The 57045-nt window shown below is 65.4% G+C and carries 52 protein-coding genes (1 of these 52 only partly in view); 23 read left to right on the top strand and 29 right to left on the bottom strand.

Annotated features, from left to right (window positions below):
* A protein-coding gene (locus J2R80_RS15655; protein WP_016843730.1) for a bacterioferritin-associated ferredoxin crosses the window boundary here: on the bottom strand, positions 1–208 show its 5' portion. Its footprint begins 65 nt before the window's first position; the window shows 208 of its 273 coding nt (coding positions 1–208); its start codon is at positions 206–208; its stop codon lies off the left edge, out of view.
* Between the two features lie 391 nt (positions 209–599).
* On the opposite strand from J2R80_RS15655, the gene J2R80_RS15650 reads away from it, so the two are divergent.
* Both J2R80_RS15650 and J2R80_RS15645 read left to right on the top strand, forming a co-directional pair.
* Entirely contained in the window at positions 600–905 is a 306-nt protein-coding gene (locus J2R80_RS15650; RefSeq protein WP_016843729.1) for a hypothetical protein, read from the top strand.
* A gap of 237 nt (positions 906–1142) precedes the next feature.
* Positions 1143–1427 (top strand): hypothetical protein, encoded by a 285-nt coding sequence (locus tag J2R80_RS15645; protein ID WP_016843728.1) that lies wholly within the window; start codon positions 1143–1145, stop codon positions 1425–1427.
* 92 nt (positions 1428–1519) lie between these two features.
* Here J2R80_RS15645 and J2R80_RS15640 read toward each other — a convergent pair whose 3' ends face one another.
* From J2R80_RS15640 to ettA, 3 genes are all read right to left on the bottom strand, one after another.
* Positions 1520–2764: a lytic murein transglycosylase gene (locus J2R80_RS15640; protein ID WP_371852160.1), complete on the bottom strand. Its 1245-nt coding sequence runs from the start codon at positions 2762–2764 to the stop codon at positions 1520–1522.
* A gap of 99 nt (positions 2765–2863) precedes the next feature.
* Positions 2864–3445 (bottom strand): TIGR00645 family protein, encoded by a 582-nt coding sequence (locus J2R80_RS15635; RefSeq protein ID WP_057019130.1) that lies wholly within the window; start codon positions 3443–3445, stop codon positions 2864–2866.
* A 165-nt stretch (positions 3446–3610) separates the two neighbouring features.
* Positions 3611–5260, bottom strand: coding sequence for an energy-dependent translational throttle protein EttA (gene ettA, locus J2R80_RS15630; RefSeq protein WP_057019129.1), 1650 nt, complete (start codon positions 5258–5260; stop codon positions 3611–3613).
* Positions 5261–5533: 273 nt separating this feature from the next.
* Between ettA and J2R80_RS15625 the strand changes: the two genes are divergently transcribed.
* Both J2R80_RS15625 and J2R80_RS15620 read left to right on the top strand, forming a co-directional pair.
* Positions 5534–5779: a hypothetical protein gene (locus J2R80_RS15625; protein ID WP_057019128.1), complete on the top strand. Its 246-nt coding sequence runs from the start codon at positions 5534–5536 to the stop codon at positions 5777–5779.
* A 117-nt stretch (positions 5780–5896) separates the two neighbouring features.
* A complete protein-coding gene (locus J2R80_RS15620) occupies positions 5897–6859 on the top strand; it encodes a D-2-hydroxyacid dehydrogenase family protein (RefSeq protein WP_253638821.1) in 963 nt (320 codons plus the stop codon).
* Here the strand turns inward: J2R80_RS15620 and J2R80_RS15615 are convergent.
* Both J2R80_RS15615 and J2R80_RS15610 read right to left on the bottom strand, forming a co-directional pair.
* On the bottom strand, positions 6822–7616 hold the full coding sequence (locus J2R80_RS15615; protein WP_309143758.1) for a DUF4336 domain-containing protein: 795 nt from the start codon (positions 7614–7616) through the stop codon (positions 6822–6824). The genes J2R80_RS15620 and J2R80_RS15615 overlap by 38 nt on opposite strands.
* A gap of 102 nt (positions 7617–7718) precedes the next feature.
* Positions 7719–8963, bottom strand: coding sequence for a L,D-transpeptidase (locus J2R80_RS15610; protein WP_253638820.1), 1245 nt, complete (start codon positions 8961–8963; stop codon positions 7719–7721).
* Between the two features lie 329 nt (positions 8964–9292).
* Between J2R80_RS15610 and J2R80_RS15605 the strand changes: the two genes are divergently transcribed.
* Complete coding sequence (locus J2R80_RS15605; protein ID WP_253638819.1) at positions 9293–10138, top strand: hypothetical protein; 846 nt, start codon at positions 9293–9295, stop codon at positions 10136–10138.
* A 17-nt stretch (positions 10139–10155) separates the two neighbouring features.
* Here the strand turns inward: J2R80_RS15605 and sseA are convergent, their stop codons facing one another.
* The 3 genes from sseA to J2R80_RS15590 all read right to left on the bottom strand — a co-directional run bounded on the left by sseA (position 10156) and on the right by J2R80_RS15590 (position 12834).
* Positions 10156–11013, bottom strand: a complete 858-nt coding sequence (gene sseA, locus J2R80_RS15600; protein ID WP_141342587.1) for a 3-mercaptopyruvate sulfurtransferase — start codon at positions 11011–11013, stop codon at positions 10156–10158.
* A gap of 99 nt (positions 11014–11112) precedes the next feature.
* The gene (locus tag J2R80_RS15595; protein WP_016847778.1) at positions 11113–11526 is read right to left on the bottom strand and encodes a rhodanese-like domain-containing protein; all 414 of its coding nucleotides are present in this window, start codon (positions 11524–11526) and stop codon (positions 11113–11115) included.
* Positions 11527–11658: 132 nt separating this feature from the next.
* The gene (locus tag J2R80_RS15590) at positions 11659–12834 is read right to left on the bottom strand and encodes a VWA domain-containing protein (protein ID WP_016847779.1); all 1176 of its coding nucleotides are present in this window, start codon (positions 12832–12834) and stop codon (positions 11659–11661) included.
* 365 nt (positions 12835–13199) lie between these two features.
* On the opposite strand from J2R80_RS15590, the gene J2R80_RS15585 reads away from it, so the two are divergent.
* Together J2R80_RS15585 and J2R80_RS15580 are read left to right on the top strand one after the other, a co-directional pair.
* Complete coding sequence (locus tag J2R80_RS15585) at positions 13200–14042, top strand: MoxR family ATPase (RefSeq protein WP_016847781.1); 843 nt, start codon at positions 13200–13202, stop codon at positions 14040–14042.
* A gap of 90 nt (positions 14043–14132) precedes the next feature.
* Positions 14133–15635 (top strand): NAD(P)/FAD-dependent oxidoreductase, encoded by a 1503-nt coding sequence (locus tag J2R80_RS15580; RefSeq protein ID WP_057019124.1) that lies wholly within the window; start codon positions 14133–14135, stop codon positions 15633–15635.
* A 171-nt stretch (positions 15636–15806) separates the two neighbouring features.
* Here J2R80_RS15580 and J2R80_RS15575 read toward each other — a convergent pair whose 3' ends face one another.
* The 6 genes from J2R80_RS15575 to J2R80_RS15550 all read right to left on the bottom strand — a co-directional run bounded on the left by J2R80_RS15575 (position 15807) and on the right by J2R80_RS15550 (position 24678).
* The gene (locus J2R80_RS15575) at positions 15807–17450 is read right to left on the bottom strand and encodes a GMC family oxidoreductase (RefSeq protein ID WP_057019123.1); all 1644 of its coding nucleotides are present in this window, start codon (positions 17448–17450) and stop codon (positions 15807–15809) included.
* Between the two features lie 28 nt (positions 17451–17478).
* Positions 17479–18072, bottom strand: coding sequence for a GNAT family N-acetyltransferase (locus tag J2R80_RS15570; RefSeq protein WP_057019122.1), 594 nt, complete (start codon positions 18070–18072; stop codon positions 17479–17481).
* A gap of 146 nt (positions 18073–18218) precedes the next feature.
* A complete protein-coding gene (locus J2R80_RS15565) occupies positions 18219–19145 on the bottom strand; it encodes an SMP-30/gluconolactonase/LRE family protein (RefSeq protein WP_057019121.1) in 927 nt (308 codons plus the stop codon).
* 446 nt (positions 19146–19591) lie between these two features.
* On the bottom strand, positions 19592–20479 hold the full coding sequence (locus J2R80_RS15560) for a 4-(cytidine 5'-diphospho)-2-C-methyl-D-erythritol kinase (RefSeq protein ID WP_057019120.1): 888 nt from the start codon (positions 20477–20479) through the stop codon (positions 19592–19594).
* A gap of 321 nt (positions 20480–20800) precedes the next feature.
* Positions 20801–22585, bottom strand: coding sequence for a tetratricopeptide repeat protein (locus J2R80_RS15555; RefSeq protein ID WP_076830325.1), 1785 nt, complete (start codon positions 22583–22585; stop codon positions 20801–20803).
* Between the two features lie 434 nt (positions 22586–23019).
* The gene (locus tag J2R80_RS15550; protein ID WP_141342589.1) at positions 23020–24678 is read right to left on the bottom strand and encodes an electron transfer flavoprotein-ubiquinone oxidoreductase; all 1659 of its coding nucleotides are present in this window, start codon (positions 24676–24678) and stop codon (positions 23020–23022) included.
* 185 nt (positions 24679–24863) lie between these two features.
* On the opposite strand from J2R80_RS15550, the gene J2R80_RS15545 reads away from it, so the two are divergent.
* Positions 24864–25694 (top strand): uracil-DNA glycosylase family protein, encoded by an 831-nt coding sequence (locus J2R80_RS15545; protein ID WP_375162581.1) that lies wholly within the window; start codon positions 24864–24866, stop codon positions 25692–25694.
* A gap of 378 nt (positions 25695–26072) precedes the next feature.
* Here the strand turns inward: J2R80_RS15545 and J2R80_RS15540 are convergent, their stop codons facing one another.
* From J2R80_RS15540 to J2R80_RS15520, 5 genes are all read right to left on the bottom strand, one after another.
* Positions 26073–27101, bottom strand: coding sequence for an IS110 family transposase (locus J2R80_RS15540; protein ID WP_253638818.1), 1029 nt, complete (start codon positions 27099–27101; stop codon positions 26073–26075).
* Positions 27102–27274: 173 nt separating this feature from the next.
* On the bottom strand, positions 27275–28783 hold the full coding sequence (locus tag J2R80_RS15535) for a glycosyltransferase family 39 protein (protein WP_141343451.1): 1509 nt from the start codon (positions 28781–28783) through the stop codon (positions 27275–27277).
* A 321-nt stretch (positions 28784–29104) separates the two neighbouring features.
* Positions 29105–29881 carry a ribonuclease HII gene (locus J2R80_RS15530; protein WP_076830319.1) on the bottom strand — a complete coding sequence of 259 codons (777 nt, stop codon included), beginning with the start codon at positions 29879–29881 and terminating at the stop codon, positions 29105–29107.
* A 94-nt stretch (positions 29882–29975) separates the two neighbouring features.
* Positions 29976–30422 (bottom strand): VOC family protein, encoded by a 447-nt coding sequence (locus tag J2R80_RS15525; RefSeq protein ID WP_057017003.1) that lies wholly within the window; start codon positions 30420–30422, stop codon positions 29976–29978.
* A gap of 117 nt (positions 30423–30539) precedes the next feature.
* Positions 30540–31706, bottom strand: coding sequence for a PA0069 family radical SAM protein (locus tag J2R80_RS15520; RefSeq protein ID WP_141342983.1), 1167 nt, complete (start codon positions 31704–31706; stop codon positions 30540–30542).
* A 164-nt stretch (positions 31707–31870) separates the two neighbouring features.
* On the opposite strand from J2R80_RS15520, the gene J2R80_RS15515 reads away from it, so the two are divergent.
* Positions 31871–32440, top strand: a complete 570-nt coding sequence (locus tag J2R80_RS15515) for a glycosyl transferase (protein WP_141342982.1) — start codon at positions 31871–31873, stop codon at positions 32438–32440.
* 45 nt (positions 32441–32485) lie between these two features.
* Complete coding sequence (locus tag J2R80_RS15510; RefSeq protein WP_076830312.1) at positions 32486–33427, top strand: helix-turn-helix domain-containing GNAT family N-acetyltransferase; 942 nt, start codon at positions 32486–32488, stop codon at positions 33425–33427.
* 114 nt (positions 33428–33541) lie between these two features.
* Here the strand turns inward: J2R80_RS15510 and moaB are convergent, their stop codons facing one another.
* The 3 genes from moaB to J2R80_RS15495 all read right to left on the bottom strand — a co-directional run bounded on the left by moaB (position 33542) and on the right by J2R80_RS15495 (position 35502).
* Positions 33542–34105 (bottom strand): molybdenum cofactor biosynthesis protein B, encoded by a 564-nt coding sequence (moaB, locus tag J2R80_RS15505; protein WP_076830310.1) that lies wholly within the window; start codon positions 34103–34105, stop codon positions 33542–33544.
* A gap of 184 nt (positions 34106–34289) precedes the next feature.
* Positions 34290–35228: a neutral zinc metallopeptidase gene (locus J2R80_RS15500; protein WP_057016999.1), complete on the bottom strand. Its 939-nt coding sequence runs from the start codon at positions 35226–35228 to the stop codon at positions 34290–34292.
* Positions 35229–35298: 70 nt separating this feature from the next.
* Positions 35299–35502 carry a hypothetical protein gene (locus J2R80_RS15495; RefSeq protein WP_156436184.1) on the bottom strand — a complete coding sequence of 68 codons (204 nt, stop codon included), beginning with the start codon at positions 35500–35502 and terminating at the stop codon, positions 35299–35301.
* A gap of 108 nt (positions 35503–35610) precedes the next feature.
* On the opposite strand from J2R80_RS15495, the gene J2R80_RS15490 reads away from it, so the two are divergent.
* The 3 genes from J2R80_RS15490 to J2R80_RS15480 all read left to right on the top strand — a co-directional run bounded on the left by J2R80_RS15490 (position 35611) and on the right by J2R80_RS15480 (position 38080).
* Positions 35611–36744, top strand: coding sequence for a site-specific DNA-methyltransferase (locus J2R80_RS15490; protein WP_057016998.1), 1134 nt, complete (start codon positions 35611–35613; stop codon positions 36742–36744).
* A gap of 187 nt (positions 36745–36931) precedes the next feature.
* Positions 36932–37258: a hypothetical protein gene (locus J2R80_RS15485; protein ID WP_141342981.1), complete on the top strand. Its 327-nt coding sequence runs from the start codon at positions 36932–36934 to the stop codon at positions 37256–37258.
* 135 nt (positions 37259–37393) lie between these two features.
* Positions 37394–38080: a glutathione S-transferase family protein gene (locus J2R80_RS15480; protein WP_141342980.1), complete on the top strand. Its 687-nt coding sequence runs from the start codon at positions 37394–37396 to the stop codon at positions 38078–38080.
* Positions 38081–38158: 78 nt separating this feature from the next.
* Here the strand turns inward: J2R80_RS15480 and J2R80_RS15475 are convergent, their stop codons facing one another.
* Complete coding sequence (locus tag J2R80_RS15475; RefSeq protein WP_057016996.1) at positions 38159–38581, bottom strand: nuclear transport factor 2 family protein; 423 nt, start codon at positions 38579–38581, stop codon at positions 38159–38161.
* Between the two features lie 151 nt (positions 38582–38732).
* On the opposite strand from J2R80_RS15475, the gene J2R80_RS15470 reads away from it, so the two are divergent.
* Positions 38733–39647, top strand: coding sequence for a LysR family transcriptional regulator (locus J2R80_RS15470; protein ID WP_141342979.1), 915 nt, complete (start codon positions 38733–38735; stop codon positions 39645–39647).
* Between the two features lie 165 nt (positions 39648–39812).
* On the opposite strand, the gene J2R80_RS15465 is transcribed toward J2R80_RS15470, so the two are convergent.
* Positions 39813–40430: a glutathione S-transferase family protein gene (locus J2R80_RS15465; RefSeq protein WP_076830302.1), complete on the bottom strand. Its 618-nt coding sequence runs from the start codon at positions 40428–40430 to the stop codon at positions 39813–39815.
* Between the two features lie 170 nt (positions 40431–40600).
* Here J2R80_RS15465 and J2R80_RS15460 point away from each other — a divergent pair, with 170 nt between their 5' ends.
* A complete protein-coding gene (locus tag J2R80_RS15460) occupies positions 40601–41866 on the top strand; it encodes a flavin-dependent oxidoreductase (protein ID WP_141342977.1) in 1266 nt (421 codons plus the stop codon).
* A 152-nt stretch (positions 41867–42018) separates the two neighbouring features.
* Here J2R80_RS15460 and J2R80_RS15455 read toward each other — a convergent pair whose 3' ends face one another.
* Complete coding sequence (locus J2R80_RS15455) at positions 42019–42438, bottom strand: PaaI family thioesterase (protein WP_141342976.1); 420 nt, start codon at positions 42436–42438, stop codon at positions 42019–42021.
* Positions 42439–42585: 147 nt separating this feature from the next.
* Complete coding sequence (mutY, locus tag J2R80_RS15450; protein WP_076830294.1) at positions 42586–43677, bottom strand: A/G-specific adenine glycosylase; 1092 nt, start codon at positions 43675–43677, stop codon at positions 42586–42588.
* 142 nt (positions 43678–43819) lie between these two features.
* Here mutY and J2R80_RS15445 point away from each other — a divergent pair, with 142 nt between their 5' ends.
* From J2R80_RS15445 to J2R80_RS15410, 8 genes are all read left to right on the top strand, one after another.
* A complete protein-coding gene (locus tag J2R80_RS15445) occupies positions 43820–44299 on the top strand; it encodes a DUF721 domain-containing protein (RefSeq protein ID WP_028334785.1) in 480 nt (159 codons plus the stop codon).
* A gap of 121 nt (positions 44300–44420) precedes the next feature.
* Positions 44421–45077 (top strand): DsbA family protein, encoded by a 657-nt coding sequence (locus tag J2R80_RS15440; RefSeq protein WP_076830481.1) that lies wholly within the window; start codon positions 44421–44423, stop codon positions 45075–45077.
* 334 nt (positions 45078–45411) lie between these two features.
* On the top strand, positions 45412–48876 hold the full coding sequence (gene smc, locus J2R80_RS15435; protein ID WP_253638817.1) for a chromosome segregation protein SMC: 3465 nt from the start codon (positions 45412–45414) through the stop codon (positions 48874–48876).
* 152 nt (positions 48877–49028) lie between these two features.
* Positions 49029–50024 carry a small ribosomal subunit Rsm22 family protein gene (locus tag J2R80_RS15430; RefSeq protein ID WP_141343457.1) on the top strand — a complete coding sequence of 332 codons (996 nt, stop codon included), beginning with the start codon at positions 49029–49031 and terminating at the stop codon, positions 50022–50024.
* 215 nt (positions 50025–50239) lie between these two features.
* Positions 50240–50800 (top strand): LemA family protein, encoded by a 561-nt coding sequence (locus tag J2R80_RS15425; RefSeq protein ID WP_016839704.1) that lies wholly within the window; start codon positions 50240–50242, stop codon positions 50798–50800.
* A 167-nt stretch (positions 50801–50967) separates the two neighbouring features.
* Positions 50968–52185 (top strand): M48 family metallopeptidase, encoded by a 1218-nt coding sequence (locus J2R80_RS15420; RefSeq protein ID WP_141340531.1) that lies wholly within the window; start codon positions 50968–50970, stop codon positions 52183–52185.
* A 163-nt stretch (positions 52186–52348) separates the two neighbouring features.
* A complete protein-coding gene (locus J2R80_RS15415; protein WP_016839706.1) occupies positions 52349–53092 on the top strand; it encodes a hypothetical protein in 744 nt (247 codons plus the stop codon).
* Positions 53093–53152: 60 nt separating this feature from the next.
* Positions 53153–53821 (top strand): hypothetical protein, encoded by a 669-nt coding sequence (locus J2R80_RS15410; RefSeq protein ID WP_253638816.1) that lies wholly within the window; start codon positions 53153–53155, stop codon positions 53819–53821.
* Between the two features lie 157 nt (positions 53822–53978).
* Here J2R80_RS15410 and J2R80_RS15405 read toward each other — a convergent pair whose 3' ends face one another.
* Together J2R80_RS15405 and J2R80_RS15400 are read right to left on the bottom strand one after the other, a co-directional pair.
* Positions 53979–54518 (bottom strand): adenine phosphoribosyltransferase, encoded by a 540-nt coding sequence (locus tag J2R80_RS15405; RefSeq protein ID WP_141340530.1) that lies wholly within the window; start codon positions 54516–54518, stop codon positions 53979–53981.
* A gap of 115 nt (positions 54519–54633) precedes the next feature.
* Entirely contained in the window at positions 54634–56799 is a 2166-nt protein-coding gene (locus J2R80_RS15400; protein ID WP_141340529.1) for an anthranilate synthase component I, read from the bottom strand.
* Between the last annotated feature and the right edge of the window lie 246 nt (positions 56800–57045).

The following is a 57045-nucleotide window of genomic DNA, read 5'->3' as shown; positions in this document are numbered from 1 at the left end:
TGTGGGGGCAGCCGGAGCAGCAGGCCTTAGCGCAGGGACCGAGCGCCTCGTCGATGATCGCCTTGATGGTGCGCGCGCAGCGGCCGCATTCGGCACTGCAGCCGAGGCAGCCGTACACCTGCTTGGCATTTCGAGTCACGGACCCACCGCCATTGACGGCATTGCGGACATCGTGGTCGCTAAGGACGTTACAGGAACAGACAATCATCGGAGAAAGGCGGGGTCCAACGGTGATGCTTGGCAATATGGATATTGTCGGCTCCCGCGGGATGCAAAAGGAAAAAGCGGTTTTTGTAGCAATTCCAAACTGATGCGGGATTCATATTGGAATGAGTCTAAATCGGTCGGAGGTCAGGAATCCGACGCCCGCCGGGTGGCTGACGGGCCAATAACCGCTTCCTTCGCCGCCGGCCCCCATGAGCACACGCCTCGCCGCGGCGCTATCGGGCTTGTGCGTTGCAAGATACTGCAAAAGCTGCAAGCATTTGGTCGCGAATGCGGCAGCGTCGTTCATTGATCATTCAAGCTGAATATGGAACCCTCCGGCGAGACAGATCGCCAATGCACGCTGTCCCTGCTGCCGCGAGAAAGGTGAGGCCATGAAGAAGACATTGCTGGCGCTTTGCGCCGTTGCCGCTGTGGCGGCTTCGACTGTGGCGGTGCCCGCCCCCGCCCAGGCACAACGCGGTGTCGCCGCCGGCGTCGCTGCGGGATTGATCGGTGGCGCCATTGTCGGTGGCGCGATCGCATCGCAGAACCGCTATTACGGTCCCGGATACGGCTACTATGCGCCCGGTCCGGCCTATGTCGCCGAGCCCGGCTATGGTCCCGATTGCTTCTGGCAGCGCCAGCGGTTCTGGGACGGCTACACCTGGCGCGTTCGCAGCGTCCGCGTTTGCGATTGATCGCCGTTCATCTCGATTAAATCGAACCAAATGTCCCGGAAAAACCGACTGTTTCTCCGGGACATCTGCTGCAGATGGCCAGAAAAAACCGCTTTTCTGCGCGATCAGCCTGCGGACGTTTACTTTCGGTTGACTGTTCTGCGCTGTTTAGCAAGACAGCAGTTCGAGATCAGCGTGTGAGTCACCTCAACCCGGCGCCGAACCAGGACGCCACCACCTTCCAGGAGAGCCAAAGACATGAAGAAGACTTTAGCTGCCCTTGTCGCCGTTACCACGATTGCCGGTTCGCTGGCCGTTGCTCCGGCTGCCAAGGCTGGTGACGGCGGCGCCGTCGCGGCCGGCGTTGCCGGCGGCCTGATCGGCGGCGCCCTGCTGGGCGGCGCTATCGCAGGCGCTCGCCCCGCCCCGGTCTATGTCGCACCGGCGCCGGTTTACGTCGAAGAGGCCCCGTGCCGCATGGTTCGTGAGCGCTTCTGGGACGGCTACGGCTGGCGCTTCCGTCGCATCCAGGTTTGCGACTGATCGACCGACACGTTTTCAGCATCACATTCGAAAACCCGGCCTCTCGGCCGGGTTTTTGCTTTCGCCACAGGCGGCCCTGCGAGCCGGCCCGATCAGCGCTGCCCGTTCATCGCGCGCAGCACCGCCTCGCTCGGCCAGCAATCGACCTTCAGCCCGGCCTGCTTCTGATAGGCGCCGAGCGCCGCGCGGGTCTGCATCCCGGCCTTGCCGTCGAGCTTGTCCTTGTAGAGACCGATCTTCGTCAGCTGCTGCTGCATCGCCTCGACATCGGCGGAGCGCAGCTGCTTCGACGCCGACCATGGCGTCGCGAATGGCTGCGGGCTCGTCATGCGGTCGGCGAGGTGGCCGACGAACAGCACGTAGAGATCGGAGAAATTGTATTCCTTGATCACGAAGTAGTTCGGCGTGGTCAGGAAGGCCGGACCGTAGCTGCCTTCCGGCTGCAGCAGCGACGCCGATTGCGCCTGCTCGGCGGCGCTGAGCTTCTGCCCGCGCACCGGCACGAAGCCGGCGCGCAGCCACTGGCTGATCGGCTTCGTCACTTCAGGCACGCCCATCGTGCAGTCGGCATTGGCCGGCGCCTGCACCTCATAGGCCCAGCGCACGCCGGGCTGCCAACCCTTGTTGACCAGCTGCTGCGCGGCGGAGGCGAGCGCGTCCGGCACCGAATGCCAGATGTCGACGCGGCCGTCGCCGTCGAGATCGACGCCGTGCTTGTAATATTCCGACGGCAGAAACTGGGTGTAGCCGGTCGCTCCCGCCCACGATGAGCGCATCTCCTTGCGCGTCACCGCGCCCTCGCCGAGGATCTTCAGCGCCAGGATGAACTCGGTGCGGTACTGATCCTTGCGACGGCCGACATAGGCCTGCGTCGCCACCACGCGCAGCGTGTCGTAGGGCAGCGAATAGCGCCCGTAATCGGTCTCGCGGCCCCAGATCGCCAGCACGACGGTGGCCGGGACGCCGAACCGCTTCTCGATCGCATCAAGCGAGGAGCGATACTTCTGCAACAGCCGCTGCCCCTCGGCGGCGAGCCGCGCGATCGAGGCTTCCCTGATGTAATCGGCCGGCACCTGCACGAACTCGGCCTGCGCCGGTGCGCCGGTCTTCGGACGTCCGGGCAGGATCAGGTCGGGCAGCTTGTAGTCGGGCTCGAGCGAGCGCGTCTCGCGATCGAAGGTCTCGCGCGACACGCCGGCGGCCTTGGCCTCCGGCCACAGCGAGGCGATGAACTGGGTGAACGCAGCATCGGCGGCGCGCGCGGGTGAGACGACGGATGCGAGCAGGAGCCCGAGGGCAAGCGCGCGGAGGAATGTCAAATCCAACAACCTGTTCACGCAGCGGTCCAATGGGCGCGGCATCAGGCCAACGCCCGCGATATCAGTGTCGTGAGCCTTACCACGACACCGGATTGCTGTGAACCTTGGCGGCCGCGCTCAATGCGCGGCCTGCTTGGCGCCTTCGATCGAGTCGTTCGACAGCTTGTCGACGATGGCGATGCCGATCGCCGACAGGATGAAGACGCAGTGGATGATGGTCTGCCACATCACGCCGGTCTCGGTGTAGTTGCCCTTGCCTGACGACAGCGCGCCGGCCTCGATGAAGGTGCGCAGCAAATGGATCGAGGAGATGCCGATGATGGCCATCGCCAGCTTGATCTTCAGCACGCTGGCATTGACGTGGCTCAGCCATTCCGGCTCGTCCGGATGGCCCTGCAGATTGAGGCGCGAGACGAAGGTCTCGTAGCCGCCAACGATCACCATCACCAACAGGTTCGAGATCATGACGACGTCGATCAGGCCGAGAACGGCCAGCATGATCTGCTGCTCGCTGAAATCGAAGGCATGGGCGAACAGGTGCCATAGTTCCTTGAGGAACAGCACGACATAGACGCCCTGGGCGATGATCAGGCCGACATAGAGTGGCAATTGCAGCCAGCGCGATCCGAAGATCAGCATGGGAACGGGACGCAGCGACCGGCCCTTCGCGGGGGCGCGCGCCTCAGAAAGTGCGGACATGGTGGAGTGCTCGCAGGATTGAAAATTGCGGAGCGCTCTATCTACGCAATCCCGCGCGCTTGAAAAGCGACAACTGGCCGCACATTGCGCCGCGATGCCGTCACGATCCTGCCAACGAAGAACGGTCGAGCGCGGCGAGATGCCGCGTTCGACCGTTCATACTGGTCAGCGCGTCAGCTTCTTGTACTTCACGCGATGCGGAATGATGCTGTCCTGGCCGAGCCGGCGCATTTTGTCCTTTTCGTAATCCTGGAAGTTGCCCTCGAACCATTCGACATGGCTGTCGCCCTCGAAGGCCAGGATGTGGGTCGCGATGCGGTCGAGGAACCAGCGGTCATGGCTGATGATGACGGCGCAACCGGCGAAATCCTCGAGCGCCTCTTCCAGCGCGCGCAGCGTGTCGACGTCGAGGTCGTTGGTCGGTTCGTCGAGCAGCAGCACGTTGGCGCCCGACTTCAGCATCTTGGCGAGATGCACGCGATTGCGCTCACCGCCTGACAACGCGCCGACCTTCTTCTGTTGGTCAGCGCCCTTGAAGTTGAACGCCGAGCAGTAGCCGCGCGAATTGACTTCCTTCTTTCCGAGCAGGATCAGCTCGTTGCCCCCGGAGATCTCCTCCCACACCGTCTTGTTGCCCTCGAGCGCGTCGCGCGACTGGTCGACATAGCCGAGATGCACGGTCTCGCCGACCGTGATGGTGCCCTTGTCCGGCGTCTCCTGCTCGGTGATCATCTTGAACAGCGTGGTCTTGCCGGCGCCGTTGGCACCGATCACGCCGACGATGCCGCCGGGCGGCAGCTTGAAGGTGAGATCGTCGATCAGCAGGCGATCGCCAAATCCCTTGCTGAGACCTTCGAAGTCGACGACGTTGGCGCCGAGCCGCTCGGCGACCGGAATGATGATCTGCGCGGTCTGGGTCTGCTTCTCGCTCGCCTTCTTGAGCAGATCCTCATAGCGCTGGTAGCGGGCCTTCGACTTGGCCTGGCGCGCCTTCGGCGAGGACGCCACCCATTCCTGCTCGCGGGCCAGCGTCTTCTGATGCGCGGCATCCTCGCGGCCTTCCTGCTCGAGTCGCTTCTGCTTCTGCACCAGCCAGGACGAGTAATTGCCCTCGTACGGGATGCCGCGGCCGCGGTCGAGCTCGAGGATCCAGCCCGTGACGTTGTCGAGGAAGTAGCGGTCGTGGGTCACGATCAGGATCGCGCCGGGATAGTTGCGCAGATGACCTTCCAGCCACGACACCGATTCGGCGTCGAGATGGTTGGTCGGCTCGTCCAGCAGCAGCAATTCCGGCTGGTCGAGCAGCAGGCGGCACAGCGCCACGCGGCGGCGTTCACCGCCGGACAGTTTTGTGACATCGGCATCGTCGGGCGGGCAGCGCAGCGCGTCCATCGCCTGGTCGACCTTGCTGTCGAGATCCCACAGGCCCTGGGCCTCGATCTCGTCCTGCAGCTTGGTCATCTCGTCGGCGGTCTCGTCCGAATAGTTGACCGCAAGCTCGTTGTAGCGGTCGAGGATCGCCTTCTGCTTGGCGACGCCCTGCATGACGTTCTCACGAACGTTGAGTGCCGGATCGAGGTGCGGCTCCTGCTCGAGATAGCCGACGCGGGCGCCCTCGGCGACCCAGGCCTCGCCGTTATACTCCTTGTCGAGGCCGGCCATGATCTTGAGCAGCGTCGACTTGCCCGAGCCGTTGACGCCGAGCACGCCGATCTTGGCGTCCGGGTAGAAGCTCAGATGGATGTTATCGAGCACCTTGCGGGTCGGGTACGCCTTGGTCAGACCCTGCATGAAATAGATGAACTGGCGAGCCATCCGCTGTCCCTGGAATTGATCCGATTTGTGGAAATTTTGCTGCCGCCGATGTAACGGCCGGCCCCCGAAAGCGCAACCGCGGGACCTCTGTTTTCCGTCCGTTCACCACGTTTCGCGGCTTCACCACGGATGATTACGGGTTCGACGTCATGTGTGCGCCGAATCACGACAATTGAAACCATCTTTTAATAAATCAGGCCAAAACTCGTTCTCAACGTCGAAAAACGGCGATTTTCGCGGCAGAACCGCGGCCAAAACAGTTGAGGCCACGTCATGGCTACCATCATTTCAGCACCCCTTCCGCGCCCGACGACCAAAGGCGAGGCGACGCTGTTCGCCGAATTCCGCGCCTTTTGGCGCGCCTTCGTCGCCAAGGCTTTCAATCCCTACCGGCCGGAACTGCACTATATGCGCGGCCCGGGTCCGGCCTGCCGTGCCAAGCAGATGGCGCTGTCGCCGGCGGTCCGCTCGATGCTCGCCGATATCCGCGCCACGAAGAAGCCGTCGCCGCGCGTGTGACAATCGCCGCTTTTTGAAACCGCGGCCGCTTGCGCGCCTGCCGATTGCGCGCGACCATGACGGGTATCCCGACGGTTGATCTCCCGCCGTCGTCCTCACCCTGAATGGACCTCCCCGATGACGCGGCTCCGCTGTGCAATCCTCGACGACTATTTTGACATCGCGCTTTCGGTGGCCGACTGGCCGAAGGTCAAGGACCGGGTCGACGTCACCGTGTTCGACAAGCCGTTCGCGAGCGAGGCGGAAGCGGCGACGAAGCTGAAGGATTTCGAGATCATCTGCGCGATGCGCGAGCGCACCCCGTTCCCGAAGAGCCTGCTCGACGCGCTGCCCAGGCTGCAGTTCCTGATCACGTCAGGCATGCGCAACGCGGCGATCGACATGGAGGCCGCCAAGAACCGCAAGGTGGTGTTGTGCGGCACCCAATATAGCCGCGATCCCACCGCGCCGCTGACCATGGGCCTGATCCTGGAACTGACGCGCGGCATCGGCCGCGAGAATGCGCGCATGCACGCCGGCGAGGCCTGGCAGACCTTTGCCGGTACCGAGATCGAGGGCAAGACGCTCGGCATCATCGGCCTCGGCAAGCTCGGCAGCAAGGTCGCCGGCATGGCCAAGGTGTTCGGCATGAACGTCATCGCCTGGAGTCCCAATCTGACGCCGGAGAAGTGCAAGGAGGCCGGCGTCGCCTATGCCAGCAAGGACGAGCTGTTCGCGACATCAGACATCATCACCATCCATGTCGTGCTGAGCCCGCGCTCGCGCGGACTGGTCGGCGCCGCCGATCTCGCCCGCATGAAGCCGTCGGCCTATCTCGTCAACACCGCGCGCGGGCCGATCGTCGATGAGGACGCCCTGTTCGCGGCGCTGCGTGACAAGACGATCGCCGGCGCCGGCATCGACGTGTTCTCGGTCGAGCCGCTGCCGTCGGATCACCCGCTGCGCAAGCTCGACAACGTCGTGATCACGCCGCATCTCGGCTACGCGACGCGCGAGAGCCTGCAGGCGCATTATCAGCAGATGGTCGAGTGCATCGATGCCTTCACCAAGGGCAACGAGCCGCCGCGGCGCCTGGCCTGACAGCGGCATTCACTGCGGCTAGCCGAGCCAGCGGAACGCGCGTTCGAGCTCGGCGCGGCCGTCCCGGTCGTACCACGTGGGCGAGAATGATCCGCTCCGGATCCCATTCGATCATGCGGTCGACGGCGGCCTTCATCGCGTCCCTGTCCTGCAGGAAGGTCGAGCGCAGATCGGTTGGCGTGCTGCCGTCGGGATCGCGCACGCCGCCGAGCCAGATCAGGAACCGCATCAACGGCGAGCGGACTCGTCCGGCCTCAAAATTCTCGATCAGGTCCGTCAGCAGCAATGTCCGCGACGGCAGATGGAAGAACACGACCTCCGTCATGTAGCTGCCTGCCACCGGCAGCGTCGCGATCCACTCATCCCAGGGATAGCCGGATGATCGTTCCAGTGGCTCGGCTTCGAAGGTCAGCCGATTGTCCGCCTGTTGCTTGATCCCGGGCGCAAGGAAGATGCGCGCGTCGGGATAGGCAGCATTCCATTGCGGAATCCACCAGTAATGCAGACGGTTCGGACCGATGATCCAGCGCGGTACGCCCAGCTCAACGATTGCGGCCTTGAGCTCGGCCAGCAATGGTGTCGGCGAGTGAATGAACAGCCGCCCACCCGGCAGACGAACGATCGTCGCGCGCATTGGAAACGGCATCTTGAACCAGCGCGGACCGAACCGGATGATCGGACCATCGATCATCCATACGTCATCGGCGACAGGCTTTGGCGCATTCAGCGGCGGATAGGTCTCGCAGACGTCCTGCATCGCATTGCTTCCCAAGCTGCAACGTCGAAATGCGCGGCTTGTTGCAACAAAAAAAGGCGCGCTGTTCGCGCGCCTTTTTCAATGATGAACTTGCCGGTTGGCCTAGCGCACCGTCACCGGTGCGGGCAGCGGCTGCACCGTGGTCGGCTGCGTGCCGGGCAGCGGCGCGGCCGCCTGAGCCTGGGCCGCAGAGGGAGCCATCGGGTTCGCGGGCGCGGCAGAAGCCGTCGCCGTTCCCGGCGGCGGACCACCGGGCAGCACAACCACGCGGGTGCCGACCTTGGCACGCTCGAACAGGTCGGAGACGTCCTCGTTCAGCATGCCGATGCAGCCCGACGAGACGAACTTGCCGATGGTCGACGGCTGGTTGGTGCCGTGAATACGGTACACGGTCGAGCCGAGATACATCGCGCGGGCGCCGAGCGGGTTGCCGGGTCCGCCGGCCATGAAGCGCGGCAGATAGGGCTGACGCTCGATCATCTCGGTCGGCGGATGCCAATCCGGCCACTCGGCCTTACGGGTGATCTTCTGCACGCCGGTCCAGGTGAAGCCGTCGCGGCCGACACGGACGCCGTAACGGATCGCCCGGCCGTTGCCCAGGATGTAATAGAGGTAGGTGTTCGACGTATCGACAACGATCGTGCCTGCCGGCTCCTTGGTCGCGAACGACACTTCCTGGCGACGCAGATTCGGCGGCAGTTGCGCCGGGGCGTCTTCTGGCTGCTCGTCCGGCGGCAGCGCCGCGATCTGCACCGGCTTGCCGTTGGCATCGACCGGCGCCTGCTGCTGCGGCACGGCTCCGGTAACGCCCTCGGGCGGACGCATGCCGCCGCGGTCGTCGCCGTAGGAAACACCGGCGGCCGGAACGCCATTGTCGCGATTGGCTTGTTGCGCACCCGGACGATCGCCGTAGATCACCGGCGGCGGCCCCATCGGACGGCCATAGCGGGGATCATCGGGCGACATCACCGGCCCAGTCGGCGCGCCACGGTCGGAATAGACCGGAGGAGCATTCATCGGGCGGCCATAGCGCGGATCGTCCGGCGACATCACTGGGCCGGTCGGCGCGCCACGATCGGAATAGGCGGGCGCATTCGCCGGACGGCCATAGCGCGGGTCGTTCGGCGACAGCACCGGGCCGGGCGGCGGCAATGCAGCCGAATCCTGCCCGTCATCGTCATTGAGTGCGTCGAAATCCGGCATGCTGCCCTGGGGGTAGGGCTGGGGCGCCGTCGAATAGGCGGTGCCTTGGGGCGCCGGATAACCCTGCTGCGCATGCGCAAGCGGGGTTCCTGCCACGCCGAGAGCCGCGGCAGCGCAAATCGTCAGAATGCGGTTGATCATCATTGCTCTGTTATAGTCCCCAAGCCACACCGGACTGTTAACGGCCCAATGCAGGAAGATAGCGGCGCATTCAAGACAAATCCGCGAAACCCGGGCTATTCCGGGCCTTTTGTGATTTCGCGTCAACGCTGCGGCAAAGATGTCTCACGGGTCGGGAATGTTTGTCCACGTGGCCAAAGTCATCAATCACCCGCATTTTGTAACAAACAGTCCCGGGACGTTGCGATATCTTCGAATCGGCCTGATTCGCGCTCGCGACGCCGGCTTTCTTGTGTGGTCACCGCGTTCCCTCGACATCGAAGACCCTCCCGCAGAAGGGGGAACCCGCGCCCATGCTCCCCGGCCTTCGTTTTCTGTTCGCCGCGATCGTGCTGGCGACTTCGCTTCTGGTGTTCGGGTTAGGGGCAGCCGCGCTGTTTCGCGCGGCGCATGAAGAGTTCGCCAGCATTCCGGCCCGCCGGGCGCCGCCGCCCGAGCCGCAATTCGCGCAGCAGCCCGAGACCCCGCCGGTGCTTGCCATGGTGCGGGTCGATCCGCCCGCCGCCGACAAGGTGACGACCGATACGCCGGCAGCCCCGTCCGAGCCGGCCGCGTCCGAACAACCGGCCGCTCCCGCTGAGATCGCCGCCCCTGCAGCCGAGCCGGAGAAGGTCGCCGCCGTGACGGCGGATGATCCGGTCCCACCCGCTCCGCCGAAGCCGGAGGCCCAAGCCACGGAGACCCCGGCGCCGGCCCAATCCGCCGACACTGCGGCTCAGACTCCGACCGCAGATCCCTCGGCGGCATGGGAGCCGACGCCCGCTGCCGCCGAAGCCGCACCGGCAGCTACGGAGGCCAAGGTCGCCGCCGTCGCCGATCCGCCTGCCCCCAGCGAGCCCGCGCTTCCGCCGCCGGCACCCGCAATGGCAGCGCCGGAGCCCGCCCCGCCGCCATCACCCGAGGCGATCGCGGCCGCGACCAAGATCGCAACGCTGGGTGGGCCCGAAGTTGTTGTCGAAGTGCCGGTAGCGCCGAAGGCCGCTGAGGCGAAGAAGCCGGAGCGCAGCGCGGTCAGCAAGCCGGCACATCGCAAGGAGCGGCGGCGGATTGTCCGCGCGCCGCCGGTTCGGCAGGTCGTTCAGCAGCAGCAGCTCGATCCGTTCGGCCAGCCGACCCTGGTGCCGCTCACCCGGCGCTAGCAAGCAGGAACGACCTGTCAGGCCGGTCCCGTCGCGATCGGCGGGCCGCTCGCCTGCCCCCATTCCGACCACGAGCCGTCATAGAGCGCGCTCTCGGTGACGCCGAGCCGGTAGAGCGCAAGCGTCAGCACGCCGGCCGAGACGCCGGAGCCGCAGCTCGTGACGATGGGCGCATCGAGCTTCACGCCGGCGCCCGCGAACGACTTGCGCAGGTCATCGAGCGGCTTCATCTCGCCGGTCGCGGCATCGAACAATTGGTTGTAGGGCACGTTGCGGGCGCCTGGGATGTGGCCGGCGCGGATGCCCGGACGCGGCTCCGGCGCGCGGCCTTCGAAGCGGTCGGCGGCGCGCGCATCGATCACCTGCTCGGCACGGCTTTCGACATTGGCGATCATCTGCTCGATGCTGCGCACGCGCTGCGGATCGTAGCTCGCCTTGAAGGTCGCAGGCTTCGGCTTCACCTCGCCGCTCTCGACCGCCCTGCCCTCGGCGCGCCACTTCTTCAGGCCGCCGTTGAGAATGCGCACGTTGCGATGGCCATAGGACAGGAACATCCACCAGGCGCGCGGCGCCGCGACCCAGCCGCCGGAATCGTAGATCACCACGGTGTCGGCATTGCCGATGCCAAGCACGCCGATGTCGCGGCCGAACTGCTCGGCGCTCGGAAACATGTGCGGCAGCGGATTGGCATGGTCGGACACCGCGTCGACATCGAAGAACACAGCACCCGGCAGATGCGCGGCGAGATAATCGTCCTTCGGCAATGGCAGCACGCCGGGCAGCTTGAAGGTCGCGTCGAGCACCTTGACGTTGGCATCGCCGAGATGCGCAGCCAGCCATTCGGTCGAAACGAGCGGATCGTCGGTCATCGTCATCTTGCGTGTTTCTCCATCGTCATTGCCGGACTTGATCCGGCAATCCATCTTGCCTTGAAGCGATGGACACGCGGGTCAAGCCCGCGTGTGACATCCTGCCTAGCCCTTTTTCTTCGGCTCCCACGCCTCGATCGGCCCGCCGGCCTCGCGCCAGGCGGCAAAGCCGCCGCCCATATGCGCGACCGGCTTCAGGCCCATGTCCTTTGCGGTCTTGGCGGCGAGCGCCGAGCGCAGGCCGCCGGCGCAGTGGAAGATGAACTTCTTGTCTTCCTGGAAGATCGGCTTGGCATAGGGGCTATTCGGATCGATCCAGAACTCCAGCATGCCGCGGGTGCAGGAGAACGCGCCGGGGATCTTGCCGTCGCGCTCGATCTCGCGGGGATCGCGGATGTCGACGATGACGACGTCGTTCTTGCCGATCAGCGTGATCGCGTCGGCCGCGCTGATGGTCTCGATCTCGGCATTGGCCTCGTCGATCATCACCTTGATGCCGCGGTGGATGTTCTGGGGCATGGGGCTCTCCCTGGCTTTTCTTGATCGTCATTCTGGGGCGATGCGGCAGCATCGAACCCGGAATGACGATCGAATTTCATCAACTCGAGATTCCGGATCGATCCCATGGACCGTCCGGAATGACGGGATTGGTTACCGCACCAACTCCCGCATCGCGTTCTCCAGACCTTCGATCGTGATCGGATACATGCGTTCGGAGAACAGGCGGCGGATGATGGTGGTCGATTCCGAATAGTCCCAGTGCTTCTGCGCCACCGGATTGAGCCACACCGCGTGCGGATAGGTGCGGATGATGCGATCGAGCCAGACCGAGCCGGCCTCTTCATTGACATGCTCGACCGAGCCGCCGGGAACCATGATCTCGTAAGGCGACATCGAGGCGTCGCCCACGAACACCACCTTGTAGTCGTGCGGATATTTGTGCAGCACGTCCCAGGTCGGCGTGCGATCGGTGAAGCGCCGCTTGTTCTGCTTCCAGACGCCTTCATAGAGGCAGTTGTGGAAGTAGAAATACTCCATGTGCTTGAATTCGCTCTTGGCGGCCGAGAACAGTTCCTCGACCTGCTCGATATGCGAATCCATCGAGCCGCCGATATCGAAGAACACCAGCACCTTGACCGCGTTGCGCCGCTCGGGGCGCATGTGCACGTCGAGATAGCCGTGGTTGGCGGTCTCCTTGATCGTGGTGTCGAGGTCGAGCTCATCTGGCGCGCCGGTACGCGCGAACTTGCGCAGCCGCCGCAGCGCCACCTTGATGTTGCGGATGCCGAGCTCGACATTACCGTCGAGATCCTTGAACTCGCGCTTGTCCCATACCTTCACGGCGCGGTTGTTGCGGTTCTTCTCCTGCCCAATGCGGACGCCCTCGGGATTATAGCCATGGGCGCCGAACGGCGAGGTGCCGGCGGTGCCGATCCACTTGCTGCCGCCCTGGTGGCGGCCCTTCTGTTCCTCGAGCCGCTTCTTCAGGGTCTCCATGAGCTTGTCCCAGCCCATGGCCTCGATCTGCTTCTTCTCTTCCTCGGTGAGATATTTCTCGGCGAGCTTCTTCAGCCACTCCTCGGGGATCTCCGCCTTGCCCATGGCGTCGAGCAGGCTCTCGAGCCCCTTGAACACGGTGCCGAACACGCGGTCGAACTTGTCGAGATTGCGCTCGTCCTTCACCAGCGCGGCGCGCGACAAATAGTAGAAGTTCTCGACCGTCTGCTCGGCGAGATCGGCGTCAAGCGCTTCCATCAAGGTCAGATATTCCCGTAGCGTCACGGGGACCTGGGCGTCGCGCAGCGATGTGAAAAACTGCAGGAACATACCCACCTAGATCGCCCGCTGGGCCGGTGGCGTCAAGGGCCCCCGGCCGTGCTTCATCCCGAGATCAGCCATCCACTTTCACCGGGTTACCTCCGCCGCCGTCGGTCCGTGGCGGCGCCCGCGCCATCGCGGCAAGGTCGCGCCACGCCGGCGATCATTCCGCAGAGCGGAAAGATGATGCATGACATTCCATGCGGAAGCCCACATCGGTACCGCTGCGCTGCGGAATCCGCGCTAGACCGCCCGGCTTTTTCAATTAGAATTGTACCGGACAAGATATCGGAGAGGACATGCGACCGCTGCGAGAGCGGTCGTTTCGTGTGGGGGCCCGGGCCGCCGACGAACGAAGCAAGGCAAACAGATAGATGAAATTCACGGGTACCAAGGACTACGTCGCCACCGATGACCTCAAGGTCGCTGTCAATGCCGCCATCGTGCTCGAGCGCCCGCTGCTGGTGAAGGGCGAGCCCGGCACCGGCAAGACCGTACTGGCCGAGGAAGTCGCCAAGGCGATCGACGCGCCGCTTTTGACCTGGCACATCAAGTCGACCACCAAGGCGCAGCAGGGCCTCTACGAATACGATGCCGTCTCGCGACTGCGCGACAGCCAGCTCGGCGACGCCCGCGTGTCCGACATCAAGAACTACATCAAGCGCGGCAAGCTGTGGGAGGCCTTCACCAACGAGAAGCGCCCGGTGCTGCTGATCGACGAGATCGACAAGGCCGACATCGAATTCCCCAACGATCTGCTGCTCGAACTCGACCGCATGGAATTCCACGTCTACGAGACCGGCGAGACCATCAAGGCGAAGCTGCGCCCGATCGTGATGATCACGTCGAACAACGAGAAGGAACTGCCGGACGCCTTCCTGCGCCGCTGCTTCTTCCACTACATCAAGTTCCCCGACAACGAGACGATGGGCAAGATCGTCGACGTGCATTTCCCCGGTATCAAGAAGCGCCTGGTGGAAGAGGCGCTGCGGATCTTCTTCGAAGTCCGCGAGGTGCCGGGCCTGAAGAAGAAGCCCTCGACCTCGGAACTGCTCGACTGGCTCAAGCTGCTGTTGAACGAGGACATCACCCCCGAGATGCTGCGCGAGCGCGATCCGCGCAAGCTGATCCCGCCGCTGCATGGCGCGCTGCTCAAGAACGAGCAGGACGTGCACCTGTTCGAGCGGCTGGCTTTCCTCAGCCGCCGCGAAGTCTAGTTCCGATATCGGCAAACGCCGGGGCGATGGCTCCGGCGTTTTGCTTCTGCAGCTCAACAAACAAGCCAACAAGCAAGAAGACCAGGGAAGATGAACGTCCAAACCCAGATCCGGGCCGCCGAGCCCGTCACGACAGAGCACTTCGACGTCCTGATCGCAGGCGCCGGCATCTCCGGCGTCGGCGCCGCCTACCACCTCACCACGCAATGCCCCGGCACCAGCTTCGTGGTGCTGGAGACGCAGAAGACTTTTGGCGGTACCTGGTCCACCCACCGCTATCCCGGCATCCGCTCCGACAGCGACCTGCACACCTTCGGCTATCGCTTCAAGCCGTGGACCAGCGCGCCGATCGCGACCGCGGCCGAGATCCTGAAGTACATGGGCGAGGTGATCGAGGAGAACGACATCGCCCGTCACATCCGCTATCGCCACACCATCACCGCGGCGAAGTGGTCGAACGAAACCAATCTCTGGACCATCGATGCGACGCGCATCGACACCGGCGAGCGGCTGCGCTTCACCACCAACTTCTTCTGGATGTGCCAGGGTTATTATCGCCACGACGCGGGCTATACGCCCGAATGGACCGACATGGCGAAGTTCAAGGGCACCGTCGTGCATCCGCAGACCTGGCCCGACGACCTCGACTACAAGGGCAAGCGCGTGGTCGTGATCGGCTCCGGCGCCACCGCCGCGACCCTGATCCCGGCGATGGCCAAGGATGCCGGCCATGTCACCATGCTGCAGCGTTCGCCGACCTATTTCCGCACCGGCCGCAACGCCATCGAGATCGCCGAGGAGCTGCGCAGGCTGCAGGTCGACGAGCACTGGATCCACGAGATCACCCGCCGCAAGATACTGTTCGAGCAGGACGCCTTCACCAGGCGGACCTTCGCCGAGCCCGAGGGCGCCAAGAAGGACCTGCTGGCGGCGGTCGAAGCCGTCCTCGGCAAGGACTACGACATTGCCACCCACTTCACGCCGAGCTACCGGCCGTGGCGGCAGCGCATCGCCTTCGTGCCGGATGCCGACCTGTTCCACGCCATCAAGGGCGGCAAGGCGTCGGTCGTCACCGACGAGATCGACCGCTTCACCGAGACGGGCATCCTGCTCAAGTCCGGCAAGCAGCTCGAGGCCGACATCATTATCACCGCGACCGGCTTCCACCTCTCCGCCAACGGCGGCATCGACTTCGAGATCGACGGCAAGCCGCTCGACTTCGCCGATACCGTGACCTATCGCGGCATGATGTTCACCGGCGTGCCGAACCTCGTCTGGGTGTTCGGCTATTTCCGCGCCAGCTGGACCTTGCGCGTCGATCTGGTCGGCGACTTCGTCTGCCGCCTGCTGCAGCACATGAAGGCGACCGGCGCGAACAAGGTGACGCCGGAACTGCGCCCCGAAGACCACAACATGCCGCTGCTGCCGTGGATCGATCCGGAGAACTTCAACCCCGGCTACATGATGCGCGGCATGCACCTCTTGCCGAAGCGCGGCGACAAGCCGGAGTGGCAGCACAACCAGGATTACTGGGCCGAGAAGGACGAATTCCCGGCGATCGACCTCAAGGACAAGGCGTTCGTCTACGGCTGAGCTCCTGATATTAGTCCCGTCATCCTGAGGAGCGCGTAGCGCGTCTCGAAGGATGCACGGCCCCACTCGGGCCGTCGTGCTTCGAGACGGCCGCTTCGCGGCCTCCTCAGCATGACGGTGTTAGACACAGCGCGCTGATCAAAAAGCAACATCGCGTACGCCTCTATTCCGTCACGCATACTCCGGCAGCTTCGCAGCCGCCTCGGGTGCCTTGCCGCGGATCATGTCGGAGGCCTTGTCGGCGATCATCAAGGTCGAGGCGTTGAGATTGGCTGAGATCATCCGCGGCATGATCGAGGCGTCGATCACGCGCAGGCCCTCCATGCCATGGACCCGAAGCTGGTCGTCGACCACCGCCCACGGCGCGTCCGCCGGTCCCATCCGGCAGGTGCAGCCGGGATGGAAGGTGGTGGTGCCGCGCTCGGTCGCGGCCGCGAGCAGTTCGTCGTCGCTCGTGACCTTCGGGCCCGGAAAGTCCTCATAGGCGTAATACGGACTGAGCGGCTCGGAGGCGAGCAGCCGGCGCGCCAGCTTCATGCCGGCGACGACGACGCGGCGGTCGATCTCCTCGGCGAGGTAGTTGGTCTGGATGATCGGCGGCGCGAACGGATCGGCGGAGCGGATCCGGACATAGCCGCGGCTCTCCGGCCGCTGCTGCCATGACGCCACCGTCATGCCGGGCTCGTCCTCGAGCTGGCCCTGCACGCCTTCCTTGTAGCTCGCCGGCGTGAAGGTGAGCTGCAGATCGGAGCTCTCGGTGGTCTCGCCGGAATGCCAGAAACAGTAGACCATGGTAGGCGACAGCGACAGCAGGCCGCGCCGCGTCGTCGCCCATTTGATCGCCTCGCCCCACAGGCTGAAGCCGCGGCGAAGCTCGTTGATGGTCCTGATGTTCTTGACCCGCGCCACCGAGCGCGGCGCGTAATGATCCTGCAAACCTTCGCCGACGCCCGGCAGCGCGTGGCGCACCTCGATGCCGTGCGCCTGCAACAGCTCAGGCGCGCCGACGCCGGAGAGCTGCAACAGCTGCGGCGAGTTGTAGGCGCCGCCGGAGAGGATGACCTCCTTGGTGACGCGGATCTCCAGGGGATCGCCGTGCTTGCCGCCGCGGTTGTAGCGCACGCCGACCGCGCGCTTGCCCTCGAAGATGATGCCGGTGACATGCGCATGCGTGCGCACATCGACATTGGGCCGCCGCCGCGCCGGATGCAGGAACGCGGTCGCGGCGCTGACCCGGCGGCCGTTTCGGATGGTGCGCTGGCAGTACGACACGCCTTCCTGTATCTGGCCGTTGTAATCAGGATTGCGCGGAATGCCGAGGCTGACCGCGCCTGCCATGAAGGCCTCGCAGAGTGGATCCTGCCAGTCCATGGTGGTGACGGTGAGGTTGCCGTCGCGGCCGCGATAGGTGTCGTCGCCCTCGCCGATCCGCCTCTCCATGCGCCGGAAATAGGGCAGCACGTCAGGATAGCCCCAGCCGCGATTGCCGAGCTGCGCCCAGGTGTCGAAATCCTGGCGCTGGCCGCGATTATAAATGTGGCCGTTGATCGAGGACGAGCCGCCGAGCGTCTTGCCGCGCGGCGCATAGATGCTGCGCCCGCCGGTGTAGGGACCCACCTCCTGCTGATAGGCCCAGTTCACGCTCTTCATATGGAAGGTCTTGATGAAGCCGGCCGGCAGATGGATGTAGGGATGCCAGTCGCTCGGCCCCGCCTCGAGCACGCACACCTTGGTGCCTGCGTCTTCACTCAAGCGGTTGGTCAGCACGCTCCCGGCGGAGCCTGCGCCGATGATCACATAATCGAACGTTTCCATCGTCTCGTTTCTGGCGCCGACTATCGTGTCAGCGCGGCTTTTCGTTGAGTTGATAGGTCAGATGCGCCTTCACCGTCGGCCATTCGCTGGCGATGATGCTGTAAACCACGGTGTCGCGCAACGTGCCGTTGGGCGCGATCTGATGGCTGCGCAGAATGCCGTCCTGCTTCGCACCCAGCCGCTCGATGCCACGCCGGCTCTGGTGATTGAAGAAATGCGTGCGGAACTCGACCGCGATGCAATCAAGCTTCTCGAAGGCATGGATCAGCAGTAGCAGTTTGCACTGCGTATTGACCGCGCTGCGCTGCACACGCTTGGCGTACCAGGTCGAGCCGATCTCAACGCGACGGTTCGACGTGTCGACGTTCATGTAGGTCGTCATGCCGGAAATCTTGCCGTCGGCGTCGAACACCGTGAACGGCAGCATCGATCCGGCCTTTTGCAGGCCGAGCCGGCGGTCGATCTCCTTGGCCATGTTCTCCGGCTGCGGGATCGCGGTGTACCAGAGCTTTGACAGCTCGCCGTCCTTCACCGCCTCGACCAGCCCGTCGCGATGATCGTGGGACAACGGCTCCAGCCGCGCATGCGCGCCGCGAAGGGTGACCGGTTCAAGCCAGGGCATTCGAGATCTCTCCATCTTTGTCATTCCGGGGCGATGCGCAGCATCGAACCTCAGATGCGCAATTGCGCATCGGGGAATCTCGAGATTCCGGGTCTGGCGCTTCGCACCATCCCGGAATGACGATTGCGCTTCGCGAACCGCAATCGTCATCTATTCAGAAAATTCAGCGGCAATCCCGGCCGCGGCCAGTCCATCGCGATCAGCTCGCCCTTGCCCGACAGCGTGATGTAGGCGGTCTTCAGCTCGGGGCCGCCGAAGGCGATGTTGGTGGTGACGCGGTCGCCGGTCGGCACCTGCTCGACCACGGTGCCGTCGGGCGCGATCACCGAGATGCAGCCCGACACCAGCGTCGCGACGCAGACATTGCCCGATGCCTCGACCGCGAGCGAGTCGAACATCTGGTAGCCGCCGAGGCCGGCGATCGGCTTGCCGCGCTCGCCGCGATAGATCACGTCGCGCGGCTTGACGGTGCCGGGCTCGGAAACTTCATACGCCCACAGCCGCGCGGTCGGCGTCTCCGCGATGTAGACGGTCTTCTCGTCCGGCGACAGGCCGATGCCGTTGGCTGGCAGGATGCCGTGCACGGCCTCGACGATCTCGTTCATGCCGGGCTTCAGATAATAGAACGCGCCGACATCCATGTCGCGGGCGCGGCGCTTGCCGAGGTCGGAGAACCACAGGCCACCCTGCCTGTCGAACACCAGGTCATTCGGCCCGCGCAGCGCGTGCTCGCCGCATTTCGTCACCACGGTCTCGACCTTGCCGGATTGCAGATCGACGCGCTGGATCGAGCCGCCGAGATAATCCTCGGGCTGCGGCCCCGGCATGATCATGTTGCGGGTCGGAATCCAGGAGAAGCCGCCATTGTTGCAGATGTACATCTTGCCGTCGGGACCGAGCGCCGCGCCGTTCGGGCCGCCCGGCACCTTGGCGACGATCTCCTTGCGCCCGTCGGGATAGACCCGCGTCAGCCGCTGGCCGCGGATTTCGACCAGCACGACCGAACCGTCGGGCATGACGACGGGACCTTCGGGAAACTCCAGATCGGTGGCGAGAACTCGGATATTGGCCATGGCATCCTCCCGGCTCTTTGGCTGCAGGCGGATTCCGAACGGCCCCGCACGCGCAACGTTGTTGTTTCATCCTGTTATGGCAAACGGGGTTTGGCTTGCCAAGCAATGGCCCCGCAAGGCTGCCCGGCGTTGGGGCGGGATGGGCGCGCCGCAAATGCCCCTGTCGTCCCTGCCTAGTGCGCAATTGCGCACTAGGCAGGGACGACACCGAATAGGTGGCACGGTCAGTGAGTCAAATTTCCGCGTTCTCGCGACACTGTCCGAGCTTCGCGATTCGGATGAAGCGAAATATTTTCGCGCGCGAGGATTGACAGGTTTTGCTGAGTTGCCCGTCGGGTTGTTTTGTCGCACCCCTCTCCGTCGTCATTCCCCAGTGCGCAATTGCGCGCCTGAGGGCGCGCCTCCTGGCGCGAGCCTCGGAATGACGGAGAGAGAATGGGCGCGCACTAGCTCAGCGTGCCCGCATGCACCCACCAGCCGGGGTGACCGGCGCGGAGTTGTTCGCCGGCCGCCTCGGCGTCGGCGTCGGTTCCGAACACTGCAAAGCAGGTCGCGCCCGAGCCCGACATGCGCACCAGACGAACGCCCCGGGTCTCACGCAGCGCGGACAGCACGTCACTGATGACGGGCTGGATGCGCGCCGCGGGGGCTTCGAGATCGTTGGTGCCGCGCTCCAGCGCCGCGATCCAATCGTCGATCGCGCGCCCGGCTTCCGGCCATGACGGCGCCTGCATCACGACGTCGGTGGCGCCGATCAGGAGCTCGCCATTGCGCAGGCCGAGCGCATTGAAGACGTCCCTGGTCGCAACCGGCACGCGCGGATTGACCAGCACGCACGGCATTTTCGGCAGGTCGAGCGGCAGCAGGCCTTCGCCGACGCCGGTCATGTCGCAGGCCCGCGAGGCGACGCACACCGGCACGTCGGCGCCGGTCTGCAGCGCGACCTCCATGATCCGGCTATCGTCGAGCGAGAGCTCATTGAGCCGCGCCAACAGCCGCAGCGCCGCCGCGGCATCCGCCGAGCCGCCGCCGATGCCGGCCGCAACCGGCAGCACCTTCTCCAGCGTGAAGTGGCCGACCTCGAGGTCCGCGACGCGCTCGCCGAGCAGCCGCGCGGCCTTCAGCACCAGATTGTCAGAGGTGTCGCCGCAGGCATCGGCCAGCGGCCCCGCCATCGAAAGCGACAGCTCGGGTCCCGGCTCGAGCATCAGGCGATCGGCGCAATCGGCAAACGCGACGACGCTCTCCAAGTCGTGAAACCCGTCGACGCGCCGCCCGACAACCTTCAGCGTCAGGTTGACCTTGGCACGCCCTTCTTCAATCAGCGCCGGCACGGCGATAAACCCCTAAAAAACAAACATCGTGATGCGATTAGCGTAAATCGCCGTACGATCCTATCCCTTTGTTTGGATGGAAATTCCGCCATGACTCGTCATGCCCGGGCATAGCCGTCTGAAGGACGGCGTCGCTTCCGCTCGCCTATGACCCGGGCATCTATCAACCAAGAACGAATTTCTCGAAGGGATGGATGGCCGGGTCAAGCCCGGCCATGACGGGCAAACGTCAATGCCCGGGACATCTTGCGCGAAGACGCGCTTCGCGCTTTTGCCCGGGCATCACGGTATTTTATGAAGATGCAGCGCGACGACCGCCGCTCAGCCACCCTTGCCGTCGTCGTCCTTCTTCTTCTCGGCAGCGGCGGCGTTGGAGGTGTCGTCCGGCAGGCCGTTGTCGATCTTGGCCTGGATCTTCGGCAGCTCTTCCGGCTCGGGCTTGAGGTCGCGGGCATGCGCCCACTGGAACTTGGCTTCCAGGGTGCGGCCGACGCGCCAGTAGGCGTCGCCGAGATGGTCGTTGATGGTCGGATCTTCCGGCTTCAGATCGATCGCGCGCTCGAGGTTCTTGACCGCCTCCTCGTAATTGCCGATCCGGTAATAGGCCCAACCGAGCGAGTCCACGATGTAGCCGTCGTCAGGGCGCTGATCGACGGCGCGCTTGATCATCTTCATGCCTTCGTCGAGGTTGATGCCCTGGTCGATCCAGGAATAGCCGAGATAGTTCAGCACATGCGGCTGCTCGGGCTGCAGCTCGAGCGCCTTGCGCATGTCGGCCTCGGCCTTGTTCCACTGCTTGGAGCGCTCCTCGCAGATGCCGCGATAGTAATAGGTGACCCAGGCGTTCTTGTCGCCGCCGGCCGGCAGCGCGTCGATCGCCTGCGAATAGGTGGTGGCGCAGTCGGCGAACTTCTTGCGGCCGCGCTCGATATTGCCGAGCGCCAGGATCGCCTCGATGTCCTTCGGCTGATCCGATGTGACTTCCTTGAGGATCTTGATCGCCTCGTCGCTGCGGTCGGCGGCATCGAGATTGGTCGCGAGCTGGATCTGCGCGTTGCGCTTCAGCGGCGAGGACGCCGGCATCCGCTCATAGACCTTGATCGCCATCTGCGGCTTCTTCACCGATTCATAGAGATCGGCGAGCGACAGCAGCGCCAGCGGATGGTTGGGCTGCAGATAGAGCGCGAGCTGCAGATAGACCAGCGCGAGGTCCTCGCCGCCGCGGCGGGTCAGCGTCGCGCCGATGCCGTAGAGCGCCTCGGCCGCGCCGGCCTGCGGCGACTCGACCAGCGGCGGCAGCTTCTTGCCGGCCTTGGTCTCCTTGATGCCTTCCAGCACCAGCGGGTGACGCGGCAGCTTCTTGTCGAAGGCCTCGTACATCGCGGTCGCGGCGGCCGCGTCCTTGTTGCGCGAGGTCCAGCGCGCATATTCGTCGACCGTGCGCAGCATCGAATCGTCGAGCTTGTAGACGCGCTCGAAGCGGGCGCCGGCATCCTTCTCCTTGCCGGACAGCTCATAGATCATGCCGGCATGCAGGTCCTTGAAGATCGGGTACCACTCGGGGCCGGTCAGCTTGTCGATCGAGGCGACCGCGGCCTTGCTGTCGCCGGCGCCATAGGCGGCCCAGGCCGACAGCAGCGTCGCGACGAGATCGGTGATCGGGCCGCGCACCGACTGGTTGATGTTGGACTGCGCGGCGGCATATTTCTTCAGCTTGAGATCGCGCACGCCGACGACGAGGCGCGCGACGCGGTTGGCCTTGTCCTGGGTGAGGATGCGGTCGGCGAGCTTGACCGCCTCCTCGATGTCGCCGTCGGCGAGCGAGGAGATGAAGGCGCGGTCGAGCAGCTCGGAATTCTTCGGGTCGGTGCGCAGCGCCGAGCGGTAGAACGTCGCGGCCGAGGTCGCATCGCGCTCGACGCTGGCGTGGCGGGCGGCGAGATAGCTGCCGGCGGTGGTCAGCGACTTCAGGTCGTTCTTGGACGGGAATTGCGCGGCATTGTCGGTCGGATGGTCCGGCGTTTGCGCTGCAAGCTGCGCAGGCACGGCAAGCGCCGCGGCAGCGAGAACGGCAATCGTCAGGCGGTGGAATCGGGTGGACAGCATCACGGTCGCCTTGCTCCAGGGATTTACGCCAAGATGGATTTTATGGCCAAGATCTTGCGATCAGTCTCAAAATGCGAACCCAAGCGGCGGCATCACGGCGGGGGACAATGCCGCTTTTGGCGCTCATCCGCAAGGATCGCCCAAAGGCAACCCATGACGAATCAATTGGCAGATTAGGCCTTTAGGCCCGCCGATCCAGCCAGCCCCCGCAAGACGCTTCCACTATGGCGGTATCGTGACCGGGCCGGGCATATTCGCGCGCGGACGCAAAAAGGCGCGAGATAAGGGTGCCACGGCACCCCTTTTCGCGCCTTCTGTTGTAACCGGGGGTGCAATCCGGCCGCTCCACGCGCGGAGAGGCCAAGCGGAGGTTGCGGCAACTCGCGCAGCCGCCTCACGCAAATGTGGTCGGCCGCCTCGAGCTCACCCTGGCCTCACATTGCCTCGTAGTTCGGACCGCCGCCGCCCTCCGGCGGAACCCAGGTGATGTTGCCGTTGGGGTCCTTCACGTCGCAGGTTTTGCAGTGGACGCAGTTCTGGGCGTTGATCTGGAAGCGCGGACCCGTCGATTCCTCGACCCATTCATAAACGCCGGCCGGGCAATAGCGGTTGGACGGACCGGCGAACACGTCGTGTTCCGAGGTCTTCTGCAGATTGAGGTCGGCGACCTTGAGATGGACCGGCTGGTCCTCCTCATGGTTGGTGTTGGACAGGAACACCGACGACAGCTTGTCGAACGAGATCTTGCCGTCCGGCTTCGGATAGGCGATCGGCTGGTGCTGCTTGGACGGATCGAGCGTCTTGCGGTCCGGCTTGGCGTGCGACTGGGTGCCGAACAGCGAGAAGCCGAGCGTGTTGCACCACATGTCGAAGCCGGAGAGCACCGTTCCGAGCATGTTGCCGAACTTCGACAGCAACGGCTTGGCATTGCGGACCTTGAACAGGTCCTTGCCGATCGCCGACGAGCGCCAGGCGTTCTCGTACTCGACGAGCTCGTCATTGGCGCGTCCGGCGCCGAGCGCGGCCGCGACATGCTCGGCGGCGAGCATGCCGGAGCCCATCGCGTTGTGGACGCCCTTGATGCGCGGCACGTTGACGAAGCCCGCCGCGCAGCCAATCAACGCGCCGCCCGGGAACGAGAGCCGGGGCACCGACTGGTAGCCGCCCTCGGTGATGGCGCGCGCGCCATAGGCGAGCCGCTTGCCGCCCTCGAACAGCTCGCGGACATCGGGATGGGTCTTGAAGCGCTGGAATTCGTCGAACGGCGACAGATAGGGATCGTTGTAGTTCAGATGCACGACGAAGCCGACCGCGACGCGGTTGTCGTCGTAATGATAGAGGAACGAGCCGCCGCCGGTCCTGTCGTTCAGCGGCCAGCCGAGCGTGTGCTGCACCCGACCCTTCTTGTGCTTCGCCGGGTCGATCTGCCAGACCTCCTTGAGGCCGATGCCGAACTTCGGCGGCTCGGAGTTGGCATCGAGATTGAACTTCGCGATCAGCTGCTTGGACAGCGAGCCGCGTGCGCCTTCGGCGAACAGCGTATATTTGCCGAGCAGCTCCATGCCGCGGGTGTAGGAATCCTTGTGGCTGCCGTCCCTGGCAATGCCCATGTCGCCGGTGGCGATGCCGCGCACCGCGCCCTTGTCGTCATAAAGCACTTCGGCCGCGGCAAAGCCCGGATAGATCTCGACGCCGAGCGCTTCCGCCTTCGGTGCCAGCCAGCGGCAGACATTGCCGAGCGAGCCGATGTAGCAGTGATGATTGTTCATCAGCGGCGGCATGATGAAGTTCGGCAGGCGGAACCAGCCTTGCGACGTCGTCCAGTAGAAGCGGTCGTCCTTGACCTGCGTCTTCAGCGGACAATCGGCGTCGTCGCGCCAGTCGGGCACGAGCTTGTCGAGCCCGGCCGGATCGATCACCGCACCCGAGAGGATGTGCGCGCCGACCTCGGAGCCCTTCTCCACCACGACGATCGAGAGCTCCGGATTGAGCTGCTTCAGCCGGATCGCGGCCGACAGGCCCGACGGGCCGGCGCCGACGATGACGACGTCGAATTCCATAGACTCGCGCGGAGGAAGGTCTTCAGCACTCATGATCTTTGATCTCAGCCCATTGAGAACGCTTCTAAGCTTTTCACGGGTCGTTGTTTCCGATTTTTGGCGGAAGGACAACCATGGAATTGCGCTTCCATGGGTTTGCACGGCCCGGGTACCGCAAGAGAATAATCTTTTCCGAAAACCGCCCTCCACTTTTCTGGTCGATGCTCTAGATTGCGCCCATGATGGCCCTGCCGCCCGAGCCCACCCCTACACTGCAGCAATTGCTGGCCTTTTACCTCGAGGCCGGGGTCGATTGCGCGCTTGGCGATGCGCCGATCAACCGGCTCGAGGAGCCGGAGCCAGTTCCCGCCCCAGCCGCGCCGCGCCCATCAGTTGCACTCAATCCGCTGCGTCCGCCGCCGATGCCGTCAGTTCCGCGCAGCGAAATCACCGTGGCGCCGGATGCCGCGATCGCTTCCGCGCGCGAGGCTGCGCGGACTGCGCCGACGCTTGCAGCCCTGCGCACGCTGATGGAGAATTTCGACGGCTGCGCGTTGAAGCACACCGCAACCAGGCTGGTGTTCGCCGACGGCAATCCGCAGGCGCGCGTGATGTTCGTCGGCGAGGCGCCGGGCCGCGACGAGGACATCGAGGGCCTGCCGTTCGTGGGCCGTTCCGGCAAGCTGCTCGACCGCATGATCGCGGCGATCGGGCTCGACCGCAGCAAGGCCTATATCGCCAACGTGATCCCGTGGCGGCCGCCCGGCAACCGTACGCCGACGCCGCAGGAGACGCAGGTGTGCCTGCCCTTCATCCAGCGCCATGTCGAACTCGTGAATCCCGACGTGCTGGTGACGCTCGGCAATCCCTCGACGCAGGCGCTGCTCGGAACGCGCGAGGGCATCATGCGCACGCGCGGCAAATGGATCGACTACGACACCGGCACCCGCACGATCCGCGCCGTCGCCACCTTCCATCCCGCCTATCTGCTGCGCTCGCCGTCGTACAAGCGGCTGTCCTGGCAGGATCTGCGCGCGATCGCGAAGGTGTTGCAGGTGGCGAGCGCGTAGCTTCGTAGCCCGGATGGAGCCAACGGGTCGCGCGGACGCGCGCCCGATGACAGGCTCCGCGCAATCCGGGTGGATCAGGTGGCGTAAAAGAGCGGCCCCGGATTTCGCTGCGCTTCATCCGGGCTTCTGTAACGGGCCTTGGTTAGTCAATCCCTTTTCGCGTCATCCACTCGCCGGGCACTTGCTTCTGTACGGGATCGGCGCGAAGGCCGTCGCCTGATGGGGTGCATTGAGGAGCCGGCCGGCCAATCTACGGATTGCGTGGTCGTGAGCCACTTCCCGGATGGCGGCCTGACCGGATCCATCGTCCCAGCGGAGGGACTTCGCTCGGGGAGAGCCTGGTGTCGTGGCCCGCCCGGAACCGATTGCTGCTCCTGGCTAGATGGCCTTGGTCATCGGGTTGAACGGTTTGGTGTCGGCGAGCATGCGATGCAGGATCACGGCGAGCTTGCGAGCCAGCGCTACCTTGGCCTTGCGCATGCCTGCGCGCCGGGCGATCCGCATCGCCCAGCTCTTCAATGCCGAGCAATTCTTGACCGGCTTGGTCAGCATGACGTGAGCTGCCTGGTAGAGTGCCTCGCGCACGGAGGCATCCCCGATCTTGCTGATGCGGCCGGTGTAGTCGGTCTCACCGGACTGGTACTTCTTCGGGGTGAGCCCAAAGTGGGCTCCCGTGGCCTTCGAGGAGCGGAAGCGCTTCGGGTCGTCGATCGCCGCGGCATAGGTGAGCGCCACGATCGGACCAACGGACGGCGTTGTCATCAGGAGCTTGGCGGATGGATGCGTCCTGGCGAGCTTCTGGGTGTGCTTGTCCAGGCTCTTGAACTCCCGCAGCAGCACCGCATGGGCTTGGAGCAGCGCCGCCGCGACCAACTCCAGTCCGGGATGGCCGGTCACGAGCTCGCGGATGCGTCCGGCGAACGTGCGCTCGGTGGTCGCACCGACCTTCAGGCCAAAACCGCGAAGTATGCCGCGCAGGCTGTTCTCGACATCGCGAAGCTTGGATTGCAGCAGCTTGCGCGCCGTCAGGATGGCGCGGGTCTCCTGCGCCGCGACCGACTTGCAGTGCACCGGCCGGAACCAGCCGAGCCGCATCAACTGCGCGATCCGGCGGGCATCGTTGCGGTCCGTCTTCACCGGCATCGACTTGAAGGCTTCGCGAACGTGCCGCGTTTCCAGCAGCTCGACCGCAAGCCCTGCGTCTCGCAGACCCGCATACAGCCATTGCGACAAGGGGCCTGCCTCCAGCCCGATCCGTTCCAGTACCAGACCCAGCGACCGGAACCAGGCGATCAGCGCCGCCGGCTCGCTCGCAACCTTCGTCTCGCGCAAAATCTTGCCTGTCCCATCGACAAGGCAAACGCTCGAGCATTCCAAAGACACGTCAATTCCTGCATAGTGGCACATGGTCGTCCCTTAATGATGCTTGGAGCGGGCTTGCCCGACTCCGTTGAACACCATCAGTTTGAGGGACGACCGCCTTCCAACCAACAGGCCGCTCGCGAGCGCGCTTCCAAATTGCGCCGTAGCGAGCGGGCGGCCGGCCCGTTACCCCATCTACGGCTCCACGTCACGTCAAATCACGTCCCTTTCGGCCGCACGATCGCCCAGCCGATCCGCAGCACCGGCTGCCGTCCGTTGACCAGCCGGTCGAACGAACGCGGCACTTCCGGCACGAGGCCGGGGAAGCGCTGCGCGATGTCGGGCGGCGGCGTGCCGGCGGTGTCCTGTGCGCGCCACACCACGACGCCGCCGGTTTCGTTGAATTTTGCGACCGACAGCCACGGCGTCCGCTGCGGCGTGGCGTCGAGCAAAAGATGCGGGCGGCGGCGGTTCATCGCAATCAGGCTGGCAAGTTCGGGATCGCCGGCCACCGCGCGCAGGCGCTGGTTGGTGCGGCGCTCATAGCTGTCATCGAAGAAGCGGCCCATCGCGGCTGCCGGCAGCGAGGTGGACGCCTCCGTGGTGCTGGTCCAGGGCAGGAACAGCGCCGCCGCCAGCGCGAGCGCTGCAGGCGCCGCGACCGCCAAGGCCCAGACCGAACGCAGCAGCCGCTGCCGCCTGAGCGGGATCAGTTCGCCGGTCGCGACCACGACGGCAAGCCCGGACATCAACAGCGCCACTCCGGCGCCGCCGAAGGCGCGATCGAGATTGAACAGCGCGGAGACGAAGCTGCTCGCGATCGCCGGCGCGAACGCGAAGAAATACACGAATTGCCGCGCCAGCGGACTGACCGGCGGGCGGTTGATGATCGGGGCATCCTCGGTCTTGCCGGCGAACCAGCGCGAATTGAGGATCGCCAGCAGCGCGATCGCGGCGGTCGCCACGATCAGCCCGCCGAGCACCACGCCCCAGCGCAGCGCGCGCGCCTTGAGATCGGCGAGTGCCGGCAAGGCCGGCAGCGCCAGGACGTCGGCGCGGAGCATCCAGATCAGGTAGGGCAGCGCCAGCACGATGATGACGAGCAGCGCGTAGATCGGATCGACCGACTTGAGCATGCGCCGCCCGCGCTCGGTTGCGAGCGCAAAGCCTGTCACGAGCAGGATCATGCCGATCGCCGCCGGCGTCGTCAGCAGCAGGAGCCCGCAATCGATCGACCAGGCGAACCAGGCGTTGCGCCGGTTCTGCCCGATCAGTTGCCAGGAATGCAGCAACAGCAGCGCCCAGAGCGGGCGCGCCAGGATCAGCGGGCCGAACTCGACGCTTGGCGAGGAGAACACCACGACCGTCATCGACAGCAGCACTGCCAGCACGCCCTGCGGGCCACCGACGATGGCGCGCGCCAAGGCGTAGAAGGCGATGAAGGTGACGATCTCGCAGACCTGCGCCAGGAGATAGACGCCGAACACGTGATTGCCGACGGCGCGGAAGGCGATGTCGGCGAGCCAGAACGCGAGCGGCGGCCCCATGTCGGTGCCGACCTGATATTCGCGGCCGAAGGCGAGGATGGTGGCGAGGTTGCCGGGCGGACTGCCGTAGAAGATGGCCGGCAGGAACAGCCAGATCGCGGCCTGCGCCAGCACCACGATCCAGACCACGAGGCGCGGCCGGGCGCGGATCAGTTCGACAACCAGGGAGGTAAACCGCATGAAACGCCTGAAATGCCCCAGCCACCCGTATCAAGCGGCGCCATCTGATCCCGAGGTTTTTTGATAAACGGCGGCGGCGATGGAGGCAACCGGGCTGGATGTGTCCACGGTGCAAAGTCAAACATCGCTGTCATGCCCCGCGAAGGCGGGCATCCAGTACGCCGCGGCGGCCAGGCTTGAGCACAACGGTCTCTGGAATACTGGATCGCCCGGTCCCGTCTTCGCCAAGGCTTCGACGAGGCCAGGGCCCCCTGGCGCGCCGAAGCTTTAGCGGAGGCGGCGAGCCGGGCGATGCCACCGAGAGTGCGGCGCCGCCGCGCTTTACGCCGCTTCGGATGCCGCGGCTTCGCTTTCGGCGTCCACCGTGAACAGGTCGGGCTCCGCCGGGACCGGGAAATGCTTCAGCCGCGCCGCGACGACGGGAGCGAAGAAACTGCGGTGATGGCTGCTGGGGCCGAGCCGGTCGAGCGCCTCGAGGTGCTCGGGGACGGCATAGCCCTTGTGCTGCTCGAAGCCGTAGCCGGGGCAATCCAGCGCCAGCGCGCACATCAGGCGGTCGCGCGTCACCTTGGCGATGATCGAGGCCGCCGCGATCGAGGCCACGATGCCGTCGCCGCCGATCACGGCGTCGCAGTCGCAGGGCGTGGCGAGCTTGTCGCGGCCGTCGACGAAGACATGCTTCGGCATTTCCGGCAGCGCATGCACCGCGCGCGCCAGCGCCCACAGCGAGGCGCGCAGGATGTTGTCGCGGTCGATCCGCGCCCGTGACGCCACCGCGACCGAGAACGCTGCTGTCGCGCAGATTTCCTCGAACAGTTCCTCGCGGCGCTCGACGGTCAGCCGCTTCGAATCATCGAGGCCCTTGGGTATCCGATTTGGGTCCAGCACCACGGCGGCGGCGACCACCGGGCCCGCCAGCGGCCCGCGCCCGGCCTCGTCGCAGCCGGCGACCGGCCAGACGCCGCGCTTGATCAGCGCGCGCTCGCGCCGAAAGCTCGGCCGCGTCACCACGATGACGCGCTTGTCCGGCTTGGCCGGCTCGGCCGGCTTCTTCTTCGACGCGGTCTTTGACGTGCGATTGGACTTGTCCCGAATCATGCGGGGATCGTGGTCAAGCCCGGCCCGCGGCGCAACCGGGAACCTGGCGCCCTTCCCCGTTATTCAATCCGCCACCCTAATCGGGATCGGCGCTCTAATCGGGGATTGACACCCGGCGGTCGTCGCGAACCTCAAAGCCCGGCGCGCGCACCACTTCCCAGGCGTGGCCGTCGGGATCGCCGAAATAACCGCAATAGCCGCCATAGCTGGTCGGCTGCGCGGGTTTCAGCAGCCTGGCGCCTTTCGACAGCGCGAACGCCATCACACGATCGACCTCGGCGTCGTCGTTGCAGTTCCAAGCGATCGCGACGCCGCGGAACGCTGAAGGCCGTGGCTGATCCGGCAGCCCGGCATCGGCAGCGAGCAGATGCCACGGGAACAGGCCGAGCACGGTGCCGCCGGTCTCGAAGAAGGCGACCTCCTCGCCGGTCGCGCGCATCTTCCTGGAGAAGCCGAGCGATTCATAAAAGCCGATGCTGGCGCGCATGTCGCTGACGCCCAGCGTGAGGACGGTGAAGCGTGCGGTCGGGGCGTTACTCATGTTTACCTTTCCCGTCGTTGCGAGCGAAGCGACGCAATCCATTGTTCCACATATTCGGATGCATGGATTGCTTCGTCGCTTCGCTCCTCGCAATCACGATCATCACTTTGCTGGCACCTAAAACAAGCTCAGCTGCTGCCCGCTGCGCTTCGGCTTGGCGAAGTGATCGGTGGTCAGCTTGGTCCGCCGCTTGTTGAGGCCGAGCTTTTCGCAGGCGATCTCGAAGCGGCGGCCGATCATCCAGGCCATCGGGCCGGTGCCCTTCATCCGCGTGCCCCATTGCGAGTCGTAGTCGCGGCCACCGCGCATGTCGCGGATCAGCGTGAAGACGTGACGGTAGCGATCGGGATAGTTGGCCATCAGCCATTCGCGGAACAGATCGCGCACCTCGAGCGGCAGCCGCAGCAGCACATAGCTCGCCTCCCTGGCGCCGGCATGTGCGGCGGCATCGAGGATGCGCTCGATCTCGGAATCGTTCAGCGCCGGGATCACGGGTGCGACCATCACCGTGGTCGGGATGCCGGCATCCGTGAGCCGCTTGATCGCCTCGAGCCGCTTCGGCGGGGTCGAGGCGCGCGGCTCCATGGTGCGGGCGAGTTTCGGGTCGAGCGTCGTCACCGAGAGCGCGACCTTGGCGAGATTGCGCTTGGCCATACGTACCAGGATGTCGATGTCGCGGGTGACCAGCGCCGACTTGGTGACGATGCCGACCGGATGGCCGGCGCGCTCCAGCACCTCGAGGATGCCGCGCATGATCTTCCGGTCGCGCTCGATCGGCTGATAGGGATCGGTGTTGGTGCCGATCGCGATCATCCGCGCCTCGTAGTCCGGTGCCGCCAGCTCCTTCTCGAGCAGCGCGGGTGCGTCCGGCTTGGCGAACAGCTTCGATTCGAAGTCCAGCCCCGGCGACAGGCCGAGATAGGCGTGGGTCGGCCGCGCGAAGCAATAGACGCAGCCGTGCTCACAGCCGCGATACGGATTGATCGAGCGGTCGAAGCCGATGTCGGGCGAGTCGTTGCGGGTGATCACCTTGCGCGAGGTGTCGAGCGCCACGCTGGTCGCAAATGGCGGCAGGTCCTCGAGGCTCTGCCAGCCGTCGTCGAAGGCAACGCGCGCCTCGGCCTCGTAGCGGCCGCTGGCGTTGGACTGCGCGCCGCGGCCGCGCCGCCGCTCGCGCTCGATCGCGACCGCAAGCTCGGGAAAAGGGGAAGGTGCACCCGCCGGGTTATCGGAGGGCGCCGTTACCGGCGGGTGCTTGAGGGCATGAGAGGATGCTCGGCTCATGCTTTGAAGCTAACACGGCACGAGAACAAATCAAGAACATGAACGGAGAAATTCCACAAAACCTTGCTACAAAATTCTGCAGGCGAACAGGCTGCTTTGAATATGACAAGGTGATAACACGGCCGGAGTTTCTCCACCGTTTGAGCCATCGAAGCCTCAAAATCATGCTGAGCGTGATCATTCCAACCGACGGCGTCGAGCGCACCGCGGTCGCAACATTGGCGGCGCTGGTGCCGGGCGCGGCCGCCGGCGTCATCCGCGAAGTGCTGCTGGTCGACCGCAGCAACAGCGATGTGATGGAGCGCGTCGCCGACGTTGCCGGCTGCCGTTTCATGCGCTTCGAGGGCACGCGCGCCGCGGCGCTTGCGGCAGGCGCGCGGCAGGCGCGGTCGCCCTGGCTGATGTTCCTGCATCCGGGCGCAGTGCTCGATGCCGGCTGGATCGAGGAAACCACCCAGTTCATCCAGATGGTGGCGGCCAGCGGCAAGGACCGCGCCGGCATCTTCCGCTACGCCCGCGCACCCTACACCGACCCGGGCCTGCGCGACGGCCTCAAATTCGTTGCCCGGATGATCACCGGGCCCTCGGCCGAACAGGGCCTTTTGATCGCGCGCGAGCATTACGAGCGGATCGGCGGCTACCGGCCCGATGCCCGCCGCTCCGAGGCGCGCCTGCTGCGCCGGCTCGGCCGTTCCTCCCGCACCATGCTGCGGAGCCGGATCATGGTGGCCTGAACAAAGCGCTTGCGGATTATTTGATTCCGTCAAATAATATGCTTGATGAAATCAAACTTCCATGACACCACGCTCGAGAGCCAGGTCGCCGCGGTCCGCGGCTTCAGCCGGTTCTATACCCGCAAGCTCGGCATCATCGAGCCGAAGCTGTTGCACTCACCATTCACGCTGCAGGAAGCGCGGATCATCTACGAGCTCGCGCACCGCGAAAATTGCACCGCAACCGATCTGGTGCGCGATCTCGACCTCGATGCCGGCTTCGTCAGCCGCACGCTGGCGGCGCTGCAAAGGCGCCAGATCGTGACGCGGAAGCCATCGAAGGCCGACAAGCGCGTCAACGAGGTGGCCCTCACCGCCAAGGGCCGCACTGCTGCCGCCGATCTCGACTGCCGCTCGCGCAGCGAGGTCGGGACGCTATTGAAGCAGATGGACGGCGACCGTCGCGCCGCGGTGGTGCGCGCCATGGGCACGATCGAGCAATCGCTGGAGCCGCCGGCCGAGAAACCGGTCGGCTTCCTGCTGCGCAGCCATCGCGTCGGCGACATGGGTTGGGTCGTCTCGCGGCAGGGACAAGCCTACGCGGAGGAGTATGGCTGGGACATTAGCTACGAGGCGTTGGTGGCCGAGATCTGCGCGCAGTTTCTGCGATCGTTCGATCCGGCGCGCGAGCATTGCTGGATCGCGGAGGTCGACGGCGAGCCGGTCGGCTCGGTCTTCCTGGTCGACGGCGGCGACGGGGTCGCCAAGCTGCGCCTGCTGCTGGTGGAAGAAAAGGCGCGCGGGCTCGGCGTCGGCCGCGCACTGGTCGAGCAATGCATCCGCGCCGCGCGCGAGAAGGGTTACAAGAAGATGACGCTGTGGACCCAGAGCATCCTGGTCGCCGCGCGCGGCATCTACGCCCGTGCCGGCTTCGAGCGGGTCAAGGAAGAAAAGCACCACAGCTTTGGCGTCGACCTAGTCGGCGAGACCTGGGAGCTGGAGTTGTAGGGCTCTTTACCCTCCGGCGTCATTCCGGGGCGATGCGCAGCATCGAACCCGGCATCTCGCGCCACAATCTCTGGATTCCGGGTTCGCGCTTCGCACGCCCCGGAATGAGGGAGGCTAAGCGCTCGCGCCTTTCGCCTTCGGGCGGCGCAGATGTTCATCCAGCCGCGGCATGATCTCGACGAAATTGCAGGGGCGCGTGCGGTAGTCGAGTTGCGCCGCCAAAATGCCGTCCCAGCCGTCGCGGCAGGCGCCGGGCGAGCCGGGCAGGCAGAAGATGAAGGTCGCGCCCGCAACGCCAGCGGTGGCGCGGCTCTGGACAGTCGACGCCCCGATCTTGGCGTGGCTCAGCATGTGGAAGGCGATCGAAAAGCCGTCCATCCGCTTCTCGAACAATGGCTCGACCGCCTCCGGCGTCACGTCGCGGCCGGTGAAGCCGGTGCCGCCGGTGGTGATGACGGCATCGACAGCGGGATCGGCGATCCAGCGCCGGATCACGGCTCTGATCGCCTCGACATCGTCGGTGACGATCTCGCGCGCCGCGAGCTTGTGGCCGGCCGCGGTGAGACGGTCGGCCAGCGTGGTGCCCGACTTGTCATCCGCCAGCGAGCGGGTGTCGGAAATCGTCAGTACCGCGATATTGAGCGGGATGAATGATTTGGATTCGTCGAGTGAGGACATTTGCACCTCTTTCCATCCCGCTGACGACATCCTGAGGTGCTCGCCTCGCGGTGCACTTGCATCACTGGGCGAGCACCTCAGGATGGGCCACGGGCTCCGTCATCCTTCGAGGCTCGCCAACAGGCGAACATATCCCGAGTGAGCGCGTTCGCGCTCATCCGGGGATGACGCTACCGGCACACGGCTACAAGCTACCGCCGAACGTGTTGCAGGCCTGCACGGTGCCCTGCTGGTAGCCCCTCATGAACCACTCCTTGCGCTGCGCGGCGGAGCCGTGGGTGAAGGAATCAGGCACCACCCTGCCCGTCGCCTGCCGCTGCAGCGTGTCGTCGCCGATCGCGTTCGCGGTGGTCAGCGCGGCGTCGATGTCGCCGGCCTCGAGGAAGCCCGGCCGCTTCTTCTCCTCGCGGTTGACCCAGACGCCGGAAAGGCAATCGGCCTGCAGCTCGACCTTGACCTGCAGCGCGTTGGCCTCGGCCTTGCTGCCGGCCTGCTGCTGCAGCCGATTCACGCGCGGAATGATGCCGAGCAGGTTCTGGATGTGATGGCCGGCCTCATGCGCGATGATATAGGCCGCGGTGAACTTGCAGGCGTTGCCCGAGCAGCCGCGGAAGCGCGTCTCGACCTCGCGGAAGAAGCCGGTGTCGAGGAAGATGGTCTTGTCCGGCGGGCAGTAGAACGGTCCCATCGCCGACTGCGCCATGCCGCAGCGGCCGCCATTCGTGGCATTGCGGAACAGCACGATCTTCGGACCGGTGTAGGTCTGCCCGCTGGCCTTGAAGATCTCGCTCCAGCGATCGTCGATCTCACCCAGGATGCCGGCGATCATGCTGCCCATCTCGTCGGTCGGGGCGCCGCGCTTGGCCTGGCCGCCTGACGACTGCCGGTCGGTCTGGTAGGTCGGCGCCTGGCCGCCGCCGGTGAGAATCTCGGCGCCGCCGATCAGGATGCGCGGGTCGATGCCGAAGGCATAGCCGAGCAAGCCGAGCACGATGATGGTGCCGATGCCGAGCCCGCCACCACCCATCGGAACGCCGAAGCCGCCACCGCCCCCTCCGCCCATCCCGCCTTCATCGCGACGATCTTCGATGTCGTCGCTGCGGCGGAAATCATCATAGCGCATGGTGGTTTCCCTTCATTCCAGTCGGCGACCCGACGCGGGACACTCCAACTTAAAATTTCCATTCTGTTAATCAATATCCTGCCCGGCAATAATTGCCTAGTCCGGAAGAGGCGCATCCCTTGCGGTGCAAACGGTTGCCAATGAGCGCAAATTTACCGCGCGAATCGTGCCGGTTTGATGATCCGCAAATTTTTTCGCCGAACGCGCTGATGTTGCAGCACAACGCCGGTGGCATCGCGACGTGCCGCGCAAAAGATGCTGCAATCTTTTGCATGAAGATTTCCAATTAAGTCGATTTTTACTTTGCCGGGTCAATGTGACGCCAGTCGGTTGTTTAGTCCCGCGTCGCCGACAGCGTCGCCTGAGTCAGAGTTCTTGAGTCATGGTAGTGTCGCGTCGCGGGGCGTCTGCAAGGGCGCCCCGCACTAAATTTGAGAGTGCCCCATCGAGCCACATCGTCATTGGCGATTGCGTGGCCGAATTGTCGAAGCTTCAGGCCGGCTCGGTCGACCTGGTCTTCGCGGATCCTCCCTACAATCTGCAGCTCAAGGGCGACCTCAAGCGCCCCGATGAGTCGCATGTCGATGCCGTCAACGACGACTGGGACAAGTTCTCGTCGTTCGCTGCCTACGACGATTTCACCCGGGCCTGGCTGCTGGCCTGCCGCCGCGTGATGAAGCCGTCGGCAACGCTGTGGGTGATCGGCTCCTATCACAACATCTTCCGCGTCGGCGCGATCATGCAGGACCTCGGCTTCTGGCTCCTGAACGACATCGTGTGGCGCAAGTCCAATCCGATGCCGAACTTCCGCGGCCGCCGCTTCACCAATGCGCACGAGACCATGATCTGGGCCGCGCGCGACGAGAAGGCCAAGGGCTACACCTTCAATTACGAAGCGCTGAAGGCGTCCAATGAGGACGTGCAGGCACGCTCCGACTGGCTGATCCCGCTGTGCACCGGCGAGGAGCGCCTCAAGGACGGCGACGGCAAGAAGGTGCATCCGACGCAGAAGCCCGAGCAGCTGCTCGCCCGCGTGTTGCTGTCGTCCTCGAAGCCCGGCGATCTCGTGATCGATCCGTTCAACGGCACCGGCACCACCGGCGCCGTCGCCAAGCGCCTCGGCCGCAGCTATATCGGCTTCGAGCGCGACAAGGCCTATGCCGCCGCCGCCGAGGCGCGCATCGCCGCGATCGAGCCGCTGCCGGAAGCAACGCTGGCGCCGTTCATGACCGCGCGCGAGGCACCGCGGGTGGCGTTCTCCGAACTGATCGAACGCGGCATGATCGTGCCGGGCGCCAGGCTGGTCGACGCCAAGAAGCGCCACGGCGCCCTGGTGCGCGCCGACGGCGCCATCATGCTCGGCGACAAGGTCGGCTCGATCCACCGCATCGGCGCGGTCGCGCAGGGCTCCGGCGCCTGCAACGGCTGGACCTTCTGGCACGTCGAGACCAAGAGCGGCCTGCGGCTGATCGACGAGCTGCGCGCCGAGATCCGCTCCGAGATGGCGGCGGGCTGAGGCAAGCCGACTAATCTTCCTCGTCATTCCGGGCTCGCCGCTTCCCGGCGCCCTCAGATGCGCAATTGCGCACCGGGGAATGACACGTTGGGAAAGATGACGCCGTCTTGAATGCGGCCCGCCTTGTTGCGCCGCGACGGCGGGACTAGATTCGGTCCCACCACTTGCCCGTTTCGATTGGTCGCCGATGCGAAGACAATCCGAGAACTTGCTGCTGGTGCCGCTGCTGCCGGTCTTCCTGCTCGGCATGTTTCCGATGCTGCTGATCGGCCTGCTCGGATTCTTCGGCCTGATCATTTTCGGCATCCTGCTGATCTGCGTCGGCCTGACGCTCGCCCTCGAGGCGCATGGCGAGTTCAATGAAGAGATCATCGTCCATGGCTACGCACGGGGATCAGAACGCGCGGCGCAGGTCTCCCATTTGCGTGCTGCGACCCGCTCCGCTGCCGCGCTGGACGTCGCGGGCATCGTGCTGGTCGTCGCGGGTATCCTGGGCTTCTTCTGGGCCGGCTGACCAGCGCGCCACGCGACCCTGATTCACAACCTCGTCGCTTGCGCTGCGGCGTGAAATTTGCGCAAGAGAGCCGGTCTGCGGCCTTCCCCGCCGCGTCCCGATCTCGCCGGTTACAAGAACCAAGGGAGTCCCTTCATGATCAAATTCTATTTCAACGGTGCGCCGAACCCGAACAAGGTCGCGCTGTTCCTCGAAGAGTCCGGCCTGCCGTTCGAGGCGATCCCGGTCGACACCCGCAAAGGCGAGCAGTTCGCGCCGGAATTCCTGAAGGTCAACCCGAACGGCAAGGTGCCGGCGATCGACGATGACGGCGTGCTGGTGTTCGATTCGAACGCGATCCTGCTCTACCTCGCCGAGGAGCACGGCAAGTTCCTGCCCGCCAATACGCCGGCCAACCGCGCCGCCACGCTGTCCTGGCTGATGTTCATCGCGACCGGCCTCGGCCCCTATTCCGGCCAGGCCGTGCACTTCAAGCACTTCGCGCCGAAGGATCTCGACTACGCCAACAACCGCTACCAGTACGAGGCGCACCGCCATTACAAGATCCTCGACGATCACCTGGCGAAACAGCGCTACATGGTCGGCGACAGCTACACGATCGTCGACATGGCGTTCTGGGGCTGGGCGCGGATGGCGGCGTTCATCTTCGGCGAGGAAGGCTACGCCAAATATCCGAACGTCAAGCGGCTGGTCGACGAGATCTCGGCGCGGCCGGCGGCGGCGCGCGCGATCGCGCTGAAGGACAAGCACACCTTCAAGGCCGAGATGGACGACGCGGCGCGCGACATCATGTTCGGCCACCTCAAGTCCAAGGTGGCGTAAGCCAATCCACACGACGGCAAGACGACGGCGCCCGGATGGGCGCCGTCTTCGTTTGTGCCGCCCGTTAGCGGCGGACCGCTACGCCGGAAACGCGCCGAGCGCCTTCTCGGTCAGGACCGAGTCGCAATATTCCCGCACCTCCTTGATCCGACCACCGTCGAAACGGAACACCAGGCAATAGTCGTTGTCGTAGCGCTGACCTTGCTTGGTGAGGTTGTCGCCCTTGGCCTCGATCACGACGATGTCGCCGTCGGCGATGATGCGATGGGCGACGGTGCGGCCGCGCTCGACCAGTTTCGAGCGGACATGGCCGTGCAGATCGTTGATGATCGACTGCTTGCCGGTGAACGTACGCGACCAGGAATATTGCCCGGTCACGGTCCAGATCGCGTCGTCGGCAAGCGTTGCCATGAACAGCGAGTTCTCGCGCACCGCAGGATCGGGACTGCCTGCGATCACGAACATCTCCTGCACCAGTTTCTTGTTGTCGGCTGCGCTCATGGCGCGTCTCCTTGCGATTGATAGACCCTGATTTCAGGCGTTTCCTCACGCGATGCGGTCTTCGGCTCTCGTGAAAAACGCCTTGCCCGCAATCCTGCGGCGCCTGCGCGCATTCTTCCAATCGATAGGTAGTATGATATATATTCACTCGATGAATTTGAATTCGCTTGACCTCAATCTGCTGGTCGCGCTCGACGCCCTGCTGCGCGAAGCCAATGTCAGCCGCGCGGCGATGCGGCTCAATCTGTCGCAACCGGCGACCAGCCACGCGCTGCAGCGGCTGCGCGACCTGATCGGCGATCCGCTTTTGGTGCGCACCGGCGCGCGGATGGAGCTGACGCCGCGGGCGCAGGCGTTGCGCTCGCCGCTGGCCCATGCGCTCGACCAGGTGCGCGCGCTGTTCGTCTCCGACGATTTCGACGCCGCGCGCAGCGACCGGCACTTTCGCCTGATGATGCCCGACCTCGCGGTCGAGCTCCTGATGCCGCCGCTGATGGAGAAGGTGACGCAGATCGCGCCGAACGTCACCATCGACGTGGTGCCGTGGCGGGGACCTGCGATCTTCACGCCCGAATTCGCCCGCACCATCGATCTCGTGATCTCGATCGGCGACTCCTTCAAGGGCTTTCACCGCCAGCGGCTCTACACCGACAGCGACGCGCTCGCGGTGCGGCGCGGCCACGGCGTCGGCACGAAGCTGAAGAAGCGCGAGGCGTTCCTCGCAGCGCGCCATGTCGCCGTGGTCATCCGCGGCCAGGACGAGGACCTGATCGACAGCTGGCTGCGCGCCAAGGGCATCGAGCGGCGGATCGCGCTGGTGGTGCCGGGTTATATCGAGGCGCTGCACGTCACCGCGCGCACCGACCTCGTCGCCTTTGTGCCGCGCCGGCTGATCTCGGCGCTGTCGAAGCAATTGTCGCTGATGACGGTGACGCCGCCGCTCGATCCAGGGATCGACGAGCAGCACATGTTCTATCCGACCCGTGCCCAGTTGGACCCGGGCTCGCTGTGGCTGCGCAAGCTGATGCTGGAGACCGGACGCGAGCTGGAGACGGGGAAGGTGTAGCCCAGCTCTCTCCACACGTCGTCCCGGCGAAGGCCGGGACCCATAACCACAGGGTTGCGTTGTGAGAGCGGGCTGCGGCCCCAACGTCGCGTAACAACGATCCTTGGTGGTTATGGGTCCCGGGTCGCGCTGCGCTTGCCCGGGACGACACCGAATTTTTGGGCCCTACGCCCTCTGCTCCGCCAGCACCTTCTGCACCGCCGGGCGGCTCTCCATCGCCGCGCGATGCGCCTTCACCTTGGGCAGCGTTGCGATGTCGACGCCGTCGCCGTCGAGCCACAGGGTCAGCGTGTAGAGATAGGCGTCACTGACGGTGTAATTCTCGCCCATCACCCACGGGCCCTTCAGCATGTCGCGCTCGATCAGGTTGAAGCAGGCGCCCATGGTCTTCGGCACCATCGCCTTCATGTCGGCGAACGACGTCTCCTGTGTCGCCCAGCGCGGACCGCGCATCTTGTGGGCGTGGCAGATGTGCACCGTCGAGCACAGATAGGAGTTGAAGGCCTGCAGCCTGGCGAATTCGAAGGCGTCGTCGGGCGCGAGCTTCGCCTGCGGAAAGGTCTGCGCGATGTAGGCCAGCATCGCCGGCGTCTCGGTCAGCACGCCGCGATCGGTCACCAAAGTAGGCACGCGGCCCTTCGGATTGATCTTCAGGTATTCCGGGCTGTTCTGCTGGTTGGTCTTGAAGTCGATCTTCTCGGTCGTGTAGGGCGCGCCGGCCTCGGCCAGCGCGATGTGGGACGCGAGCGCGCAGGTGCCGGGAGCAAAATAGAGCTTGAGCATGTTGCTGTCCTCTCCGAGCCTTGTCGGTTCGTTGCGAACGCGGCTCTGGTTCTTGTTCTGACGGCGCGGAGGTTAGCGGTAGCCCCCTTTGCCGTCCACCCCGCGCGCCGCGGACCTTGCCCGCGGCGGTGCCGTCGTGCGATGACCATGGCCAATCGAGGGGATTTTTCATGACTGTGCTCATTGCAGGTGGCGGAATTGGCGGGCTGACGCTGGCGCTCAGCCTGCACCAGATCGGCGTGCCGGCCCGCGTCTTCGAGAGCGTGCCCGAGCTGCGGCCGCTCGGCGTCGGCATCAACGTGCTGCCGCATGCGGTGCGCGAACTGATCGAGCTCGGCCTGCACGATGTGCTCGACGCTTCTGCGGTGCGCACCCGCGAGCTCGCCTATTTCTCAAAGCACGGCAAGCCGATCTGGAGCGAGCCGCGCGGGCTCGAGGCCGGCTACAAATGGCCGCAATTCTCGATCCATCGCGGCCGGCTGCAACAGCTGCTGCTCGATGCCGCGACCGAACGGCTGGGGGCTGCGAACATTCTCACCAGCCATCACCTCACCGGCTGGACCGAGACCGCCGACGGCGTCCGCGCCGATTTCATCGATCGCGCCACCGGCAAGCCCGCCGGCAGCTATGACGGCGTGGTGCTGATCGCCGCCGACGGCATCCATTCGTCGGTGCGCGAGAAGCTCTATCCGCAGGAGGGGCCGCCGATCTGGAACGGCCGCATCCTGTGGCGCGGCATCACCCGCGGCGATGCCTTCCTGACCGGCCGCACCATGATCATGGCCGGCCACGAGATCCTAAAATTCGTCTGCTACCCGATCTCGAAGGAGGCAGGCCCCGACGGCAAGTTCGACATCAACTGGGTCGCCGAGCGACACATGTCGCCGACCTATCAATGGCGCCGCGAGGACTACAACCGGACCGCAAAGCTCGACGAGTTCCTGCCGTGGTTCGAGAGCTGGAATTTCGACTGGCTCGATGTCCCCGGCCTGATCCGGAACTGTCCGCATGCCTACGAATATCCGCTGGTCGATCGCGATCCGATCCCGCAATGGACCTTTGGCCGCGTCACGCTGATGGGCGATGCCGCGCATCCGATGTATCCGATCGGCTCCAACGGCGCCTCGCAGGCGATCCTGGATGCGCGCGTGCTGACGCGCGAGATTCTGGCGCATGGCCCGACGCAGGCGGCACTCGCGGCCTATGAGGCCGAGCGGCGGCCTGCGACCACGGACCTCGTGATGCTGAATCGCCGCAACGGCCCGGAGCAGGTGATGCAGCTGGTCGAGGAGCGCGCGCCTGACGGCTTCAAGGTCGTCACCGACGTGCTGTCGCAGCAGGAGCTGGAAGACATCGCCGCCAACTACAAGCGCGTCGCCGGTTTCCAGGTCGAGGGACTGAACGCCAAGCCGCCGATCGTGCAGCGGGCAGGCTGAGTTGTAGCGCGGCGCACTATGTATCACCGTCACCCTGAGGAGCCGCGAAGCGGCGTCTCGAAGGGTGCACGGCCCGGCCGGTGGCCGTGCATGCTTCGAGACTCGCTCCGCTCGCACCTCAGCATGACGGACTTACCAATGCAGGCGCGGCTTCATCGCAGCGCGCGCGCCGCCTCCACCAGGCGGATGCTGCTGCTCGCGGTCGCGAGCAGTGCGCCGTCGGCGGCGCTCAGCTTTCCCTCGACGAAGGCGATGGTCTTGCCGAGTTGCGTCACCGTCGCCTCGCCGGTGATCGGCCCGGGTTTTGCCGGCGCCAGGAAATTCACGGTCATCGTGATGGTCGTGGTGAAGAGCCGGCCCTCGGTCATCACGAACACCGCCGGCCCCATCGTATCGTCGAGCATCGCCGAGAGCATGCCGCCCTGGATAAAGCCGGCCGGATTGCAAAACTCCGGCTTGCCGTCGAACACGATCCTGATCCAGCCCTCCTGCGGACGGGCGTCGACCACGTGCCAACCCAGTAGCTTTGCGACGGGCGGCATCGGAATGCGGTCGAGTGCGGTTACGATCATGGCGGCCTCCGGTTTCCGGAGGTGATAGCGAAGCCCTGCTGCCAGCATGGTGTCAGCAGGTCAGAGCATGATCCGGAAAAGTGGGAACCGGTTTTCCGAAAAAATCATGCTCAAAAAAATGAGCCGATGATGTGATTCATCGCATCGTCAGAGATCGAGCCCATGCGCGATGACCTTGCGCATCACGTTCGGAAACGCCTCGCCGTCCAGCGTCGCCACCGGCACCCAGCGCATGCCATCCGGCGCGCGGCTCCGCGGCGGCACGCTGGCAGTGTAGACGACGAGCTCCAGCGGGAAGTGCGTGAACACGTGGGTGACAACGCCCGCCTTGCGGTGCCAGCGCGTGACGCCCTTCAGGTCCGGCGCCTGCGCCAGCGCCGCCGCGTCCTCCTGCTCGGCCAGCCATTGCGATCCCGGCACCTCGGTCATGCCGCCGAGCAGGCCTTTCTCCGCGCGCGAGCGCACCAGAAGCTCGCCGCCGCGCGTCACCACGAAGGCCGCGCCGCGGCGCAAGATGCCGCTCTTCTTCGGTGCCTTGCGCGGGAACGTTTCCTGATCGCCGCGCGTGCGCGCCGCGCAGTCGTCATTCAGCGGACACAATGCGCAGGCCGGCTTCTTCGGCGTGCAGATCGTCGCGCCCAAATCCATCAGCGCCTGAGCACTGTCGCCGGCGCGGGACGGGCCGAGCAATGTCGCCGCCATCTCCTTGATCAGCGGCTTGGCCTGCGGCAGCGCCTCCTCGATGGCGTAGAGCCGACTGACCACGCGCTCGATGTTGCCGTCCACCGGCATGGTGCGGCGGTCGAAGGCGATGGCGGCGATCGCGGCCGCGGTGTACGGCCCGATGCCGGGCAGCGCGCGCAGGCCCTCCTCGGTGTCCGGAAACACCCCGCCGTGATCGCCCATCACCGCGACCGCGCAGGCGTGCAAATTGCGCGCCCGCGAATAATAGCCGAGCCCGGCCCACATCCTCAGGACGTCGTCGAGCGAGGCACGCCCAAGCGCGGTCACGTCGGGCCAGCGCGACACGAACTTCTCGAAATAGGGCCCGACCGCCCGTACCGTGGTCTGCTGCAGCATGATCTCCGACAGCCAGACGCGATACGGATCGGCCCGCTCCCCCGCCACCGCGCGCCACGGCAACGTCCGGCGATGCCGGTCATACCAGGCGAGCAGACGCGCCGGGCGGTCGGCCTGCTGATCGGTCGATTTGATTTTGGCGGCAGCGCGAGAACTCATGAACGCATCTTAAGCCACATCTCGCCATGTCATGCCCGCGCTTGACCCGGGCATCCACGTCTTTCTTCGCCCGGCACGGAAAACGCCGCCACAATGATGAACACGGTTTCAGCCACATCACCACCACTGCTATAACCCTCCCATGTCCAGACCCGGCCCGATCAGCGCCAAGCCCCTGTCGATCCTGCTCAGCGATGTCTTCACCGACGCCTATGCCAAGCAGGGCTTTGCCGCGCGCGAATTGGTGACGCGCTGGACCGAGATCGCGGGCGAGCGGATCGCGGCCTATTGCGAGCCGCTGAAGATGCAGTGGCCGCGGCCGGTGGAGGGACAGCCGCAGGAGCCGGCGACGCTGGTGCTGCGGGTCGAAGGGCCGATGGCGCTGGAGATCCAGCACTCCTCCGACGTCATCCTGGAACGGGTGAACCGCTTCTTCGGCTGGCATGCGGTCGGCCGCCTGACCATCCGACAGGCGCCGCTCTCGCGCCGCAGCCGCCCGGTACGGCCGCGCCCGCCGGACGCCAAAACCGTGGCCCGGGAGGCGGCCAACCTTGCGGCCGTCGAGGACGACGATCTGCGCGCGGCGCTGGCCCGTTTGGGTGCCTCGATCAAGCGAAATTGACGCTTTTCGGCGGGCCAGCCGCGAGACCGCGGCATTGCCACAATGGCCGTTTCAAGCTAGCGAAGGCTTCTTTTCGGGACCCCTTCATTGTGGCGTGAATGCGCCAATCCGGGAGCTGACCTTGATCATCACGCGCCGCGCTTTCACCACCGCTCTCTCGCTGACCGGGCTCGCCGCCCTCGCCGGCCTGTCGCCGCTGCGCCTGATCACCGACGCGTTCGCGCAGACCGCCGCCGAGGTCGCCAAGCCGCAGTCGCTGCCGGACATGGGGCTCGGCCCGCAGGACGCCAAGGTAACCATCATCGAATACGCCTCGATGACCTGCCCGCACTGCGCCAATTTCAACGAGACCGTGTTCCCGAAGATCAAGTCGACCTACATCGACCCCGGCAAGGTCCGCTACGTGTTCCGCGAATTCCCGCTCGACATCAAGGCCGCCGCCGGCTCGATGCTGGCGCGCTGTATCGCCAAGGACGACGCGCCGAAGTATTTTGCCGTGATCGACCTGTTGTTCCGCCAGCAGAACGACTGGGTGGTGAAGAACACCACCGAGACACTGACCCGGATCGGCAAGCAGGCCGGCCTCACCCAGCAGCAGGTCGAGGACTGCCTGAAGGATCAGAAGCTGCTCGACAAGATCGCGGCCGACCAGAAATACGCCAACGAGGTGCTGAAGGTGAACTCGACGCCGACCTTCTTCGTCAACGGCGAGATGCTAAAGGGCGAGACCTCGTTCGAGGAATTCAGCAAGCACATCGATCCGCTGCTGAAGAGCTGATCGGGAGCCCGCGAACCTGACGTCTTCGTGGCTCGCTTTCGAGTCGAGGCACGATAATTGTGGATGATTTGCGATCACGGCACGCAGCCGTCGCATCATTTGGTTGTTGAAAACCTGATTCGCGCGATGCGAATCATCGAGGACATGCAAGGGCCATAAAACCCTGCAAATCCCTTGGGAAAAGCTTGCTCAAGCGGTTGCCCTGACGCGCTCGCATCGCCATTGTCGCCGCTCATGAGAGCTGCACGCAGCAACTCACCCACACACCGACATTGCCTTCCATGGTATTGTCACGGCAGGGAGATTCGCGCCCGGCCAAACGAGATTTGTGTACATGAAGCTCACGCGCCTCCGCCTGCACGGTTTCAAGTCGTTCGTTGAACCCACCGATTTCATGATCGAGCCGGGCCTGACCGGCGTCGTCGGACCGAACGGCTGCGGCAAATCCAATCTCGTCGAAGCGCTGCGCTGGGCGATGGGCGAGACCTCGCACAAGTCGCTGCGCGCCGCCGACATGGACGCGGTGATCTTCGCCGGTTCCGGCAACCGTCCGGCACGCAATCACGCCGAAGTCGTGATGACGATCGACAATTCCGATCGCTCGGCGCCGGCCGCGGTGAACGACAGCCAGCTCTTGGAAATCTCCCGCCGCATCGAGCGCGAAGCCGGCTCAGTCTACCGCATCAACGGCCGCGATGTCCGTGCAAGAGATGTGCAGATCCTGTTCGCCGACGCCGCCACCGGCGCGCGCTCGCCGGCGCTGGTCCACCAGGGCAAGATCGGCGAGATCATCCAGGCCAAGCCCGAGCAGCGCCGTCGCGTGCTGGAAGACGCCGCTGGCGTTGCGGGTCTGCATGCCCGCCGCCACGAGGCGGAACTGCGGCTGAAGGCGGCCGAAACCAACCTCACCCGCGTCGAGGACGTGATCGGCCAGCTCACCGGTCAGATGGAAGGCCTGAAGAAGCAGGCGCGCCAGGCGATCCGCTACCGCGAGGTCGCGGCCAAGGTGCGCAAGTCCGAGGCGATGCTGTTCCATCTGCGCTGGATCGAGGCCAATGCCGACGTCAACGACGCCGCGCAGACCCATGATATCTCCGTGCGCGAGATGGCCGAGCGCACCCGCGAGCAGGCCGAATCCGCCCGCATCCAGGCGATCCGCGCCGCCGAATTGCCGGCGCTGCGCGATGCCGAAGCGCGCGCCGCCGCCGGCCTGCAGCGCCTGACCAACACGCGCGAGATGCTCGACCGCGAGGAGCAGCGCGCCAAGGAGCGCGTCGGCGAGCTCGATCGCCGTCTCACCCAATTCGCCCAGGACATCGCGCGCGAGCAGCAGCAGACCTCCGATGCCGACATCGCGCTGCAGCGGCTCGACACCGAAGACGCAGAGCTGAAGGAAGAGATCAAGTCGCGCGTCGAGAAGCGCTCCGGCGTCGACGAGCGCGTCGCTGAGGCCGAGGAGATCCTGGCCGCGACCGAGCGCCAGTTCTCCGAGCTGACCACGCAGCTCGCCGATCTCACCGCCAAGCGCAATCAGCTCGAAGCCGGCGTGCGCACGCATCGCGACCGCTTGGCGCGGCTCGATCAGGAGATCGCCAACGTCCAGGCCGAGGAATCCAGGCTCGCGCAGGAGACCGGCAATCTCGGCGACATCGACGCGCTGGCCGCCGCCATGGAGATGGCGCAGCAGACCCTTGCCGAGTCCGAGGCCGCCGTGCAGACCAGCGAGGCGCATCACGCCGCCGCGCGGCAGACGCTGGAAGCCTCGCGCAATCCGCTCACCGAAGCCGAGAAGCGCGTGCAGCGGCTCGAGACGGAAGCCCGCACCATCTCCAAGCTCGTCACCAGCGAGACCAAGAATCTGTGGCCGCCGATCATCGACGGCATCACCGTCGCCAAGGGCTATGAAAAGGCGATCGGCGCCGTGCTTGGCGACGACCTCGATGCGCCGGTGGATTCCTCGGCGCCGATGCGCTGGACCAATATAGGCGTGGCCGGCGAAGATCCGGCGCTGCCGGATGGCGTCGAGCGGCTGGCCGACCATGTCCAGGCGCCGCCGGAACTGGCGCGCCGCCTGGCCCAGATCGGCGTCGTCGCCAAGGAACGCGGCGCGGCGCTGGTGTCGCAGCTGAAGACCGGCCAGCGGCTGGTGTCGCTCGAAGGCGACGTCTGGCGCTGGGACGGCTTCGTCGCCGACGCGCATGCCCCGACCGGCGCCGCCCGCCGTCTTGCCGAGCGCGCCCGTCTTGTCGACATCGAGCACGAGCTGGAACAGGCCCGCATCGATGCCTCCACCAAGCGCCAGGCGCTGGAGACGGCTGAAGAGGAATTGCGCTCGGCGTCCGCCGCCGAGGGTGCCTCGCGCGAAGCCGTCCGCGCCGCCCGCCGCGAGGCCGACGCCGCGCGCGAACGTCATGCCGCCACCGAGCGCGAGATCAACCGCCACGCCGCACGCAAATCGGCGCTGACCGAGGCGCACAGCCGCGTCGCCGCCGACCGCGCCGAGGCCGAAGCCGCATATGAGAGCGCGGCTGCCGCGCTCGCCGAACTGCCGCCGGGTGTCGAGACCGAGGCCCAGCTCGCCGCGGTTCGCGCCGAGATCGACAACCAGCGCCGGGCCGCGGCACAAGTCCGCGCCGAGGCGCAGGCGCTGGCCCGCGAGGCCGAGCTCGCCGACCGCCGCGTGCAGGCGATCGTTGCCGAGCGCAACGAGTGGCAGAACCGCAAGACCAGCGCCGCTTCGCAGGTCGAGACCGTCGAGGCGCGCATCGCCGAAGTGTCGGCCGAGCGCGAGGAGCTCGCCAATGCGCCCGAAATCTTCGCCGAGAAGCGCAGCGCGCTGATCACGGAGATCGAGCACGCCGAGGGCGATCGCCGCATCGCCGCTGACGCGCTGGCGACCGCGGAAGCCGCGATGGCGGAAACCGATCGCCTCGCCAAGGCCTCGCTCGAAGCGCTGTCCTCATCCCGCGAAGCTACCGCGCGCGCCGAGGAGCGTATGGAAGGCACCCGCCGCCGCCTCGCCGACATCGAGCGCGAGATCCACGACATGCTCGAGGTCGAGCCCAGCGCGGTCGTCGGCATGGCCGAGATCGAACCCGGCCAGGAGCTGCCGCCGGTCACGCAGGTCGAGGAAGAGCTCGAAAAGCTGCGCCGCGACCGCGAGCGGCTCGGCGCCGTCAATTTGCGTGCCGAGGAAGAGCTCAAGGAAGTCGAGACCCAGCACACCGCGCTGACCACCGAACGCGACGATCTGGTCGAAGCGATCAAGCGGCTGCGCCAGGGCATCCAGAGCCTCAACCGCGAGGCGCGCGAGCGCCTGCTGACCTCGTTCGAGACCGTTAACAACCACTTCAAGCGGCTGTTCACCGAGCTGTTCGGCGGCGGCGAAGCCGCGCTGCATCTGATCGAGAGCGACGATCCGCTCGAGGCCGGCCTCGAGATCATCGCCAAGCCGCCCGGCAAGAAGCCGCAGACGCTCTCGCTGCTCTCGGGCGGTGAGCAGGCGCTGACGGCGCTCGCGCTGATCTTCGCGGTGTTTCTGACCAACCCGTCGCCGATCTGCGTGCTGGACGAGGTCGACGCGCCGCTCGACGACCACAACGTCGAACGGTTCTGCACCCTGCTGAACGAGATGACCGGCTCGACCGAGACACGCTTCATCATCATCACGCACAATCCGATCACGATGGCGCGGATGAACCGGCTGTTCGGTGTCACCATGGCCGAGCGCGGCGTGTCGCAGCTGGTGTCGGTCGACCTGCAGGGCGCGGTGGACATCCTCGACCAGAACGTGGCTTAGGCGTAGCACCTACGCGTCGACGTCATTTTCTGGATACCCGCGCCTCCGCATCGTCATTGCGAGGAGCGATAGCGACGAAGCAATCCATGCCTCAGCACGCGGCGCTATGGATTGCTTCACTCCGCTCGCAATGACGTGGGATAGTCCGTCACATGACCTCACCCGATCTCCCCGCCGAACTGCGCGCAGCCCTCAACGCCGGGCTCGAAGGCCTGTCGCGCAGCGACGCCGCCGGCCGCGCGGCGGTGATCTCGCAGACCTATCGCGAGGGCGGCGGCTCCTCGACGATCAGGACCGAGACCGATGCGCTGGCCTATGCGCTGGCGCGGATGCCGGCGACCTATGCCGCCGTCGCAGCGAGCCTCAACGCCCTGACGGAGATCAGGCCGGACTTCGCGCCGGCGCGCCTGCTCGATGTCGGTGCCGGTCCGGGGACCGTGACCTGGGCCGCCGCGGAAGCGTTCACGTCGCTGCGGGACTTCACCCTACTTGATGCCAACGGCGCGTTGCGGACGCTCGCCGAGGAGCTGTTTCACGGCAGCATTCGCCTGCACGACGCCAGCTATCAACTCGGCGAGGCGCGCGCCCTGCTCGACAAGGCCGAGCCCGCCGACCTCGTCGTCGCCAGCTACATGATCGGCGAACTCGGCGATGCCGAGCGCGGGGCGCTGGCCGATGCGCTGTGGTCGAAGACCAGCGATACGCTACTGGTCGTCGAGCCCGGTACGCCCGCCGGCTACGCGCGGATCATCGCACTCCGCGCGCGATTGATCGCTGCCGGCGCGCATGTCGTGGCCCCCTGCCCGCATGACGGCGGCTGTCCGCTGGTCGCGCCCGATTGGTGCCACTTCTCGCAGCGCCTGCAGCGCTCCCGCGCGCACAAGCAGCTCAAGGGCGCCGACGTCCCGTTCGAGGACGAGCGCTTCGCCTATGTCGCGCTGAGCCGCGCGCGCGTTGAGAACAGGCCATCGCGCGTGCTGGCGCAGCCGGACGTCGGCAAGGTCGAGATCGCGGCGAAACTGTGCACGCCCGAGGGCGTATCGGTTGCGCGGATCCCGCGCCGCGCCAGAGCCGAATACGCAAGCGCCCGGCGCTGGCGCTGGGGCGATGCGGTATCTCGTCGTCCCGGCCTTCGCCGGGACCCATAACCACCGAAGTTTGTTGTGAGTGAAGCCGTCGCCGCTTGTGCCCCTACCGCGGGCCGCGGCGCATGGGTCCCGGCCTTCGCCGGGACGACGGAATATGTTGAACCGATGTCGGCCAACCTTCGACTAACGCTTGCCCACCTTTCCGCGGCGGGCTGCCCTGCGCCCCGATCTTGGGCTACGGTGCCGCCGTCTCGTCCATCAGGAGCTGCCCCGTCATGTCGACCAGCTGGATCGTTATCGGCGTCATCGTGCTTCTCGTGCTGTTTGCATTCGGCGCCTACAACCGCCTCGTGGCGCTCAGCCAGCGGGTCGGACAGGCCTTTGCCGACATCGACGTGCAGCTCAAGCAGCGTCACGACCTGATCCCGAACCTGGTCGAGACGGTGAAGGGTTATGCCGCACATGAGCGCGGCACGCTCGACGACGTCATCAAGGCGCGCAATTCGGCGATGTCGGCGCAGGGCCCGGCCCAGGTCTCGGCGGCGGAAAACCAGCTCTCCGGCGCGCTCGGCCGGCTGATCGCGCTGTCGGAGGCCTATCCGGACCTCAAGGCCAACGCCAATTTCCAGCAGCTCGCCTCCGAGCTCTCCGATCTCGAGAACAAGATCGCCGCCAGCCGCCGCTTCTTCAACAACGCGGTCCAGGAATACAACACCGGCATCCAGCAGATGCCGGCCGCGCTGTTCGCCGGCATGTTCGGCTTCACCCGCAAGGATTTCTTCGACCTCGGCGCCAGCCGCACGGAGGTCGAGGCGGCGCCGAGCGTGAAGTTCTGATTACTTCCTTCGAGATGACGCCCCTTCGGTCATTCCGGGGCGATGCAACGCATCGAACCCGGAATCTCATCTCACTCACTAATCTCGAGATTCCACAAAGCGCAATTGCGCATTGGGGTTCGCGCGTGCCGCGCGCCCCGGAATGACGGTGAGAGCGGACGCGCACCATGGCCGCCTATGGTCTCTACACGCATATCGCATCGAACAAGTTTCGTTCGATGCTGCTGCTTGCCGGCCTGTTCCTGCTGATCTACGTGCTGGTCTATGCCGGCGCGCTGGTCGCGGAGGTGATGATCGATAGCGGCCGCACCGTCGACTATTACCTGACGCGGGCCTCGCGCGACCTGATCTCGGCCTTCCCGTGGGCGACGATCGCGGCAGCGGCCTGGATCGTGATCGCCTATTTCTTCCACCAGAAGATGATCGACGCCGTCACCGGCGGCGAGAGCGTGACGCGGCAGCAAGAGCCGCGGCTCTACAATCTCCTGGAAAATCTCTGCATCTCGCGCGGCATTCCGATGCCGAAGCTGAAGGTGATGGACAGCCCGGCGCTGAATGCCTTCGCGACCGGACTGAACCGGAGCCAATACGCCATCACCGTCACCACCGGCCTGTTGAAGGCGCTGAACGATAAGGAGATCGAGGCCGTGCTCGGCCACGAGCTCACCCATATCAAAAACGGCGACGTGCAGCTGATGGTGATCGCGGTGATCATCGCCGGCGTGGTCGGCTTCTTCGGCGAGCTGTTCTTCCGCCTGTTCACGAACCTGTCGTGGAACTCGAGCGGCGGCGGAGGCGGCTGGTCGTCTTCATCCTCTCGCTCCTCGTCATCCTCGTCGGACCGCGACAGCAAGGGCTCCGGCGGCGGCGCGATCATCGTGATCATCATCGCGGTCGCGCTGATCGTGCTGGCCTGGCTGCTGTCGCAAGTGGTCAAGCTCGCGCTGTCGCGCTCGCGCGAATTCCTCGCCGATGCCGGATCGGTGGAGCTGACCAAGAACCCCGATGCGATGATCTCGGCGCTGCGCAAGATCGAGAACCGCGGCGAGCTGCCGGATGCCACCTCGGCCGTGATGGAACTCTGCGTCGACAATCCGCGCGAGGGGTTTGCCGACCTGTTCGCCACCCATCCCTCGGTCAAGTCCCGGGTCGATGCCCTGGTGAAATATGCCGGTGGCCACGATCCCGGACCGCTGGCGCTGCCGGACGAGACGGAGCCGCAGGATGAGCCGTCCGCGGCGGGCGACCAGCCCCCGCCGGCGACCCACGGCCCATGGAGCGATGTGCCGCCGACACAGAAGAGCAATCCGCCGGCGCTGCCGGGCAACAACCCCACGCAGGGACCATTGGGTCCTCTCCAGGGCCCTTGGGGACGACACCGCTAATCGCGCCCTAGCCTACTCAGTCCATTAAGGAAATTCCCACCAAACCCATCGTGGCCGCCTTAAGGAATTGAATTCTCCCTCGTTTCTGCCATGTTCGCGCCCAAAGCAGTGTGGGGACTTGCCGATCGCCATCGCGATCGGGAGCGCGCTTTAAGGGACTTCCATGGCAAAGCCGGTTGTGATCGTGGTGGGCGCCGACAAGGGCGGGGTCGGCAAGACCACCGTCTCGCGGACGCTCCTGGACTATTTCAGTGCCAATAACGTGCAGACCCGGGCGTTCGACACCGAATCGCCGCGCGGCACGCTGAAGCGCTTCCATCCTGACATCACCGAGATCGTCGACATGACGACGACCGCGGACCAGATGAAGATCTTCGACACGCTGAACTCGGGGCCCTCGGTTACCGTGATCGACGTCCGCGCCGGCCTGTTGTCGCCCGCGCTGGCCTCGCTGCGCGATATCGGCTTCCTCGACGCGGCGCGTTCCGGCCAGATCACCTTCGCCGTGTTCCATATCCTCGGCCCGTCGATCGCTTCGCTGGACGAGATCGCCGAAACCGCCAACTTCATGAGCGGCGCGAAATATTTCCTGGTGAAGAACTTCATCAACGACACCCAGTTCTTCCAGTGGGACCAGGCGACCTACAATTCCTACTTCCACCGCATCAAGGATGCCGTGGACCTGACCATCCCGAAGCTCAACGAAATGGCCTATGAGCAGGTCGAGGTCTCCTCGGTTCCGTTCCTGAAATTCGTCGCCAACAAGGGCATCAACGACGACGCCGCCAACTACTCCTTCGTGCTGCGCGGCTACGTCCGGCACTGGCTCGCCAATGTCTGGAGCGAGTACGACCGGATCAAGCTGACCGATCTCGTCGGCGCCAAGTCGGCCAAAGGCGAAAAATAGTCGGACCTTCGACCTTGATGGGGCTGGATTAGGCGAAAATTTGGCCTGATATAGCGGGCGATGTCGTCCACGCCCGTTTACATCATCTGCTCGCCCCGCCCGCAGGTCGGCAAGACGCTGATCGCGCGGCTGCTCGGCGAATTCCTGCAGCTCAAGAACGGCGACGTGGTCTGCTACGACATCAATCTGAAGGAGCCGTCGCTGCTCGACTACCTGCCGCGAATCACCGAAACCGCGGACGTGATCGACACCTACGGCAAGATGCAGCTGATGGACCGCGTCATCGTCAATGACGGCATCGGCAAGGTGATCGACCTCGGCTACCACGCCTTCGACGAATTCTTCAAAATGTGCGACGAGATCGGGCTGATGAAGGAGGCGCTGCGCCGTCGCGTCGCGCCGGTCATCCTGTATGTCGCCGATACCGACCGCGCCTCGGTGCGTGGCTACCAGACGCTGCTCGGCACGATCCCGCCGAACGCGCTGATCGTCATCGACAACGAATTCGTGGTGCGCGGCGAGCTGCCGCCGGTCATGACCGCCAGCCGGGTGTTGCGCTTCCGCGCGCTGCCTGTGTTCCTGAAGACCTATATCGACCGGCTGAACTTTTCCTTCACCGGCTATCTGCGCCAGGAAAAGGATTCATCGACCGAGCTGCATCAATGGATCCGGCGGAATTACACGACGTTCCGCGATCTCGAATTGAGCATGCTGCTGCAGCGGGGATGACTCTGCTCCCTCGCCCCGCTCTTGCGGGGAGAGGGTCGGGGTGAGGGGCTGGTTCCGCAAATTCGACCGAGATTGGAGTGCGCGGAGAGTCCCCTCACCCGGATCGCATCTTCGATGCGATCCGGCCTCTCCCCGCACGCGGGGCGAGGCTAAGAGATCAATGCCCCTCGAACGCCATCAGCGTGCGCACCGGAACGTCCATCGCGCGCAGCTTGGCCGCGCCGCCGAGGTCGGGCAGGTCGACGATGAAGCAGGCGGCGACCACATTGGCGCCGATCTGGCGCAGCAGCTTCACCGCGCCCTCCGCGGTGCCGCCGGTCGCGATCAGATCGTCGACCAGGATCACGCGCTCGCCGGGCTGCACGGCGTCGGCATGCATCTCCATCTCGTCGATGCCGTATTCAAGCGAATAGGCAATCCGCACCGTGGTGTGCGGCAGCTTGCCCTTCTTGCGGATCGGCACGAAGCCGGCGGAGAGCTGATGCGCCACCGCGCCGCCGAGGATGAAGCCGCGGGCCTCGATGCCCGCGACCTTGTCGACCTTCGCCCCCGCCCAGGGATGCACCAGCTCGTCGACGGCGCGGCGGAAGGCCCTCGCATCCGCCAGCAGCGTCGTGATGTCGCGAAACAGGATGCCCTTCTTCGGGTAGTCCGGGATGGTGCGAACGGTCGCCTTGATGTCGTAGTCGAAGGTCATTGGTCTCGCTCTGAGGGTCATTCCGGGGCGATGCGAAGCATCGAACCTGGAATCTCGAGATTCCGGGTCTGGTGCTAACGCACCATCCCGGAATGACGATGGTTAAACTTAGCCTTCACTTGCTACTCACATTAAGCCGGAATGCATTCTCGACAATGCGCAGGCCGACCTCGTTGCCGAGCGACATCAGCGATTCCGGATGGAATTGCACGCCGCCGACCGGCAGGGTCTTGTGCTCGATCACCATCGCGACGCCGTCTTCGGTGGTCGCGGTCACCGCCAGCACCTCGGGCACGCTGTCGCGCTCGACATAGAGCGAGTGGTAGCGGCCGATCACGATCTCATTGGGCAGGTTCCGCATCAGCCGGCCACCGCGCACCTGGACGCGCGAGGGACGGCCGTGCGCAGGCTGGCCGAGCTGGCCGAGCTGGCCGCCGAAATACTCGCCGATCGCCTGCACGCCGAGGCAGACGCCGAAGATCGGCAGCTTGTTCTCGAGCGCGGTGTCGATGGTCTTCGCGATGCCGAAATCCTCCGGGCGACCCGGCCCGGGCGACAGCACCAGGAGGTCCCAGCCCTCTTTCTTGAGCATGTCCTGGGCATGCACGTGCCTGACCACGGTGACGGTGGCGCCGACCTGGCGGAAGTAATCCGCCAGCATGTGCACGAAGCTGTCGTCGTGATCGATCAAGAGCACGTTCTTGCCGGAGCCGGTGGCATCGGGCGCGAAATCGGACAGCGGCTTCGGCGGATCGCCGCGCAGCGCCTGGAACAGCGCCGCGGCCTTGACCTGGCACTCGCGATCCTCGGCGGCCGGATCGGAGTCAAACAGGCAGGTCGCGCCGACTCGCACCTCGGCGAGGCCGTCCTTCATCCGGATGGTGCGGATCGTGAGTCCGGTGTTGATGCTGCCGTCGAAATTCACGCAGCCGATCGCGCCGGCATACCAGCGCCGCGGCGACCGCTCGTGATCCTCGACGAACTGCATCGCCCACAGTTTCGGCGCGCCGGTCACGGTGACCGCCCAGGCATGGGTCAGGAAGGCGTCGAGCGAATCGAAGCCCGGCCGCAGCATGCCCTCGACGTGATCGACGGTGTGGAACAGCTTTGAGTAGGTCTCGATCTGACGCCGCGCCAGCACCTTGATGGTGCCGGGCACGCAGACGCGCGCCTTGTCGTTGCGATCGACGTCGGTGCACATGTTGAGCTCGAACTCGTCCTTCTCCGAGTTCAGGAGCTTGCGGATCTGCTCGGCATCGCCGATCGAGTCCGAGCCGCGCGCGATGGTGCCCGAGATCGGGCAGGTCTCGACCCGGCGGCCGTCGGAGCGCACGAACATCTCCGGCGACGCGGAGACCAGGAATTCACCGTCGCCGAGATTCATCAGCGCACCATAGGGTGACGGATTGATGCGGCAGAGCCGCTGGAACACTTCAGCCGGCGAGCGCTCGCAGGGCTCGGCGAACAGCTGCCCGGGCACCGCCTCGAACAGGTCGCCGCGGGCAAACGCCGCGCGCGCGACCTCGACAGTCGCCTGATATTCGCCGGGCGCGTGATCGGCAAAGCCTTGCCGGCCGTTCCTGGCGTAGAGGCTCGGAGCGGTCTCCTGCGGCAGGCCGGCGGTGGATTTGCCCTTCCACGCGAACTCGTAACTGAGCGCCACGCCGCGGCCGGTGGCGCGGTCATAGGCCAAGAGACGGTCCGGCACGTAGAGCACGATGTCGCGCTGGTCGGCCTCGCGGGCGCGCTTCTGCACGAGGTCCTCGATCTGGAACACGAGGTCGTAGGCGAAGGCGCCGAACAGGCCGAGCAGCGGATCGGCATTGGAGGTGAACGCCGCCACCATGTCGCGCACCAGCGACATCACGCTGGCGCGACGCGTGCGCTGGTCTTCCTCGACCGGCGCGGCGCCGCGGATGATATGGCCGGCGAGCCGCGTTGGGGTCCGCTCCGAGATCACGACGCAGGGCTCGCGCAGCACGTCGCCGAGGAAGGCGATCAGGACCTCGCCGCGCGGGTTCAGCGCCTGCAACGAGAAGTTGGTGCCCGACGTCTCCAGCACCAGCGGCGGATCGGCAAAGCCGAGGTCAAAGCTCTCGTAGCGGCCCGGTACCGTCGTGCCCGAGGACAGCACCACGCCGCGGCGGCGGTCCAGCAGCGCGATCAAATCGTCGAGACGGTTGGCGCCGCCGGTGAATTGCTCGACCACACGCGCGACCGCAAGGCCGCCATTGGTCAGGTATTCGCTTCGAGCCGGCAGGGAGAAGACTGTCCTGTTCATGTGATCCTCTTACGAGACTTGCCGAGAGAGCGCCACACAGGACAAACGAAGGGCAAATAAACTAACCATCGGTCGCACTGCGATGGCGACCTTCGACGTTTGTGAAAAAAGAAAACGCACCGGCCACCTATGAGAAGGTGGGCCACCAACGACGAGATGGACTGGCAACGGTGCTCATGCCCGTTACTCACCACCCGGCGCGGGCCGTGTCAAGAGATGGCCCGGCACCCCTGCCCCAATCCTGGA

This window comes from Bradyrhizobium sp. USDA 4541 (assembly GCF_024171085.1).
Lineage (GTDB): Bacteria > Pseudomonadota > Alphaproteobacteria > Rhizobiales > Xanthobacteraceae > Bradyrhizobium > Bradyrhizobium australafricanum.
This window is presented reverse-complemented; position numbering and strand designations above follow the sequence as displayed.

Coding starts and splice junctions, on each gene's coding strand:
- J2R80_RS15650 (WP_016843729.1), top strand. CDS start 600: ATGAAGAAGACATTGCTGGCGCTTTGCGCCGTTGCCGCTGTGGCGGCT.
- J2R80_RS15645 (WP_016843728.1), top strand. CDS start 1,143: ATGAAGAAGACTTTAGCTGCCCTTGTCGCCGTTACCACGATTGCCGGT.
- J2R80_RS15635 (WP_057019130.1), bottom strand. CDS start 3,445: ATGTCCGCACTTTCTGAGGCGCGCGCCCCCGCGAAGGGCCGGTCGCTG.
- ettA (WP_057019129.1), bottom strand. CDS start 5,260: ATGGCTCGCCAGTTCATCTATTTCATGCAGGGTCTGACCAAGGCGTAC.
- J2R80_RS15625 (WP_057019128.1), top strand. CDS start 5,534: ATGGCTACCATCATTTCAGCACCCCTTCCGCGCCCGACGACCAAAGGC.
- J2R80_RS15620 (WP_253638821.1), top strand. CDS start 5,897: ATGACGCGGCTCCGCTGTGCAATCCTCGACGACTATTTTGACATCGCG.
- J2R80_RS15615 (WP_309143758.1), bottom strand. CDS start 7,616: ATGCAGGACGTCTGCGAGACCTATCCGCCGCTGAATGCGCCAAAGCCT.
- J2R80_RS15610 (WP_253638820.1), bottom strand. CDS start 8,963: ATGATGATCAACCGCATTCTGACGATTTGCGCTGCCGCGGCTCTCGGC.
- J2R80_RS15605 (WP_253638819.1), top strand. CDS start 9,293: ATGCTCCCCGGCCTTCGTTTTCTGTTCGCCGCGATCGTGCTGGCGACT.
- sseA (WP_141342587.1), bottom strand. CDS start 11,013: ATGACGATGACCGACGATCCGCTCGTTTCGACCGAATGGCTGGCTGCG.
- J2R80_RS15595 (WP_016847778.1), bottom strand. CDS start 11,526: ATGCCCCAGAACATCCACCGCGGCATCAAGGTGATGATCGACGAGGCC.
- J2R80_RS15590 (WP_016847779.1), bottom strand. CDS start 12,834: ATGTTCCTGCAGTTTTTCACATCGCTGCGCGACGCCCAGGTCCCCGTG.
- J2R80_RS15585 (WP_016847781.1), top strand. CDS start 13,200: ATGAAATTCACGGGTACCAAGGACTACGTCGCCACCGATGACCTCAAG.
- J2R80_RS15580 (WP_057019124.1), top strand. CDS start 14,133: ATGAACGTCCAAACCCAGATCCGGGCCGCCGAGCCCGTCACGACAGAG.
- J2R80_RS15575 (WP_057019123.1), bottom strand. CDS start 17,450: ATGGAAACGTTCGATTATGTGATCATCGGCGCAGGCTCCGCCGGGAGC.
- J2R80_RS15570 (WP_057019122.1), bottom strand. CDS start 18,072: ATGCCCTGGCTTGAACCGGTCACCCTTCGCGGCGCGCATGCGCGGCTG.
- J2R80_RS15565 (WP_057019121.1), bottom strand. CDS start 19,145: ATGGCCAATATCCGAGTTCTCGCCACCGATCTGGAGTTTCCCGAAGGT.
- J2R80_RS15555 (WP_076830325.1), bottom strand. CDS start 22,585: ATGCTGTCCACCCGATTCCACCGCCTGACGATTGCCGTTCTCGCTGCC.
- J2R80_RS15550 (WP_141342589.1), bottom strand. CDS start 24,678: ATGAGTGCTGAAGACCTTCCTCCGCGCGAGTCTATGGAATTCGACGTC.
- J2R80_RS15545 (WP_375162581.1), top strand. CDS start 24,864: ATGATGGCCCTGCCGCCCGAGCCCACCCCTACACTGCAGCAATTGCTG.
- J2R80_RS15540 (WP_253638818.1), bottom strand. CDS start 27,101: ATGTGCCACTATGCAGGAATTGACGTGTCTTTGGAATGCTCGAGCGTT.
- J2R80_RS15535 (WP_141343451.1), bottom strand. CDS start 28,783: ATGCGGTTTACCTCCCTGGTTGTCGAACTGATCCGCGCCCGGCCGCGC.
- J2R80_RS15530 (WP_076830319.1), bottom strand. CDS start 29,881: ATGATTCGGGACAAGTCCAATCGCACGTCAAAGACCGCGTCGAAGAAG.
- J2R80_RS15525 (WP_057017003.1), bottom strand. CDS start 30,422: ATGAGTAACGCCCCGACCGCACGCTTCACCGTCCTCACGCTGGGCGTC.
- J2R80_RS15520 (WP_141342983.1), bottom strand. CDS start 31,706: ATGAGCCGAGCATCCTCTCATGCCCTCAAGCACCCGCCGGTAACGGCG.
- J2R80_RS15515 (WP_141342982.1), top strand. CDS start 31,871: ATGCTGAGCGTGATCATTCCAACCGACGGCGTCGAGCGCACCGCGGTC.
- J2R80_RS15510 (WP_076830312.1), top strand. CDS start 32,486: ATGAAATCAAACTTCCATGACACCACGCTCGAGAGCCAGGTCGCCGCG.
- moaB (WP_076830310.1), bottom strand. CDS start 34,105: ATGTCCTCACTCGACGAATCCAAATCATTCATCCCGCTCAATATCGCG.
- J2R80_RS15500 (WP_057016999.1), bottom strand. CDS start 35,228: ATGCGCTATGATGATTTCCGCCGCAGCGACGACATCGAAGATCGTCGC.
- J2R80_RS15495 (WP_156436184.1), bottom strand. CDS start 35,502: ATGCAAAAGATTGCAGCATCTTTTGCGCGGCACGTCGCGATGCCACCG.
- J2R80_RS15490 (WP_057016998.1), top strand. CDS start 35,611: ATGGTAGTGTCGCGTCGCGGGGCGTCTGCAAGGGCGCCCCGCACTAAA.
- J2R80_RS15485 (WP_141342981.1), top strand. CDS start 36,932: ATGCGAAGACAATCCGAGAACTTGCTGCTGGTGCCGCTGCTGCCGGTC.
- J2R80_RS15480 (WP_141342980.1), top strand. CDS start 37,394: ATGATCAAATTCTATTTCAACGGTGCGCCGAACCCGAACAAGGTCGCG.
- J2R80_RS15475 (WP_057016996.1), bottom strand. CDS start 38,581: ATGAGCGCAGCCGACAACAAGAAACTGGTGCAGGAGATGTTCGTGATC.
- J2R80_RS15470 (WP_141342979.1), top strand. CDS start 38,733: ATGAATTTGAATTCGCTTGACCTCAATCTGCTGGTCGCGCTCGACGCC.
- J2R80_RS15465 (WP_076830302.1), bottom strand. CDS start 40,430: ATGCTCAAGCTCTATTTTGCTCCCGGCACCTGCGCGCTCGCGTCCCAC.
- J2R80_RS15460 (WP_141342977.1), top strand. CDS start 40,601: ATGACTGTGCTCATTGCAGGTGGCGGAATTGGCGGGCTGACGCTGGCG.
- J2R80_RS15455 (WP_141342976.1), bottom strand. CDS start 42,438: ATGATCGTAACCGCACTCGACCGCATTCCGATGCCGCCCGTCGCAAAG.
- mutY (WP_076830294.1), bottom strand. CDS start 43,677: ATGAGTTCTCGCGCTGCCGCCAAAATCAAATCGACCGATCAGCAGGCC.
- J2R80_RS15445 (WP_028334785.1), top strand. CDS start 43,820: ATGTCCAGACCCGGCCCGATCAGCGCCAAGCCCCTGTCGATCCTGCTC.
- smc (WP_253638817.1), top strand. CDS start 45,412: ATGAAGCTCACGCGCCTCCGCCTGCACGGTTTCAAGTCGTTCGTTGAA.
- J2R80_RS15430 (WP_141343457.1), top strand. CDS start 49,029: ATGACCTCACCCGATCTCCCCGCCGAACTGCGCGCAGCCCTCAACGCC.
- J2R80_RS15425 (WP_016839704.1), top strand. CDS start 50,240: ATGTCGACCAGCTGGATCGTTATCGGCGTCATCGTGCTTCTCGTGCTG.
- J2R80_RS15420 (WP_141340531.1), top strand. CDS start 50,968: ATGGCCGCCTATGGTCTCTACACGCATATCGCATCGAACAAGTTTCGT.
- J2R80_RS15415 (WP_016839706.1), top strand. CDS start 52,349: ATGGCAAAGCCGGTTGTGATCGTGGTGGGCGCCGACAAGGGCGGGGTC.
- J2R80_RS15410 (WP_253638816.1), top strand. CDS start 53,153: ATGTCGTCCACGCCCGTTTACATCATCTGCTCGCCCCGCCCGCAGGTC.
- J2R80_RS15405 (WP_141340530.1), bottom strand. CDS start 54,518: ATGACCTTCGACTACGACATCAAGGCGACCGTTCGCACCATCCCGGAC.
- J2R80_RS15400 (WP_141340529.1), bottom strand. CDS start 56,799: ATGAACAGGACAGTCTTCTCCCTGCCGGCTCGAAGCGAATACCTGACC.